Source organism: Hahella sp. HNIBRBA332 (assembly GCF_030719035.1).
GTDB lineage: Bacteria > Pseudomonadota > Gammaproteobacteria > Pseudomonadales > Oleiphilaceae > Hahella.
Window position 1 is genome coordinate 5,823,329 of record NZ_CP132203.1, and the last position, 57,671, is coordinate 5,880,999.

At 55.5% G+C, this 57,671-nt stretch carries 51 protein-coding genes and 1 riboswitch (2 of these 52 running past the window's edge); of the genes, 21 read left to right on the forward strand and 30 right to left on the reverse strand.

The features are described 5' to 3' along the window. From O5O45_RS25695 to O5O45_RS25720, 6 genes are all read right to left on the reverse strand, one after another. Positions 1-161, reverse strand: the start of a protein-coding gene (locus O5O45_RS25695) for an ABC transporter substrate-binding protein (RefSeq protein WP_305902161.1). The gene continues 1,600 nt to the left of window position 1, outside the view; 161 of the gene's 1,761 nt are visible here — the first part of the coding sequence; its start codon is at positions 159-161; the stop codon falls past the left edge of the window. 74 nt (positions 162-235) lie between these two features. Then, on the reverse strand, positions 236-508 hold the full coding sequence (locus tag O5O45_RS25700; RefSeq protein WP_305902162.1) for a DUF2160 domain-containing protein: 273 nt from the start codon (positions 506-508) through the stop codon (positions 236-238). 11 nt (positions 509-519) lie between these two features. Further along, a complete protein-coding gene (locus O5O45_RS25705; RefSeq protein WP_253938299.1) occupies positions 520-1,326 on the reverse strand; it encodes a carbohydrate ABC transporter permease in 807 nt (268 codons plus the stop codon). Between the two features lie 97 nt (positions 1,327-1,423). Next, the gene (locus O5O45_RS25710; RefSeq protein ID WP_305902163.1) at positions 1,424-2,293 is read right to left on the reverse strand and encodes a carbohydrate ABC transporter permease; all 870 of its coding nucleotides are present in this window, start codon (positions 2,291-2,293) and stop codon (positions 1,424-1,426) included. Continuing rightward, entirely contained in the window at positions 2,290-3,387 is a 1,098-nt protein-coding gene (locus tag O5O45_RS25715; protein WP_305902164.1) for an ABC transporter ATP-binding protein, read from the reverse strand. The genes O5O45_RS25710 and O5O45_RS25715 overlap by 4 nt, the downstream gene beginning before the upstream one ends. 3 nt (positions 3,388-3,390) lie before the next feature. Next, positions 3,391-4,479, reverse strand: a complete 1,089-nt coding sequence (locus O5O45_RS25720; protein ID WP_305902165.1) for an ABC transporter ATP-binding protein — start codon at positions 4,477-4,479, stop codon at positions 3,391-3,393. 357 nt (positions 4,480-4,836) lie between these two features. Between O5O45_RS25720 and O5O45_RS25725 the strand changes: the two genes are divergently transcribed. Beyond that, positions 4,837-6,774 (forward strand): sigma-54-dependent Fis family transcriptional regulator, encoded by a 1,938-nt coding sequence (locus tag O5O45_RS25725; protein ID WP_305902166.1) that lies wholly within the window; start codon positions 4,837-4,839, stop codon positions 6,772-6,774. Positions 6,775-6,804: 30 nt separating this feature from the next. On the opposite strand, the gene glpK is transcribed toward O5O45_RS25725, so the two are convergent. The 4 genes from glpK to O5O45_RS25745 all read right to left on the reverse strand — a co-directional run bounded on the left by glpK (position 6,805) and on the right by O5O45_RS25745 (position 12,046). Continuing rightward, entirely contained in the window at positions 6,805-8,310 is a 1,506-nt protein-coding gene (gene glpK / locus O5O45_RS25730; RefSeq protein WP_305902167.1) for a glycerol kinase GlpK, read from the reverse strand. A 152-nt stretch (positions 8,311-8,462) separates the two neighbouring features. Further along, positions 8,463-9,992: a glycerol-3-phosphate dehydrogenase gene (gene glpD, locus O5O45_RS25735; RefSeq protein WP_305902168.1), complete on the reverse strand. Its 1,530-nt coding sequence runs from the start codon at positions 9,990-9,992 to the stop codon at positions 8,463-8,465. 372 nt (positions 9,993-10,364) lie between these two features. Next, complete coding sequence (locus O5O45_RS25740; RefSeq protein ID WP_305902169.1) at positions 10,365-11,141, reverse strand: DeoR/GlpR family transcriptional regulator; 777 nt, start codon at positions 11,139-11,141, stop codon at positions 10,365-10,367. Between the two features lie 101 nt (positions 11,142-11,242). Next, complete coding sequence (locus tag O5O45_RS25745) at positions 11,243-12,046, reverse strand: flagellin N-terminal helical domain-containing protein (RefSeq protein WP_305902170.1); 804 nt, start codon at positions 12,044-12,046, stop codon at positions 11,243-11,245. A 172-nt stretch (positions 12,047-12,218) separates the two neighbouring features. Here O5O45_RS25745 and O5O45_RS25750 point away from each other — a divergent pair, with 172 nt between their 5' ends. Beyond that, positions 12,219-12,671, forward strand: coding sequence for a YaiI/YqxD family protein (locus O5O45_RS25750; RefSeq protein ID WP_305902171.1), 453 nt, complete (start codon positions 12,219-12,221; stop codon positions 12,669-12,671). 12 nt (positions 12,672-12,683) lie between these two features. On the opposite strand, the gene trpA is transcribed toward O5O45_RS25750, so the two are convergent. Both trpA and trpB read right to left on the reverse strand, forming a co-directional pair. After that, the gene (gene trpA, locus O5O45_RS25755) at positions 12,684-13,463 is read right to left on the reverse strand and encodes a tryptophan synthase subunit alpha (protein WP_305902172.1); all 780 of its coding nucleotides are present in this window, start codon (positions 13,461-13,463) and stop codon (positions 12,684-12,686) included. Beyond that, positions 13,453-14,733 carry a tryptophan synthase subunit beta gene (gene trpB / locus O5O45_RS25760; protein ID WP_305902173.1) on the reverse strand — a complete coding sequence of 427 codons (1,281 nt, stop codon included), beginning with the start codon at positions 14,731-14,733 and terminating at the stop codon, positions 13,453-13,455. Before trpB ends, trpA begins: the two co-directional genes overlap by 11 nt. Positions 14,734-14,830: 97 nt before the next feature. Between trpB and O5O45_RS25765 the strand changes: the two genes are divergently transcribed. The 5 genes from O5O45_RS25765 (at position 14,831) to O5O45_RS25785 (ending at position 20,379) form a co-directional block, all read left to right on the forward strand. Continuing rightward, on the forward strand, positions 14,831-15,310 hold the full coding sequence (locus tag O5O45_RS25765) for a TetR/AcrR family transcriptional regulator (protein WP_305902174.1): 480 nt from the start codon (positions 14,831-14,833) through the stop codon (positions 15,308-15,310). After that, entirely contained in the window at positions 15,307-16,617 is a 1,311-nt protein-coding gene (locus O5O45_RS25770; protein WP_305902175.1) for an NAD(P)H-binding protein, read from the forward strand. The genes O5O45_RS25765 and O5O45_RS25770 overlap by 4 nt, the downstream gene beginning before the upstream one ends. Before the next feature lie 15 nt (positions 16,618-16,632). After that, positions 16,633-17,103, forward strand: a complete 471-nt coding sequence (locus O5O45_RS25775) for a DUF2269 family protein (RefSeq protein ID WP_305902176.1) — start codon at positions 16,633-16,635, stop codon at positions 17,101-17,103. Positions 17,104-17,712: 609 nt separating this feature from the next. Continuing rightward, positions 17,713-19,695, forward strand: a complete 1,983-nt coding sequence (locus tag O5O45_RS25780; RefSeq protein ID WP_305902177.1) for an alpha/beta hydrolase family protein — start codon at positions 17,713-17,715, stop codon at positions 19,693-19,695. 171 nt (positions 19,696-19,866) lie between these two features. After that, complete coding sequence (locus O5O45_RS25785; RefSeq protein ID WP_305902178.1) at positions 19,867-20,379, forward strand: M23 family metallopeptidase; 513 nt, start codon at positions 19,867-19,869, stop codon at positions 20,377-20,379. Between the two features lie 65 nt (positions 20,380-20,444). Here O5O45_RS25785 and O5O45_RS25790 read toward each other — a convergent pair whose 3' ends face one another. The 3 genes from O5O45_RS25790 to O5O45_RS25800 form a co-directional block, all read right to left on the reverse strand. Next, the gene (locus O5O45_RS25790; RefSeq protein ID WP_305902179.1) at positions 20,445-21,692 is read right to left on the reverse strand and encodes an OmpP1/FadL family transporter; all 1,248 of its coding nucleotides are present in this window, start codon (positions 21,690-21,692) and stop codon (positions 20,445-20,447) included. A gap of 349 nt (positions 21,693-22,041) precedes the next feature. Then, positions 22,042-23,544: a trypsin-like serine protease gene (locus O5O45_RS25795; RefSeq protein ID WP_305902180.1), complete on the reverse strand. Its 1,503-nt coding sequence runs from the start codon at positions 23,542-23,544 to the stop codon at positions 22,042-22,044. Between the two features lie 291 nt (positions 23,545-23,835). After that, the gene (locus tag O5O45_RS25800) at positions 23,836-24,381 is read right to left on the reverse strand and encodes a DUF1439 domain-containing protein (protein WP_305902181.1); all 546 of its coding nucleotides are present in this window, start codon (positions 24,379-24,381) and stop codon (positions 23,836-23,838) included. A gap of 60 nt (positions 24,382-24,441) precedes the next feature. On the opposite strand from O5O45_RS25800, the gene O5O45_RS25805 reads away from it, so the two are divergent. Next, on the forward strand, positions 24,442-24,882 hold the full coding sequence (locus O5O45_RS25805) for a GNAT family acetyltransferase (protein WP_305902182.1): 441 nt from the start codon (positions 24,442-24,444) through the stop codon (positions 24,880-24,882). Positions 24,883-24,974: 92 nt separating this feature from the next. Then, a complete protein-coding gene (locus O5O45_RS25810; RefSeq protein WP_127974268.1) occupies positions 24,975-25,532 on the forward strand; it encodes a DUF1439 domain-containing protein in 558 nt (185 codons plus the stop codon). Positions 25,533-25,559: 27 nt separating this feature from the next. Here O5O45_RS25810 and O5O45_RS25815 read toward each other — a convergent pair whose 3' ends face one another. Beyond that, on the reverse strand, positions 25,560-26,549 hold the full coding sequence (locus O5O45_RS25815) for a LysR family transcriptional regulator (RefSeq protein ID WP_305902183.1): 990 nt from the start codon (positions 26,547-26,549) through the stop codon (positions 25,560-25,562). 179 nt (positions 26,550-26,728) lie between these two features. Here O5O45_RS25815 and O5O45_RS25820 point away from each other — a divergent pair, with 179 nt between their 5' ends. The 3 genes from O5O45_RS25820 to O5O45_RS25830 are packed head-to-tail and all read left to right on the forward strand — an operon-like array spanning position 26,729 to position 32,636. Then, complete coding sequence (locus O5O45_RS25820; protein ID WP_305902184.1) at positions 26,729-28,015, forward strand: efflux RND transporter periplasmic adaptor subunit; 1,287 nt, start codon at positions 26,729-26,731, stop codon at positions 28,013-28,015. A gap of 12 nt (positions 28,016-28,027) precedes the next feature. After that, positions 28,028-31,201, forward strand: coding sequence for an efflux RND transporter permease subunit (locus O5O45_RS25825; RefSeq protein ID WP_305902185.1), 3,174 nt, complete (start codon positions 28,028-28,030; stop codon positions 31,199-31,201). Further along, a complete protein-coding gene (locus tag O5O45_RS25830) occupies positions 31,194-32,636 on the forward strand; it encodes an efflux transporter outer membrane subunit (protein WP_305902186.1) in 1,443 nt (480 codons plus the stop codon). Before O5O45_RS25825 ends, O5O45_RS25830 begins: the two co-directional genes overlap by 8 nt. A gap of 132 nt (positions 32,637-32,768) precedes the next feature. Here O5O45_RS25830 and O5O45_RS25835 read toward each other — a convergent pair whose 3' ends face one another. Together O5O45_RS25835 and O5O45_RS25840 are read right to left on the reverse strand one after the other, a co-directional pair. Beyond that, entirely contained in the window at positions 32,769-33,710 is a 942-nt protein-coding gene (locus O5O45_RS25835) for a GGDEF domain-containing protein (protein ID WP_305902187.1), read from the reverse strand. 167 nt (positions 33,711-33,877) lie between these two features. Beyond that, positions 33,878-34,750, reverse strand: coding sequence for a MaoC family dehydratase (locus O5O45_RS25840; RefSeq protein ID WP_305902188.1), 873 nt, complete (start codon positions 34,748-34,750; stop codon positions 33,878-33,880). Between the two features lie 213 nt (positions 34,751-34,963). Between O5O45_RS25840 and O5O45_RS25845 the strand changes: the two genes are divergently transcribed. Then, the gene (locus O5O45_RS25845; RefSeq protein ID WP_305902189.1) at positions 34,964-35,716 is read left to right on the forward strand and encodes a substrate-binding periplasmic protein; all 753 of its coding nucleotides are present in this window, start codon (positions 34,964-34,966) and stop codon (positions 35,714-35,716) included. Positions 35,717-35,740: 24 nt separating this feature from the next. Here O5O45_RS25845 and O5O45_RS25850 read toward each other — a convergent pair whose 3' ends face one another. The 3 genes from O5O45_RS25850 to O5O45_RS25860 form a co-directional block, all read right to left on the reverse strand. Continuing rightward, complete coding sequence (locus O5O45_RS25850; RefSeq protein ID WP_305902190.1) at positions 35,741-36,268, reverse strand: cytochrome b/b6 domain-containing protein; 528 nt, start codon at positions 36,266-36,268, stop codon at positions 35,741-35,743. Positions 36,269-36,278: 10 nt separating this feature from the next. After that, positions 36,279-36,554 (reverse strand): PepSY domain-containing protein, encoded by a 276-nt coding sequence (locus O5O45_RS25855; RefSeq protein ID WP_305902191.1) that lies wholly within the window; start codon positions 36,552-36,554, stop codon positions 36,279-36,281. 109 nt (positions 36,555-36,663) lie between these two features. Next, positions 36,664-37,179 carry a GNAT family N-acetyltransferase gene (locus O5O45_RS25860; RefSeq protein WP_305902192.1) on the reverse strand — a complete coding sequence of 172 codons (516 nt, stop codon included), beginning with the start codon at positions 37,177-37,179 and terminating at the stop codon, positions 36,664-36,666. Positions 37,180-37,370: 191 nt separating this feature from the next. Between O5O45_RS25860 and O5O45_RS25865 the strand changes: the two genes are divergently transcribed. Further along, entirely contained in the window at positions 37,371-37,985 is a 615-nt protein-coding gene (locus O5O45_RS25865) for an FMN-binding negative transcriptional regulator (protein WP_305902193.1), read from the forward strand. Positions 37,986-38,005: 20 nt separating this feature from the next. Then, positions 38,006-38,389, forward strand: coding sequence for an MmcQ/YjbR family DNA-binding protein (locus O5O45_RS25870; RefSeq protein WP_305902194.1), 384 nt, complete (start codon positions 38,006-38,008; stop codon positions 38,387-38,389). 11 nt (positions 38,390-38,400) lie between these two features. On the opposite strand, the gene O5O45_RS25875 is transcribed toward O5O45_RS25870, so the two are convergent. Genes O5O45_RS25875 through O5O45_RS25885 form a run of 3 tightly spaced genes read right to left on the reverse strand, consistent with a single transcriptional unit; the run spans position 38,401 to position 40,866 of the window. Next, complete coding sequence (locus O5O45_RS25875; RefSeq protein WP_305902195.1) at positions 38,401-38,886, reverse strand: pilin; 486 nt, start codon at positions 38,884-38,886, stop codon at positions 38,401-38,403. A gap of 24 nt (positions 38,887-38,910) precedes the next feature. Further along, positions 38,911-39,891 (reverse strand): type II secretion system F family protein, encoded by a 981-nt coding sequence (locus O5O45_RS25880; RefSeq protein WP_305902196.1) that lies wholly within the window; start codon positions 39,889-39,891, stop codon positions 38,911-38,913. Positions 39,892-39,894: 3 nt separating this feature from the next. Further along, positions 39,895-40,866, reverse strand: a complete 972-nt coding sequence (locus O5O45_RS25885; RefSeq protein WP_305902197.1) for a pilin — start codon at positions 40,864-40,866, stop codon at positions 39,895-39,897. A 245-nt stretch (positions 40,867-41,111) separates the two neighbouring features. Between O5O45_RS25885 and O5O45_RS25890 the strand changes: the two genes are divergently transcribed. From O5O45_RS25890 to O5O45_RS25915, 6 genes are all read left to right on the forward strand, one after another. After that, positions 41,112-41,411 (forward strand): hypothetical protein, encoded by a 300-nt coding sequence (locus O5O45_RS25890; protein ID WP_305902198.1) that lies wholly within the window; start codon positions 41,112-41,114, stop codon positions 41,409-41,411. 77 nt (positions 41,412-41,488) lie between these two features. Beyond that, positions 41,489-41,711: riboswitch (cobalamin riboswitch) on the forward strand. 125 nt (positions 41,712-41,836) lie between these two features. Continuing rightward, on the forward strand, positions 41,837-44,698 hold the full coding sequence (locus O5O45_RS25895; RefSeq protein ID WP_305902199.1) for a ribonucleoside-diphosphate reductase subunit alpha: 2,862 nt from the start codon (positions 41,837-41,839) through the stop codon (positions 44,696-44,698). 28 nt (positions 44,699-44,726) lie between these two features. Beyond that, positions 44,727-45,947: a ribonucleotide-diphosphate reductase subunit beta gene (locus tag O5O45_RS25900; protein WP_305902200.1), complete on the forward strand. Its 1,221-nt coding sequence runs from the start codon at positions 44,727-44,729 to the stop codon at positions 45,945-45,947. A 334-nt stretch (positions 45,948-46,281) separates the two neighbouring features. After that, a complete protein-coding gene (locus O5O45_RS25905; protein WP_305902201.1) occupies positions 46,282-46,593 on the forward strand; it encodes a hypothetical protein in 312 nt (103 codons plus the stop codon). A 368-nt stretch (positions 46,594-46,961) separates the two neighbouring features. Further along, a complete protein-coding gene (locus O5O45_RS25910; RefSeq protein WP_305902202.1) occupies positions 46,962-47,807 on the forward strand; it encodes an SDR family NAD(P)-dependent oxidoreductase in 846 nt (281 codons plus the stop codon). A 38-nt stretch (positions 47,808-47,845) separates the two neighbouring features. Further along, positions 47,846-48,760 carry an AraC family transcriptional regulator gene (locus O5O45_RS25915; RefSeq protein WP_305902203.1) on the forward strand — a complete coding sequence of 305 codons (915 nt, stop codon included), beginning with the start codon at positions 47,846-47,848 and terminating at the stop codon, positions 48,758-48,760. Between the two features lie 108 nt (positions 48,761-48,868). Here the strand turns inward: O5O45_RS25915 and O5O45_RS25920 are convergent, their stop codons facing one another. The 6 genes from O5O45_RS25920 to O5O45_RS25945 all read right to left on the reverse strand — a co-directional run. Further along, the gene (locus tag O5O45_RS25920; RefSeq protein ID WP_305902204.1) at positions 48,869-50,656 is read right to left on the reverse strand and encodes a PKD domain-containing protein; all 1,788 of its coding nucleotides are present in this window, start codon (positions 50,654-50,656) and stop codon (positions 48,869-48,871) included. A 396-nt stretch (positions 50,657-51,052) separates the two neighbouring features. Next, a complete protein-coding gene (locus tag O5O45_RS25925; RefSeq protein ID WP_305902205.1) occupies positions 51,053-52,249 on the reverse strand; it encodes a tetratricopeptide repeat protein in 1,197 nt (398 codons plus the stop codon). Further along, positions 52,246-54,285 (reverse strand): DUF3857 domain-containing transglutaminase family protein, encoded by a 2,040-nt coding sequence (locus O5O45_RS25930; protein WP_305902206.1) that lies wholly within the window; start codon positions 54,283-54,285, stop codon positions 52,246-52,248. Before O5O45_RS25930 ends, O5O45_RS25925 begins: the two co-directional genes overlap by 4 nt. 109 nt (positions 54,286-54,394) lie before the next feature. Beyond that, positions 54,395-56,083 (reverse strand): amidohydrolase, encoded by a 1,689-nt coding sequence (locus O5O45_RS25935; protein ID WP_305902207.1) that lies wholly within the window; start codon positions 56,081-56,083, stop codon positions 54,395-54,397. Continuing rightward, the gene (locus O5O45_RS25940; protein WP_305902208.1) at positions 56,080-57,477 is read right to left on the reverse strand and encodes a sensor histidine kinase; all 1,398 of its coding nucleotides are present in this window, start codon (positions 57,475-57,477) and stop codon (positions 56,080-56,082) included. The genes O5O45_RS25935 and O5O45_RS25940 overlap by 4 nt, the downstream gene beginning before the upstream one ends. 2 nt (positions 57,478-57,479) lie before the next feature. Further along, on the reverse strand, positions 57,480-57,671 hold the end of the coding sequence (locus tag O5O45_RS25945) for a response regulator (RefSeq protein ID WP_305902209.1). 537 nt of this gene lie beyond the right edge of the window; 192 of the gene's 729 nt are visible here — the last part of the coding sequence; the start codon falls outside the window, past its right edge; the stop codon is at positions 57,480-57,482.

The window sequence follows — 57,671 nt, forward strand, 5'->3', positions numbered from 1 at the left end:
GTTGAAGCGGTGAACTCGCTATCCACCCATTTCTTCGCTGCGTCACTATACTGGTCCGCCCAGCTCGCACTACTTGAGACCATCGCCACTGCCGCAGCTAAGCTGGCCAGCCGTAGCTTCATTGGTCCGGTGGGCAGTTTAACCTTATTATTTTTTTTCATGTCTACCTCTCTAATTGTTAGTTGGTTGGCTTCCCTGCAAAGTCCATTTGAATCCTTATGACGCAGGGGGCGGTTTACCCCCACCTCATTACAATTCCCATCCAAAGAAGGGAAATGATCGTCGCTATCCACACCGCCATACTGGTGAAGCCTACAAAGGCCAGGTGGATATAGGCGCTGCCGAGCAAACCGATGAAGAGGCGGTCGCCACGGGTGGTCAGAAGCGGCAGAAAACCTTTACGCTCAATACTTGGAGACTTCAGCTCCCAAACCGTCATCGCAATCAGGATGAGCACGATAGTGGTAAAGAAACTTGCAGTCGGTACAGTCCACGCCATCCAGTTCATACAAAACCCCCTTACACACGACCCAGAGCAAAGCCTTTGGCGACATGGTTACGCACGAACCAGATCACCAATACGCCAGGAACAATAGTGAGAACGCCTGCGGCTGCGAGCACGCCCCAGTCGATGCCGGATGCGGAGACGGTCCGCGTCATGACGGCTGCGATGGGTTTGGCGTCCACGGATGTCAGCGTCCGCGCCAAAAGCAGCTCCACCCATGAGAACATGAAGCAGAAGAATGCAGTGACGCCAATGCCGGAACGGATCATGGGGATGAAGATTTTGATGAAGAATTTCGGAAAACTGTACCCATCAATATAGGCGGTTTCGTCGATTTCGCGAGGCACCCCGCTCATAAAGCCTTCCAGAATCCACACAGCCAGAGGCACGTTGAACAAACAGTGCGCCAACGCGACGGCAAGGTGAGTGTCGAAAAGGCCGACTGAGGAATACAACTGGAAGAAAGGCAGCAGGAATACTGCCGGCGGCGCCATCCGGTTGGAGAGCAGCCAGAAGAACATGTGCTTGTCGCCGATGAACTTGTAGCGGCTGAAGGCGTAGGCCGCCGGCAGCGCGATCAACAGGCTCATGATCATGTTCAGAGAGACGTAGTAGATGGAGTTCACGTAGCCCATGTACCAGCTGGGATCCGTAAAAATCTTGATGTAGTTGTCAAAAGTGATGTCCTGCGGAAAAAGGCTCAATCCGCCCAGAATCTCCGCATTAGTCTTCAGAGACATATTGAGTAGCCAGTAGATCGGTAGCAGCACGAAGGCGATATAAGCCACCAATCCGAATTTGCTGCGACTGAACATAGACATTACCCCTTTGTTTGCTTTGGCGGAGTCCCTGGCGCCTGTTTCGGCGGCCACGTTGGCCGCCAGGTTTACGTTTTGTTGACTCATTACCTACTCCTCATTAGCGGTCGTCGCGGCTGATGTGCATGATGGTGGTGTAGAACAACCAGCAAACCAGCAGGATGATGAGGAAGTAGATCAGGGAGAACGCCGCCGCGGGTCCCAGGTCAAATTGTCCTACCGCCATTTTGGTCAACGACTGACTCAGGAAGGTGGTGGAGTTGCCAGGGCCGCCGCCGGTTAATACGAACGGCTCGGTGTAGATCATGAAAGAGTCCATGAACCGCAACAGCACGCCGATGATCAGTACGTTGGTGAGCTTCGGCAACTGGATGAAGCGGAACACCGCCCAGCGTGAAGCGCGGTCGATGCGCGCAGCCTGGTAATACACTTCAGGGATGGCGCGCAGGCCGGAGTAGCACAGCAGCGCCACCAGCGGAGTCCAGTGCCAGACGTCCATTAACAATACTGTCAGCCATGCGTCCACCGGGTCGCCGGCGTAGTTATAGTCGATGCCCATGGCGTTGACGCCCCAGCCGAACAGACCGATGTCGGCGCGTCCGAAAATCTGCCAGATGGTGCCTACCACGTTCCAGGGAATCAGCAGGGGCAGGGCGATGAGAATCAGGCTCAGGGAAGCGGCCTTACCTTTGGTCGGCATCAGCAGCGCCACGCCTACGCCTAAGGGAATCTCAATCAGCAGTACGGCGAAGGAAAACAGGAACTGACGCACCAAGGCGTCATGCAGACGGGCGTCGTTAAGCATTTGCTTGAACCACTCGACGCCGACGAAATAAGCGGTGTTCTGGTCAAAAATGTCCTGCACGGAATAGTTGACCACCGTCATCAGAGGAATGATGGCGGAGAAAGCTACAATCAGGAATACCGGTAATACCAGAAACCAGGCCTTATTGTTTTCTACCTTGTTCATTGGTCGCCCTCCAGCAGGAATTCATCCACATAGACCTTGAGCCACTGATCCGGGAAGCTGATGAAAGCGACGCCTTGCGGTACTTTCTGGTCTTCCTGCAGGCGCGCTTTCATTTCCACGCCGCCGAGGTAAAAGGTCATGATTTTGTAGGTGCCCAGATCTTCCACAAACCTGACGTTGACCTGCATGGCTTCGTCGTTGGCTTCATCCCAGACATGGACGAACTCGGGGCGGATGCCGATTTTGATGTTGGTGCTGCGGATCTGTTTCAGGCGCTCCATCAGCTTCGGCCGCAAGGGCAGTTCGACGCCGCCGAACGTGGCGCCGTTTTCCGTCAGCTCTACGCTGACCAGGTTCATGCCTGGGCTGCCGATAAAAAAGCCGACAAAGGTGTGGTTAGGCGCCTCAAACAGGTCACGGGGCGTGCCGAACTGCACGATCTGGCCTTCATACATCACCGCGATTTTGTCGGCGAAAGTGGACGCCTCCAACTGATCGTGGGTGACGTACACCATGGTGATATTGAACTGCTCGTGAATCTGCTTCAGCTTACGGCGCAGCTTCCACTTCAAGTGCGGGTCAATAACCGTCAAGGGTTCGTCGAACAGGATGGCGGATACATCGTCCCGCACCAGCCCGCGTCCCATGGAGACTTTCTGTTTCTCGTCCGCGGTCAGGCCCTTGGCTTTTTTATCCAGCAATGGGGTCAGATCCAGAATGGACGCGATCTCATGAACTTTGCTTTTGACCTTGTGTTCCGGCGTTTTCACGTTGCGTAGGGGAAACGCCAGGTTATCGAACACGGTCATGGTGTCGTAAATCACCGGGAACTGGAAAACCTGGGCGATGTTACGGGCTTCCGGCGGCAGCGTGTTAACGCGTTTGCCGTCGAACAGCACGTCGCCATCGGAAGGCGCCAGCAGTCCGGAAATAATGTTCAACAGGGTGCTCTTGCCGCAGCCGGAAGGGCCTAACAGCGCGAAAGCGCCCCCTTGCTCCCAGACGTGGTCCATCTTGCGGATGGCGTAGTCGTCGTCGCTTTGGGGAACTGGCGCATAGGAGTGCGCCAACTGAGATAGTCTGATTTCTGCCATGGCTTAAACTCCAACGCGTCTTACCGGCGCTTGCACCAGATGTCCGCTCATATCGAACGCATACAATTTATGAGTGGGGAAATAGATATTGATGCTCTCATCCACGTCGTATGCGTGTACGCCGGACAGGTGCATCACCAGGCTCATATGATCGTTGCGAACATGCAGGAAGGTCTCAGATCCACTGATTTCAGCCAGATCGACATTGACGGATAACTCCAGGTCATCGTCGTTCTGCGGCACCAGCCCGATATGGGAGGCTCTGACGCCGAATTTGTAGCGCCCTGGTTTCAGGGTGCGCAAATCCTGATTCAGCGGGAAATGAACCGTTTCGTCGAAGGTGACTTCTTCGTCGGTCACCAAGCCTTCCACCACGTTGATAGGCGGCTCGCTGAACATTTCGGCAGTGAGAATATCCTGCGGACGATGGTAAACTTCCGCGGTCGGACCGTGTTGGAGAACACGCCCTTCATGAATAACTGTCGTCGTGCCGCCCAGAGCCAGGGCTTCGTTGGGCTCAGTGGTGGCGTAGACAGCGATGGTGTTGCGCTCTTTGAACAGCTCCCGCAATTCCTGACGCAGCTCTTCACGCAGCTTGTAGTCCAGGTTCACCAGCGGCTCGTCAAACAGAACCATGGTGGCGTCCTTAACCAGGGCGCGGGCCATCGCCGTGCGCTGCTGCTGACCGCCGGAAAGCGCCAGAGGCAGCCGGTCCAGGTAGGGCTCAATGTGCAACATCGACGCCGTCTCACGCACCCGCTCCTTGATTTTCGCTTCGCTCATATTGGCGAGACGCAAAGGAGACGCGATGTTTTCGTAGACGGTCAGGTTGGGGTAGTTGATGAACTGCTGGTAGACCATGGAGATATTGCGGTCTTTTACCGGCACGCCGGTAACGTCTACGCCGTTCATGAGGATTTTGCCGCTGCTGGGTTTATCCAACCCCGCCATCAAACGCATGAGGGTGGTTTTACCGGCGAGGGTGCGGCCTAGGAGTACGTTGAAGGAACCGGGTTTCAATGTGAGGTTCACATCGTTAATCCAGGTTTCGCCGTCAACAATACGACTGACATTTCTAAGCTCAAGGGACATCTTGCTAATCCCACCTTTGTTCTTGTTTGAATATGTTCGTAAATGTTCTTTTGAACAATTTGTTTTTTTCGAGTAGGTATATATACAAACATCGGGCCAACTTTTTTGCAAATCGGCCGTTTGTCGCTGGCTGAACAAAATTGATAGGAATAACAATGAGTTGTAGAGGCAAACGCCGCCGCTGAGAAAGAAAGGTAACGCTTGGACAACAATTTTCCATTTCGAAAAGTGTTGACAACTGTTCACACTTAACAACAATGATTGAACAGGTTGACTGTTTTGTGAACAGTTGAACACTGTCCTGAACACCGATTTGAACACTCATGCGAGCTCATCATTCAGAAAGACGAGGGTCCTATGGACTCAGATGAAAATAAAAACGCATCAGTCTTCGCCGCTGAGGTGACGACGCGCAGTCATAAGGAATTGATCGAAGATTCCTGGCGCCGTTGCAAGGAGTACGGGCTGACTCATAACAGCGTTCCTCAATATGGCGTGCTGGGACGAGGGGGCGTCTCAGCGCTGTTGGAAGAACATCAGTTATTGGTGAACACCACACAGAAAGAGGTGTTGCCTTACTACGACCATATTCTGTCCAACTCCAACTGTTTGATTGTACTGGCGGATCGCCGCGGCCATGTGTTGAACACCTGGGGCGAACAGCGCTTTACGCCATTGGAGTGCGCGCATGGTCTGGTGGTGGGTAATCGCTGGACGGAGATGGGGGCGGGCACTAACGCCATTGGCACCGCGATCGCCACGGGCGCGGCGGTGCAGGTGGGCAGGGATGAACATTTTCTTCGCGCCAATCGTTTCATGGTCGGCTCCGCGGCGCCGATATTCAACACCCAGAAAGAAATGGTGGGCGTGTTGGACATTTCCTCTGACGCTTATCTGCCTCAAGACCATACCCTGGGGATGGTCAAGCTGATGACCCTGAGTGTGGAGAATCGGTTGATTCACAACGCCTTCCAGCGCGAACACCTGTTGATCACCTTCAATACGAATATCGCTGCGTTGGAAAGCCCGTGGTCAGGTTTGGTCGTGATCGATGAAGACGGTCGCATTATTTCCGCCAACCGTCGTGCAGAAGTGATGCTGGCGCATGATCTGGCCCTGGCGAACATCGAAGACATCTTCAATTGCAAGCTGAGGGAACTGCGGCATCATCCAGAGGGAATGCCGATGGAGGTATCCGCGTTGGGCAAGTATCGCATGCACCTGATGATCAAACGTCCTCCACAGGCGGCGATTATCGCTCCGGATTATCGTAAGAAGGAAAAGCCCGCGCCGGTAATAGTGGAAGAAGAACTGCCGGACGACGTCATTCCCTTCCAGGAACTGGAACATGGCGATGAACGGGTGGCGCGGATGGCGAAACAGGCCAACCGCATCATGGAAAAAGACATTCCCATTCTGATCCATGGCGAGACCGGCAGCGGCAAAGAAATTTTTGTACGTTCACTGCATTACCACAGCTCCCGCAAGGCGTTTCCGCTGGTGGCGGTGAACTGCGCGGCCATTCCGGCGGAGCTGGTGGAGTCTGAATTGTTCGGATATGAAAAAGGCGCATTTACCGGCGCCAGCAACAAGGGCTCCATTGGATTGATCCGCAAGGCGCACCGAGGCACATTGTTTTTGGATGAAATTGGCGAAATGCCCCTCAAAGTGCAAGCCCGTCTGCTACGAGTGTTGCAGGAACGCTGTGTTACGCCGCTGGGCTCCACAGAAACCTTTCCAGTGGACATCAAGTTGATTTCCGCCACCAATCGAGTGCTGAAAGAAGAAGTCAAACGGGGCGCGTTTAGGGAAGACCTGTATTATCGTATTTCCGGCCTTAATCTGGAGTTGCCGCCATTACGGGAGCGCGCGGATAAAGCCAAGCTCATCGAGTACGTGCATGGCAGGCTGACTCGCAGCGCGGGAGAAACCTATCATCCATTGAGCGCTGACGTGCTCGCTATGCTGGCGGATCATCCCTGGCCCGGCAACGTGCGCCAGTTGATAAGCATTTTAAGCGTGGCGCTGGCCATGGCGGATGGCGATCCGATCGAAGACTGGCATATTCCTGATGATTTTTATGATGACCTCAATGGCATCGGACTGGCGGAGCCCAATGGAGATAGTCTGGGCGAAGACGCGGATGGTTTTGGTGACGGACCGGCGATACGCAATCCGAAAGAAGAATTGGAAGCGAAAATCGTAAGGTTATATCGAGAATACGGCGGCAACGTCAGCCAGACCGCCAAAGCGGCGGGCGTCAGTCGCAACACCGTGTATAAATACATCCGCTAGGCTGCGCCCGGCGGATGTTGTCACAGGAAGTTATTTCTTGTGCGCGGCCTTGGCCATATTGCGCACGCCTTCCACGGAGTTAAGCCAGCCTTTATAAAGGCGATCGGCAACCGCTTCTTCCATGTTTGGCGGGAACGTCTTTTCGCATTGCCAGAGCTCCTGCACCTCCTCCAGTGACGAGTAAACGCCAGCCTTCAGGCCAGCCAGAAACGCCGCGCCCAAGGCGGTTGTCTCGGTGACGAAGGGACGATCTACGCGTACGTCCAAAATATCCGCGAGGAACTGCATAGCCCAGTCGTTCACCACCATTCCGCCGTCCACGCGTAATGCAGCCAGATTTTCCACGCCATCCGACTTCATCGCTTCAAGCAAGTCGCGAGTCTGATAAGCCACGGACTGTAGGCCCGCCGTGACAATCTCGGCGATGCCGGTGTCCCGGGTCAGGCCGACGATGGCGCCGCGAGCATTGGGCTCCCAATAGGGGGCGCCGAGGCCAGTAAATGCAGGAACCAGATATACGGAATGGTCCGGTCCGACTTGTTCCGCATGTCCCAAACTTTCACCAGCGCTTTTCAACAGACTGATGCCATCGCGTAGCCATTGCATGGTGGCGCCGGCCATAAAGATGCTGCCCTCAATGGCGTAAGTGGGTTTTCCATTAAGCCGGTAACCTACAGTGGTGAGCAGCTTATTATTGGACTCCAGAGGCGCATCGCCGGTGTTCATGATCATGAAACAACCGGTGCCGTATGTGCTTTTGCACATGCCCGGCGCGAAGCAGGCCTGGCCAAACAAGGCCGCCTGTTGGTCGCCGGCGACGCCAGTGATGGGGACTTCCGACCCGAGGAAACGATGCTCCGTCATACCGAAATCGTCAGAGCTGTCTTTCACCACCGGCAGCATGTTGCTGGGCACATTAAGCATATCCAGCAGCTCATCATCCCATTGTTGGCTGTGTATATTGAAAAGAAGCGTGCGGGAAGCATTGGTGGCGTCAGTGGCGTGTACAGAGCCTCCGGTCATCTTCCAGATAAGGAAGGTATCGACAGTGCCGAACAAAAGATCGCCCCGTTCGGCTTTCTCCCGCGCACCCTCCACATTGTCGAGAATCCAACGGATCTTGGTGCCGGAAAAATAAGGATCGAGCAACAGTCCGGTTTTCTCGCGCACCATGGGCTCTCGACCGTTTTCATACAACTCTGCGCAGAAAGCGGAGGTGCGGCGGTCCTGCCAGACGATGGCGTTATAAATGGGCTCGCCGGTATGACGGTCCCACACCACCGTGGTTTCCCGTTGGTTGGTGATGCCGATGCAGGTAATGTCGCGGCCGGAGATGCCGGCCTCTTTCATCACGGCGCTGCAAACGCGTTTGACGGTGTCCCACAAATCATGCGGGTTGTGTTCCACCCAGCCGTCATTTGGGAAATGCTGGGCGAATTCTTGTTGCACGCTGAATGCGGGCAGGCCTTCACGGGTAAACAGAATGGCGCGGCTGCTTGTCGTGCCTTGATCGATTGCTAATATGTACTTGCTCACAGTCGTCGTTCTCATGTTTGGCTACGGCGACGCAAGCCAGTCTGGAAATCAACACCCGGTCGCCGCAGTCTGCTTATTATTGTTCAATACCCTTTCGGTCGCTTGCGTTACTTTCCGTCAGTTCCGTTTATCCGCTCTGTTTGACCTCCCGCTCATGCGCTCGCTTGCATGGGCTGATAAGGTTCAGCGGCTCGGGGGCGGCTGCCCGCGAGGTATTCCGCCAGGGCGGCCTGTTGATCTTCATTGAGGAACAGACCCATCTTGGTGCGGCGCCACAGGATATCGTCAGCGTTCATCGCAAACTCATACTCTAGCAGATAGTCCACCTCTTTTTGGAAAAAGCCTTCCCCGAACTTCTGGCCCATATCCGTTTCTGATTGCGCGTCTTTCAGGAACAATTCACAGCGGCTGCCATAAGTTGTGGCGAAGCGTTTTGCCGTGCGGGCGGTGAGGAACGGATAGCGATTCTGCAGCCCCTGGCTGTAGTTAGTCACTGTGCCGGGGAGGTCGCCGCCAGGCAATACGCTGTCTGCAGTCCACGGCGCGCCCATTTGTGGGTAGAACGGCTTGAGCGTTCTCAGGGCCGACTCCGCCAGTTTACGATACGTGGTCAGCTTGCCGCCGAAAATAGAGAGCAGCGGCAGTTCGCCTTCGGTTTCCAACTCGACTGTATAATCGCGAGTGATCGCCTGGGCGGAATCGGACTCGTCATCGCACAGGGGACGGACGCCCGCATAGGTCCACACTACGTCGGCCGGGGAAATCTGTTTTTTGAAGTGAGCGTTCACTACGTCGCAAAGGTAATCAATTTCTTCGTTTGAAATGGCGACAGTTTCCGGGGCGTCTTTATGCTCCACATCCGTGGTGCCGACAATGGAAAACTCATCCAGATAAGGAATCACGAACACGATGCGCCCGTCTTCGTTCTGCAGAATGTAGGCTTCATCTTCATTGTGCAGCTTTGGAACCACCATATGGCTGCCTTTGATCAGACGAATTCCGCGTGGACTGCTGCGGTGCATTTCTTTGGTCAGCAGTGTTTTAACCCAGGGGCCGGCGGCGTTTACCAGACCTTTGGCTTTCAGGGTGTATTCTTCACCGGTGACTTCATTACGCAATTGAACATGCCACAGGCCTTTTTCCTGGGATACGCCCACGCATTTGGTCTGCACGAAAACATCTCCGCCCAGTGAACGGAATTGCATGGCGTTCAACACCACCAGGCGCGCGTCGTCCACCCAGCAGTCAGAATACTCAAAGCCTTTGGTGATTTCCTGCTTCAAGGCTGCGCCAGGTTGATTGAAACGAATGAATTTGCTGCCTGGAAGAATGTCGCGTTTGCCCAGCATGTCATACAGGAAAAGTCCGATTCGAATCATCCAGGCGGGACGCAGGTGAGGGCGATGAGGCAGGCGGAACCGCATGGGTTTCACGATATGGGGCGCCTTACGGTAGACCGTTTCGCGTTCGTTCAGCGCTTCCTTAACTAAGCGGAACTCGTAATGCTCCAGGTAGCGTAGGCCACCATGAATCAATTTGCTGCTGGCGGAAGAGGTGGCCCATGCGAGATCGCGCATTTCCACCAAAGCGGTTTGCAATCCGCGGCCCTGGGCGTCTACGGCGACGCCGACGCCATTGATGCCTCCGCCGATCACGAGAAGATCGTAAATTTTCTCACTCATTATTCGGAACCTTTCCATGCGGTTAAAAATTGACTAAAGTTTAAACGAAAGAAAAAAGAAAATAAAAGGAAAATTTACGAATTATTTTGTGAGAGTTTCTAAATATTTTCTGCTTTATTGAGCGGCATGATGAAGCGAAATGAAAATAAATTATTAAATTCAGCAAGTTAGTTGTAACCTGGAAGACTGACTATGGATTGCTTCAAGGAAGAGAAAACAAAATGTCAGGTGGATAGCTGGAAGTGGAGTTATAGCGCATTAGCGGCGGGCTGGGAGCAATGCGGAGAGAAAAGAAAAAAAACGAAGATAGATCTGTGAGAGACAAGGTCAGTGACGGTAAGCGGGCGTTCCCTTGCCCATTTCAGGATGCTGCTAGGGCGTGCAGATATGCAGGCGTACGTCGTGGTTCTTCATCATGGCCTCTATTTCTTCACTGGGACGCTGGTCGGTGAAGAACATATTGGCCTGGGTGATGCTGCCAAGGCGCACCATAGCTCTGCGACCGAACTTGGAATGGTCCGCCGCCAGAAACACATGTCGGCTTTGTTGGATGATCGCCTGGGCGACGCGGACCTCACGGTAGTCGTAGTCCAGCAAGGCGCCGTCTTCGTCAATGGCGCTGATGCCGATGATGCCGAAGTCCAGGCGAAACTGTTGTACGAAGTCCATGGTGGCTTCACCCACAATTCCGCCGTCCCGCGCCCGGACCTCGCCAGAGGTGACGATCACGCGAAAATCCTCTTTTTGGCTCATCATGCTGGCGACATGCAGATTGTTGGTTACTACCTGCAATCCCTTGTGATTCATCAAGGCCTTGGCGATGGTTTCGGTGGTGGTGCCGATATTAATGAACATACTGCTGTGATCAGGAACATGCAGCGCAATTTCCCGGGCGATGGCTTCCTTTTCCTCCAGATTGCGGATTTGGCGGTCCTGATAGGACAGGTTTTCCGTAGACGTAATGGAGGTGGCGCCGCCGTGGAAGCGTTGGATCAGGTTGTAATCCGCCAGCAGGTTAAGATCCCGCCGCAGGGTTTGCGGCGTGACGTCGAAGGCCTCCACCAGTTCGTCTATGGTGGCGACGCCGTTTTTTTCGATGAGCTTGAGAATCGCGGTTTGCCGCGCATTTAAAGGCTTGTCAGCGGACATGTTCGTTTTATTTTCGTGCGCAAATGATAAAACGAAATGTTAGTAGAAAAATACCCAGGGTGAAACCAGTAATAGTACTTCCCTTAAAAGGGCGGGATTTCTTATCCGGACAATAGGTTAAGGACAAATCTCGCCTGCGCGTTGGCCTGGGCGCGGATGGCGATCTGAGCTTGCGTGAGTATTTTTTGTGTCGCCAGATTAGCGCTTTCTGCGGCGATATCCGTATCTGCGATGCGACTGCGCGCCTCTGTCGCATTAAGATGTGCGGTTTCCAGTTCGCGTATGCCAGCCTCGAAACGGTTCGACAAGGCGCCGAATTGCGCCGCCCGATCGACTGTCGCTTGCAGGCTGTCGTCAATGACGGACACTGCGCTGATAGCGCCCTGCTGGCTGGAGATATCCAGGCTGTCCAAACCGAAGTTGTTCAACTCCTGCACCAGATTTCGGCCTTCCAGAACGATCTGTTCACCGCCTTCCGCGCCAGCCTGGAAGCGGTGTTCGTCACTCGAATCGAATAGTTTGACGCCGTTGAAGCTGGACTGCTTCAGCAACTGACGCGTACTTTCCAGAATCTGCGCGGCTTCCTGCTGCAAGGCGGCGCGGTCGCTGTCGTTGTATACCCCGTTGCTGGCTTGAAGGGCGAGTTGACGGATGCGCTGTAGATTTTCGGTCACCTGGCCCAATGAACCCTGAGCTGTCTGGGAGAGGGAAATGCCATCGCCGGCGTTGCGAATAGCGGCGGAAAAGCCGTTGATTCGGCTGCTAATGCGGGTGGCGATGGACAGACCGGCGGGGTCGTCAGCCGCGCTGTTAATACGCGAACCGGAACTGATGCGGGCGAAGCTCCGCTGAATTTGCGCGTCGTTCGGCGAAGGTAGCGCCGGACCGTTAATCGTGATCGCCATGAAGTACCTCTATAATCCATAGCCTTAGGCCATTTTAGATCAATAAATAATCAATTGCGATCAACTTATATCGCTACGAACCGCGCCTCCATGCGCGCGCAGCTTTCTTTTCCGTTTCTGCGCGTCATCGCTTAGACTTTGTGCTTTAAGGTTTTAATGAAGAGAAATAGCCATGCGTATATGGGTAGACGCCGATGCATGCCCGAACGTCATCAAAGAGATTCTGTTCCGGGCGGCGGAAAGGGTGAAAGTTCCCCTGATCCTGGTGGCCAATCAGCCCCTTAAGACGCCGCCGTCGCAATATATCCGCAGTTTGCAGGTGGCGCCGGGATTTGACGTGGCGGATAACCATATCGTGCAGAATGTCGAGCAGGGTGAACTGGTGATCACCGCCGACATTCCCCTGGCGGCGGAAGTGATAGACAAAGGCGCCCATGCGCTGAACCCCAGGGGCGAGTTTTATAGTAAGGAAAACATTCGCCAGCGTCTGATGATGCGAGACTTCATGGAAACCATGCGCAGCAGCGGCGAGCATACAGGCGGTCCCGCCGCGTTCAATCATGGCGACCGCATGGAGTTCGCCAATCAACTGGATCGCTTTCTGGCGAAAGCGAGTAAGTCCTGACCAGGCGACGGATTACGCCGTCGCCTCAGTTCCGCCCGCCGCCTCACATAGCTCGGCCATGCGCTCCGCAGCGGCGTCACTGCCAAGTTTTCCTTGCCATTCTATATAGCGGGAACAAACCGCCGCTACCTCCACTCGTCCTCGTAACTGGCGCAAATCCTCTGCGCTGCGCACGCCGAAACCGACTGCGAGAGGCAGATCTGTATAGCGCTTGAGCCGCGCTATATAGTCGTCGAACTCGGCGTCCCAGCGGGTCTGCGAGCCAGTGACGCCGGTGCGCGCCACGACATACACCATGCCTCGGGCGGCGGCGCTGATTCGTTGCAGGCGCTCGGGGGGCGTCACGGGCGTCACCATCATGATCGGCGCCAAATTAAGCTTATCTAGCAGCGGCAGGTGCGGCTCCAGGGCTTCCACAGGCAGATCGGGGATAATCAACCCTTTTACGCCGGCTTCGGCCGCATCGGTGAATAAGCGGTCAAGTCCATAGCGGTAGAGAGGGTTGAGGTAGCTCATCAATAGAAAGCTCACCTGTGGATGACGTCGTGAGACTTGCGCCGCCAACGCCAGCGCCTGCTTGACGCCGCCGCCGTTCTTGAGTGCGACATGGCAGGCGTGAGCCAGCGTCGGGCCGTCCGCCACCGGGTCGCTGAACGGAATTTGCAGCTCGATCATTTTCACCCCTGCGGCGACCAATGCGTCAATCGCAGGCAGATTGGCCTCAAGCGAGGGATAACCCACCACCGCATGGGACATGACTAACAGCTCTTCTGAATTTTTTTCAGGCAACATTGTTGGCGTTCTCCCCTTGCGTTGTTTGAGTTGTGAAATCCGGTTGGCGAGCCAGCTCGCGTTGCAGGAAGGCGGACCAATCTGGATGAGGGAAAGCGCGGGCCACATTGAAAATATCTTTGTCGCCGCGCCCGCTTAAATTAATCACCACATGTTCGTTGGGCGACATCTGAGCCGCGCGTCGGAACCCGCCCGCCAATGCATGGGAGGATTCCAGCGCCGGGATGATGCCTTCGTGGCGCAGTAATGTCTCAAACGCCGTCAGGGCTTCTTCGTCGGTTGCGGAATCCGGCGTTAATCGCCCGCGTTGGGCGAGGTCCGCCAGAATTGGCGATACGCCGACATAGTCTAGTCCCGCCGCCACGCTGTGCGTGTGCCCAAGTTGCCCGTCGGCGTTCTGTAAGAAGAGCGTTTTGAAGCCCTGGGCAATGCCGTCTTCGCCGGTTCCTTCCTGAAGACGAATGGAGTGCTGGCCCTCTTCGCGGCTGCGTCCGCCGGCTTCCACGCCTATCAACTCAACGTCACTTTGGTCGATATAGGGCGCGAACGCGCCGAGGGCGTTACTGCCGCCGCCGACGCAGGCAACGACGCTGTCAGGATTACGACCGATTTGGGCTAAAGCCTGCTGCTGTAATTCTTTGCCGATAATACTCTGGAAATACGCGACCAACTCCGGGAAAGGCGCGGGTCCACAGGCGGTGCCGAGCACGTAGTGGGTGTCTTCGAAACTGGCGGCCCAGTCCCGCAACGCTTCGTCCATGGCTTCTTTCAGGGTGCGAGCGCCAGTGGAGACGGGAACCACCTCTGCGCCCAGGCGACGCATCCAGAACACATTGCCATATTGACGCTCAATGTCGTCCGCCCCCATATAAATACGGCATTCCAGGCCCAGCCGTGCAGCCATGATCGCCGTGGCCAATCCATGCTGACCGGCCCCGGTTTCTGCGATCACCCTGCGTTTGCCCATGCGCCGGACCAAGAGGCCTTGGCCCAGTACGTTATTCACTTTGTGGGCGCCGGAGTGATTGAGGTCTTCCCGTTTTAACCAGATCTGCGCGCCGCCAATCGCCTGAGACAGGCGTTCGCAGGGAGTGAGAGGCGTGGGCCTGCCGCTGAAGTGTTGCGCCAGAGTCTGATATTCTCGCCAGAAGTCAGGATCGTCGCGCAAACTGAAAAATAGGCGTTCCAGCTCCATCAGAGCGGGCGTCAGTATTTCCGGGGCGTAGCGGCCGCCGAAGCTGCCGAACATACCGTTGTTGCTGCGGATCATGGCGATTTTCTCCTGTATTATTCGGGCCCATGAGGCATAATGGAAACAACTCAAATTAAACTAAACTGTTTAGTTAAAATAAAGTGAAATTCTAAGCATGGCAAGAGCATCGAAGCGAGATTTTATTGTTGAGACGGCGACAGGGATTTTTCTGGAGCAGGGTTTCAAGGGGACATCGATCGATATGGTGGTCAATGCCTGCAAAGTATCAAAGCCAACGGTATACAACCATTTTCCCGACAAATCCCAGCTCATTGACGCCGTTATCGACGATTGGCTCAGAGCGCAAAAACCCGTTATGCGTTCATGTGGCGGCGAGTTGGACCTATGGCGTGCGTTAACCGAAAACTGGTGGCGTGAGGAAACGATCGCCATGTACCGGTTGGTCATCGGCGAAGGCTGGCGCTTTGAGGCGGCTGCACAGCGATTTTGGCGTGAATATGATGCTAAATGGCGCGAATATGTAGAAAAATGCGGGAATAAGCTAGATCTATCTCCGGACGAAATTACCTTGCTGCAGGCCAGAGTCAGCCATGAGCTGTGGACGCGGCTCAGCGAGGGAGGAAAGCGGTCATGAAGATATTGCTGACCGGCGCCGGCGGTTTCATCGCCAGCGTCGTTCTGGAAAAACTGCTGGAACAGGGATGCCAGGTGGTGGCGGTGGCGCGGCGGCGCGCGAATATTCCCGTAACCGAGGCCGTCAGTTTTATCCAGGCGGATTTGCAGAATCTCACCCGAATGGAAGACTGGTCCCCCATGCTGCGCGGCGTGGACGCTGTCATTAACTGTGCAGGCATCCTGCGGGAGATGCGCAAAGGCGACTTCGATTTAGTGCACTTCGAAGCGCCGAAAGCCTTGGCGGAAGCCTGCATACAGAACGGTGTGGAGCGATTTGTGCAGATCTCCGCCTTGGGAACGGAGCAGGATGGCGGCTTTATCACCTCCAAGCACAAGTTTGATGAATATCTGTTGCGGGCGCTGCCGACGGCGGTGGTGCTGCGGCCATCCGTGGTGTTGTCAGAGAGAGGTTCATACGGCGGCACCTCTTTGTTGCGGGCCTTGGCGGCTCTACCTGGGGTGCTGTTCGTTCCTGGCGATGGCGACCAGAAGATTCAGCCGATCCTGCTGGAGGATCTGGCGTGTTTGGTCGCACAGGCGGCGACTGGCGCCAGCGATGCGCAGAGTCTGGAGCAAACCAGCGGTGTGGCGTACACCGTCGGGCCGGAAGTCGTTACGCTGAAAGAGTATCTTACTTTGATGAGGCGATGGCTGAAGTTTCCCGACGCGCAGATAGTTTCGGCGCCTCTTTCGTTGGTGGGTGCGGCGGTATGGATTGGACGTCGACTGGGGGCCGGGCCGCTTAACGATACAGTGTGGGGCATGTTGCAGCGAGGCAACTATGCCGAGTCGGGAGCCTATGAACGCTCCTGTGAAAAATTCGACTATGCGCCGCGCTCCGTAAAGGGATATCTACAAACGTCGGCCAGTTTTGTGCAGGATCGTTGGCATGCCAGACTTTACCTGTTGCGGGAGCCAATATGGCTGACGCTGGTCGTCGTGTGGTTGCTGTCAGGCATTGCGGGGTTCGCCGCTCAACCCGAGACATTCTCGCCTATATTGAAGACGATGGGCTTACCCGAATTCCTATGGCTTCCTATGGTCTGGTTCACCAGCGCAGTGGACCTCGCGCTGGGGGCGTTTTTGCTGAGCCGTCGTCATATGGCGTTGGCGGGAAAACTGATGTTGGCGTGCACGCTGGGATATACGCTGGCTCTGGGACTGCTGGCGCCGTCCGTATGGCTGGAGCCTCTGGGCGGTTTGTTGAAGAATTTGCCGCTACTGTGCCTGCTGAGCGTATTTCTGGCGGTGGAAAAGCTGCGTTGAAAGAGGCGTTGTCGTATGGAGTGGTATCCCCTGGTCAAACTGATTCATATCCTTTCCTCCACCTTGCTGTTTGGTACGGGACTGGGAACGGCGTTTTACATGTGGCGAGCGGATTGTACCGGCGATGTGCGGGTCATCGCCGTAGTGGCTCGAAACGTGGTGCTGGCGGACTGGTTGTTCACCACTCCGGCGGTGATTATCCAGCCGCTCACCGGCTTCTTGATGCTGCATTGGCTTAATATTCCCTACAGCACCCCCTGGATATGGATGAGTCTGGCGTTGTTCGTCCTGGTGGGCCTGTGTTGGCTACCTGTGGTCTGGCTGCAGATAAAGGTCGCCCGTGGAGCGGAAACGGCGGTGCGAGAGGGGACCAGTTTCAATTATCCCCACCGCGTTTACATGCGTATCTGGTATGCGCTGGGTTGGCCGGCGTTTATCGCCGTTATGGGGATTTTCTATCTGATGGTGACCAAACAAGGCTGGTGACAAGGCGTTTGCAGGTTCGGACGTAATAAAAATAAAAAGGGAGCATTTGCGGTCATCCGCGTGGGTAAATAATACGGAACCTCCGGATATCGGTCTGATCTTTGCTAAGCTTTTGAAAAGAGTGGAATTATCATTTTACCCCGTTACAATTGCGATGAGGCTGGGGACATCTTCCAATAGTTGAGGATGGCGCGAAGGAACGGTTCCAGCAGTCAGCTTCTTGTTAATAGTGAGGCGCATGGATGCGCCTGCGCGGCGCTTAGCCGCGGGAGACAGAACCTGACATGTGCAGGTCCTGTCGTTGCAGACAAATAGAAGGAGGCTATTTGTCTGCCTGGTTAATGAAACATGATGTCGGTCAGATGGGGACGCGAACGGCGACGGCCCGGAGACCGGGGAGAAAGGAAATCTCTCCCTGTGGGATGCGCACGCATTATTGTGACCGCCCACTGAGCAGTGACGAATGAGTTGTTAACGCAGTAATGGATGCGACGACCCGGTCCAGGTTAGTAGTTCGCAGTCTGCGGTTTACGTTCCCTTTGTAGATGGTTGGATATCTCCAACGCGTCTTACCGATGATGTCATATCACAACAAGAAGGGAATGATTTATGAACATGGATCAGGAGAAGTCAGGTGAACGTCTGGCTTTGAGGAAGGTTGTCGGCGCTTTTTTTATCACCGCCATGATATCCGCACCGGCGCTCGCCGCAGACCTTGTCTGCGCTTATGGCGACGGCCAGACTTTTCTCAAATGGAATGAAATCAACGATCCCAGCGTCCGCTATCAGGTATATCGGGGAACGCAGCCGTTTCAGGTGGATCAAGCTTCACAGACCGTATTGGTGGGAGACGCCGAGCTGCTCGGCGATGCCGCATTCGCTTCAGGGTTGAATAAGCGAAGGTCGGGACGACCGTTCCTGACGCCGTTCTTTCCGATGACCAAAGGCGAAGGCCTGTATGTGCACACGATCAGGCAGGATACCGCCACCGCTTACTATGCCGTATTTCCCAATCGCGGCGGTCAGCGTCTGGAGTCCGTAGAGGAGGTCTCTTTCGGTTGCGCGGTCAGCAATGAAAGAGTGGCGAAAACCGTCCCTTTTCTGCAGGAGAACGCAGGCGGCGTGCAATATTTCACTCATTGGGGCGCGCATTATGACACCGCCGCGCAGAAAGCCTTCTCCAACACGCCCAGTTATCCGTTCACTTTTGGCATAGAAGGCGATCTCAGCAAGCCAGACCAACCCTTGTTTGTCGGCTTTCACCCTCGACGTGCGGACCCGGCCAAGACCCCTGAGTTTGAGGTGAAACCTGGCGCTTTTGACAACCCTGCTGAAGACGAGATCGTTTATTATCCGGAGAACTTCAACACCAATCTTCTCGACGCCTGTGGCGGAGACGCAACTCAGCCTTCCTGCGAAAGAGGGCCGGTGGAGTTTGTGAATGACTTTTGGTATGGCTATCCGGATCGTCTGGGCATACGTAATTGCAGCGCCAAAGAGTTGCCCCGCAATAGCAACGGACAAGTGATTATCCGCGATTACAGCCGACAACGGGTGCTGCATATCATCAGCTGGCTGAAGGGACGGCTGATCAAAGTAGGTGAGGAGTTGAAGCCGGTCATTGATCCCAATCGGGTGTATGCCGGAGGTTATTCCATGGGCGGCATCGGCGCATTGTTCACTGCGGTGGCGTCGCCGGAAATCTTCGCGGCGGTTATGGCCAGCGCGCCTAAATTTAACTTCGCCGCATCTTACAGTGAACAGAGCGATCAGTGGGACATAGGCGAAACTGAGCGCTGCTACGGCGATCATTTATGGGGCGATATACCGTCCAGTACGGTGTTTGTAGACACAGAAGGCGTATGGATCTACGACCGCCTGAACCTGAGCTATCTGGTGGATCACGCCCGGGCTGACTTACCGATTATGTATGTCATCAACGGTAAGAACGACAATGTCGTCAGCTGGGATGAAAAACCGGAGTTCTACCATACGATGGAAACCAACAAGCAGTTGGGCTATTTCTTTTGGGACCAGCGCGTTAAGGGCGGTAAAGCCCATACGCCAGTGGGCGGCGAGTGGGACCCCATGATCGATTTCTCCACGATATACGCCTATCGCAAGAATCAAAGTTATCCGGTGTTCACTAATGTACAGGGCGCGGATGATCCTGGCTCCGGTTCGCCAATGGACGGCGACGCAGTGGGCGTTCTCAATGGGTATTTGACGTGGGAGACGCATACGATCGTCGACACGCCAGTGCGTTTTCGCATGACGCTAAAGCTGCGTAGTCTGCGTAAGTGCGTACGTTTCAACCCGGAGAGGGAGTGCCTGCAGATGGGCAGAGCCCATGCGCCCTCAGATGTTGTGACGGCGGATGTCAGCCTGCGTGGTTTGCAGAGCTTTGTCGCGGAACCGAAAGGCGTTTATCTGTATAAAGCCACTAATCCGGACAATCCCTCTGAAATTTATCAGAGCGGGCTGGCGAAAGCGGATCCAAATGGCTTGATTACCATCGAAGGGCTGCAGATTCGCGACGCCGGCGTCACTCTGTTCCTTGGTAAGGCTGAAGAGGCCGTCGCCCGGTCTTAGGTCTTAACTACCCCCCTCTCTTAACGTCGCCGTATTGCGGCGGCGTTAACTCCGACGCTTTCTATTTTCAGTTGCACCTGGTCTGAGGACTTTGTAAGGTCGGCGCTGTAATTCTGCTTCGCGACTTGGCTATCGCTAGTGAAGCCCTCCATATGTAATCAGGAACGACTTGTGAAAAAGAAACGTGCGCTGTTAATTCTATTGGGACTGTCCATTGTCTGGATGGCGGCGCCGGAGTCTCCGACCATACCGGTGCAGGGAGCGACCAGCAAAGACTGGAACGCCAATACATTTTGGTATGAACCCTGGGGGAGATCTGGGGTGCACAAAGGAATAGATATCTTCGCCGATGCGGGAACGCCAGTGGTGTCTCCTACTTATGGCGTCGTGGTGTTTCGCGGCGAGCTCGGCATAGGCGGGAAAGTCGTGGCGGTGCTGGGGCCGAAATGGCGCATACACTACTTCGCGCATCTCAAGGATCAGGCGGTATATCCCGGCTATCTGGTGCGAACGGGAACGCCGGTAGGAACTGTGGGAGATACCGGCAACGCAAAAGGCAAGCCGCCGCATTTGCACTACTCGGCCGTGACGCTGCTTCCTTACCCATGGCGAGCGGACGACGCCACCCAAGGCTGGAAGAAAATGTTTTTCCTTGATCCCAATGAAGTCTTGGATGTGAAGTGAGGCTGTCGCCTACGAGAGAGGAAAGAGAGAAAGCGCCTGGGAGGCAGGCGCTTTGAAGGACGGGATTACAATACCCAGTTCAACTGTACGGAGTACAGGTTGGCGTCGCCTTCGGAAGAGCCGTTGAACTCACCCAAAGTGGACTCTTCAGACAGGTAAACCTTGTCGCCATTCAGGTGAGTGTAACCTGCGTCTACGCTGATATTGGCGTTAACTTTATAGGTGGCGCCGATGCTGTACCACATACGGTCCGCGTCAGGAATGCTCAGGCTGCGATTCTCTTCCGCTACGGGCGTTTCGTCCAGCGCCAGACCTGCTCTCAAGGTCAGGTTATTGTCGACATTGTAAGTTGCGCCAATCGCATAGCGGATAGAGTCGTCCCAGTTTTCTTGTTTCAGTACCTGATCAAGACCGCTGTTCAGTTTAACTTCCAGTTTGTCGAAGTGTTCCCAACCCATATAAGTAACGCTGGCATGCACAGCCAGTTGGTCATTAATGCGTTGGAATAAGGACAACTCGGTGATGTCGGGCAGATCCACCGTTAATGAGCCGCTGTCGTTAAATGCGGCGATAGTGTCTGATTTGATATCGCCTTCCAGCTTAATGGAAAGTTTGGAGCGATATGACAGTCCCAAGCGGGTGTCCTGGCTTAGGTTCCATAGTACGCCTGCGTTCCAGCCCCAGGTGTCGCCATCGCCGGAAAGGTCGACGTTCTTGGCTCTAGCCAGAGGGCCAGTGCTATCAGGCATTGTGGATAAAAGCTCCGCCTCAGCTCTTACGTAGTTAATACCCAAGCCCAAGCTGAATTGGTCGTTAAGTTTATAAGCGACACTGGGGTTGATATTGACGGTTGTAATGCTGGTTTTGTTGGCGATGTCGCTTGCCCCGTAGTCATTGCCGTAGTCAGTTTCCAGACCAAAGTTGGAAAATGCGCCAATGCCGACGGTTACCTGATCATTTAAGGGGTGTACATAATAAACAGCGGGAACCAGCGCGCTTGGGGCGGCGCTGTCTTTACCCGCATCCAGATTGGGCAAGGGACCTATATTGCGAGTGCCATCAACCTCGACGTTAGGATCGATAAAACTCAATGCGCCGCTGAACGTGCTTTTTTCGATCAGCGACATTGCCGCCGGATTGGCCGCCAGGACGCTGGCGTCATCGGCGATTGCTGCTTCGCCGGCGTAGGCCCGGCCCATACCTGACGCGCTGTGCTCCACAAGTTGGAAACCTGCCGCCAGGGCGGAATTACTCAGCGCCAGCGCTGCGCCAGTCACTAGAGATCTTACTACTTTATCTTGAAAGTGCTTCATCAATTTCCACGCTTTTTTTAGATTTTTTACGATGTCGTGTAACGGGCGATATACCCGTCTCTTGAAAAGAGAGGATACAGGGTAGGCGTGAGGCTCGCTTCCGCCAATTGGCGTAAATTACTGTCGTTGTTTGTTTTTTAGACTTTCTGCCTGAAAAGGCGCGTGGTTGCTGGTTTTTGCTAAAACATTAATTTTGTTAATTTTTATTAACTACGCCTTTTGAACTACCCGAAACGTGACGACGCAGGGGCGGACGACTACAGTCTTCCCGCAAACTTGCGTATTGGAACAGGGGATTAATATGAGGGATAGAGGGAGAAGGCGGCGCCAGGGCGCCGCCTGAGAGAGTTTACTGAGAGGACCACTCCAGAGTGACGCCGCTGAAATCGGTATAACCGCGCAGGCTCATGAACCATTCGCCGGCTGAAGGGTTAGGAATGACGCAGGACTCGTTGTTGCCGTCTTTATAAGGACGACACTGGAAACGACTGCCGCTGGGTTGTCTGCCCTTACGCACGTAAAGGTCTGCGTCGCCGCTGCCGCCGGAGATCTTAACGGTCAGTGTGGATACGCCCTCTGGAATGACGTCGCTGAAATGCAGCCACTCGCCAGAACCGCCGCTCAGACCGCTTTCAACGCCATTGCCTTCGCCGCTGTCGCCATCGTCGCCGCCGTCATCATTACCGCCGCTGAATGAACCGGTCAGGCTCAGACCGTTATAGGCGCTGTAGCCCTGCAACATAACGTAGTATTTGCCTGGCTTAACCGGCAGGTCGGAGCAGGTTTCATTATTGCCGTTTTTGTAGGGGCGGCAGTCATAGCTGGAGGAAGTCGGCTTCTCGCCCGCCTTCACATAGAGGTCGGCGTCGCCGGAGCCGCCTTCAATCTTGAAGGAAATGTCGCTGGCGCCAGTGGGCACATCCAGCACATAGTATTTCGAGCTGCCGGCGGATCCACTCAGGTCGGTCAGGGCTTTGCCGTTGCTCAGGCTGATGGCGTCGCCGTTGTCTCCGCCATCATCGCCGCCGTCGTCGCCACCGTCATCCCCGCCGGTATGAGAGTTGATCCAGCTGGTGAAACTGGGCACCGCTGTGTAGACGCCGTACTTGTTCGGCCTCGCGCATCCGTCGCCCCAACTGACGACGCCCAATTGACGGAATTCGCCCGCCTGGTTGATGAACAATGGGCCGCCGGAGTCGCCCTGACAGGAATCCTTGCCGCCCTGCTTGAGGCCGGCGCAGACGTTATGATCATGAATATTGCTGCTGCCGTAGGCGCTGCGACATTCATCCAGAGACACGACCGGCACGTCCACTTTCTGCAGGGCATTGGGAGAATTGCCGCCTTCGGACGTATCCCCCCAGCCGATGACCGTGGTCATGAGGCCGTCATAGATATCGTTGGGCGCGCCCAGTGTGATGCGGGTATATTTCTCATCGATTTTCTGCGCGACTTTCAACAATGCAATATCGTTTTGCATAGTGTTGGAGTTGTAGCCCGGATGGTTGATGACTTCCGTCACCTGAATGACCTGGGCGTCGCTCATGTCGTTCTGGCGATGCAGACCGACAACCGCCTTGAAGCTGCTGGCGGAGCGTCCGGATGTACAGTGTGCGGCGGTGAGCACGTAGTAGTCGCTGACTACGGATGCGCCACACCATTGTCCGCCGTTGTACTGCAGGTACACCATGAACGGAAATTCGCCTTCAGAGGCTTCTTCTCCGCCCACGATTTTCGCGGTAATGCTGCGGTAGGATTCAATATTGTCGGGACCGCTGGCGTAGACATTGGCGGCGGCGAAGGTCAGTCCGGTCATCATCCCTACAAGCAGGGGTTTTTTGCACAGTTTCATTGTAGATTCCATTGCATGAGATTGTTTTATTAAAGAGAGCTTTTTCTTAGTTGTACTGATTGCTCCCCGTCGGCTGTGCACCAAGGCGAGAGGGGACTGCGCTCTCGCGGCTCCTTTTATATTTATTGGTGTTCAGATAATAAACCATACATCCACCTCCGCATGCCTTCAATTCGGTCGAATGTCTTAGGTTCAGGGGTCTATGCCAGGGTCTTATCGGCTGTGCCGGTAAACCAATATAGCGGTGAATTTGAGACTATGTATCCCCTGTATAGCCTAGGCGCCGCGTACTCAGGTCTCGTAGTTTTGTCGTGAGGCCCGGAAGCGCACGCGCAGCTTGCCGCGACGCACCTCTACGTTCTTCACCAGCGCGCGCGCCAGTCGGTGGCGCAGGCTGTCCATGCGGAACTGGAAGACAGGGGCGCCGGCGACATAACGGGATAGTGCAATACGCACGGCGGCGCGGGCCGGTTTCAGGTAGCGGCCGGGGATGGGATGGAGTTGTAGATCGGTGATTTGCGGGTCGAAGAGATAAAACGCTCCTTCCTGCTGAGAATAGGAGAGAACGCCCTCCATTTCCACGATGCCGGTGGAGATAAAGCCGCCGGGAAGCTGCAACTCCACCCTGGCTCCGACGGCGATGCGATTGCGGGCGTCGTCCAGGCGCACCCAGGGATCATGCAGCCGGACCCCCAACAGGTATTTTCTGGTTTCAATAGGAAAGTGCGCAGTGAGATAGCGCTGTAAATCCAGTTCGGACAAGGCCAGCCTGTAAGCCAGCGCTCTGACGATGCTGCGACTGATTTTATAAGTCCACGCGAGCCTTAAATTTTGCATACCGCTGCTGATTATGTTGTTTTAAGCGCCATGTTCAATTCCCGCGGGAGACGTTTGATCATGGTAACCAGTAATGAGTCTGAACTGATAATAAGAACTTTCCAGATGAAAGATGAAGACGAGGTCGTCGTTTTGTGGGAACAATGCGGCCTGGTGCGTCCCTGGAACGATCCGCGCAAGGACATTCATCGCAAACTTAAAGTCGATCCTGGTCTGTTTCTGGTGGGAGAGTGGCGGGGACGTCCGGCGGCGACCGTAATGGGCGGCTATGAGGGGCATCGTGGCTGGGTGAACTATTTGGCGGTGGATCCTCAACATCAGGGTTCGGGCTGGGGGCGCGCATTGATGGACGAGCTGCAGAGGCGTTTGCTGGCGATGGGGTGTCCGAAGATAAACTTACAGATTCGTAAGGATAATCTGGCCGCCATCGGGTTTTATACTGCCCTGGGCTATTTGGAAGATCAGTCCATCAGCATGGGCAAGCGCCTGATCCCGGACTGATTTCCTCCCTGCGGACGACGTGGTTATACGCTATTGCCCCCCGCGTCGGCATATTGCAGGATGGACGACAAAGAACTCTGGAAATGATCCACATGAAAAAACTGTTTTTACCGATTTTGGTTTTGATGTCTCTATTGAGTGGTTGTGCGGCGCTGTCGCCTTTCAGCATCAGCGAGGCCACACTGGAGAGTTACATGCAGGAGCAGGTGAGTCGCTATGACCGCCAGCAACTGGAATCCGGGTCGCCACTGTCATTGGCGCTCGACAAAGTGGATGTCACCCTGGGGCCGGAAGGCCGCGATGTAGCGGTGTTGGAGCTGAACGGCGAAGTCGCGGTCAACGCGCTGATGGCGAAACTGCCGGTGGGCGTTTTCCTGAAAGTGGAGGGCGCGCCCTATTACAACAGCCAGGAGAAGGCGGTGTATATCCGTCGTTTGCGGTTGCTGGACAGCCGTATCGATTCCCCTTACTTCAAAGGCGATTTCAAGCCCGTGACGGACAACGCCATGCGCTTTCTGGCGCAGATGCTGGAAACCATGCCAGTGTATCGTCTGGATGACGCCAATCTGGCGGGACAGTTCATGTCTCTGACCAATATGGATTTGAAAGTGGCGCCGGGCAAACTGGTGTTCGTGCCTTCCGATAAGTAATCCCGCCGGACTGGCCGCCTTTGGCGGTCAGTCCATGGTGGCTTCTTCCCCTTCCTCTGTTACATCCTCCCATGGATGTAAATGACACACCTGCGGACAACAGCTTGGCAGGTATTTCAGCCACTCGGCAATCGTGAAAAACTTGATCTTCTCTCTCAGCCATAACACGCCGGGATCGCGATCATGGCGGGCGTGCCAGATCATGGAGACAGGGGTGGGGCGTATTTCCAGTGGCGGCTTGGTGACATGCAGCGAACCGCATTTGGCGCCCTTGGCGATCACCATATTGGGCACGATGGAGATCAGGTCGCTGCCTTCCAGCAACGCCGGCACGGAAGCGAAATGATTCACCGTCATCGCCACACGACGACTCAACCCTTGCTGGCTGAGCGTAATATCAACGAAGCCGGTGGCTTCTCCAGTGAGGGACACCAGCAAATGGTCCGCCTTTAGATATTTCTCCAGCGTCAGCGGCTCCGCGGCCAATGGATGGTCTTTCCGCATGGCGCAAACATAATCGCTTTCGAACAGAAAGTCGTTGCGGAACGAGGTGCGGAACTCCTGCATCACTCCCACGATAATATCCACTTCGCCGTTGGTCAGGATGCTTTCCGAGTTATTGCCATTGGCGGGGACCGCATGCAGATCGATGTTAGGCGCTTCCGTCTCCACCATTCTGCGCATGGGCAGCCAGATCAGGTCTGTCGTGATATCGCTCATGCCCACGCGGAAGCGTCTGCGGGTCGACGATGGGTCGAAATCCTGCGGGTTGACCGCGTCCTTCAGTTGAATCAGCGGGCCGCTGACCTGGTGCCACAGGCTGAGCGCGTGGGTGGTGGGCTGGATACCACGTCCGTTTTTCACGAACAAGGGATCGTTCCAGACCTGACGCATGCGCGCCACCGCATTGGACACCGCCGGCTGGGTCATGGAAAGCCGCTCCGCCGCGCCGCTAATGGAGTTTTCGGTCATGATGGCGTCGAAAATAACGAGCAAATTCAAATCTATATTACGCATATCGAGCCTTCATATAAAAATTAATGATGTGTCGAATATCAAATATAAATTAGACGATATCAATGATTATGAACAAAATGCAAGCATCGCAAAAAAACCTGAGGCGCTAACGGAGCTACTGACAGCAGGTTGTCAGTAGGGAGCAGTTATTGTGCGCCTGTCAGTCAAAGGAGCTTGTCATGAAATTTTCCAGATCTCTCATTCTATACGGAGCGGCAGTGTCGGCGGCAGTCCTGTTGAGCGCCTGCCAACCCGCTGAACCTCCGCAACAGCAAGGCCACGCTATGGCGCCGCCAATGGTGGACGTCGCGACTGTGCTAAGCGAGCCCGTTACGGAATGGGACGAATTCACCGGTCGCCTGGAGGCGACGCAAACCGTCGAATTACGCCCGCGCGTTTCAGGTTACATCGATAAAGTGACCTTCGAAGAAGGCGCTCGGGTCAACAAAGGCGATCTGTTGTTTGAAATCGATCCCCGCTCTTTTCAGGCGGAAGTGAATCGCTTGAATGCGGATCTGACCAGCGCTGAGGCGCGTTTAGATCTTGCTGAGCGCGACATGAAGCGGGCGCAAAGCCTGAAAAAGCAGAACGCGATTTCCGTGGAGCAGGTGGACAGCCGCGAGAGCCAGTTGAGTCAGGCGCGCGCACAAGTGCAGTCCACTCGGGCGGCCCTTGAGTCCGCCAAGTTAAGTCTGAGTTTCACCAAAGTGACGGCGCCGATTTCCGGTCGCGTCTCCCGCGCCATCATCACTGAAGGCAACTATGTCCAGGCCGGCCAGAGCCTGCTGACGACATTGGTGTCTACAGACAAGGTCTACGCCTATTTCGACGCCGATGAGCGCACCTATCTGAAGTATCGCGAGCAGACGGCGCGGGGCGATCGTCCCAGCGCCCGCGACGGCGATAATCCTGCATTGATGAGCTTGGCTGACGAGCAGGACTATGCGCACACCGGCTATATCGACTTTCTGGATAACCGGGTGAATCCGGAGACCGGCACCATACGGGGTCGTGCGGTGTTCGATAACCAGCACGAAGAGTTCACTCCCGGTCTGTTCGCCCGCGTCAGAATCATCGCCAGCGGCCGCCATGAAGGGATACTGGTTAACGACCGCGCCATCAATACGGATTTAAGCAACAAGTTCGTGTTGGTGCTCGGCGAAGACAACAAGGTGAACTATCGTCCAGTGGAGCTGGGCCCGAAAGTGGATGGTCTGCGTCTGATTCGCAAGGGGCTGCAACCCGGCGAGAAGATCGTGGTGAATGGCCTGCAACGAGTGCGTCCCGGCGCTGAAGTGACGCCCCAGGAAACCGCCATGGTGGAACCGGCTGCGCTGGAGCGTTTCTACGCGCAACAACGGATCGTGGAAAAGTATTTGACGGAGCAGGCCCGTCTGGAGGCGGCGCAGGCCGCTGCGCCAGCGAAAGCCTCTCCCAACGCCGCATTGGAACAGCCTCGCGGCTAGAGGTAAGCAGTTATGAATCTGTCGCAATATTTCATTCATCGGCCCATATTGGCCGGCGTGCTGTCGATAATGATATTTATCGCCGGCGCATTGGCGGTGTTCGAGCTGCCTATTACGGAATACCCCGAGGTGGTTCCGCCTACGGTGGTGGTGAACGCCACCTATCCCGGCGCCAACCCCAAGGTTATCGCTGAAACTGTCGCCTCGCCGTTGGAGCAAGAGATCAACGGCGTGGAGAACATGCTCTATATGTCTTCCCAGGCCTCTTCCGACGGCCGCATGGCGTTGACGGTGACCTTCGCCCTGGGAACGGATCTCGACGAAGCTCAGGTGGACGTGCAGAACCGCGTCAGCCGCGCTTTGCCGCGCCTGCCCAATGAAGTACAGCGATTAGGCGTTACGACGGAGAAATCCTCGCCGGACCTGACCATGGTTGTGCACATGGTGTCGCCGGATAACCGTTACGACACGCTCTATCTGGCGAACTACGCCACCTTGAACGTGAAAGACGCGTTGTCGCGGATTGAAGGCGTAGGCGCAGTACGTGTGTTCGGCGCCGGGGATTACTCTTTGCGCATCTGGCTGGACCCGGAAAAAGTGGCCGCGCTGAATCTGACCACCAGCGACGTGCTGCAAGCTATTCGTGAACAGAACCGCGCGGTGGCGGCGGGTACTTTGGCGGCGCCGCCGTCTCCCAGCGCCAGCGATTTCCAGCTGCTGATCAACGTGAAAGGCCGTTTGGAATCCATCGAAGAGTTTGAAAACATCATTGTCCGTGTTGGTCCGAATGGGGAAATGACCCGTCTGAAAGACGTCGGTCGCGTGGAACTGGGCTCCAGCACTTATGCATTGCGTTCTTTGCTGAACAACAAGCCTGCGGCGGCGTTGCCGATCTTCCAGCGTCCCGGCTCCAACGCCATTGAAATTTCCGACAACGTGCGCGCCACCATGGCGGAACTGAAGAAGACGTTCCCGGAAGGCGTGGACTACTCCATTGTTTACGACCCTACGGTTTTCGTAAAAGGCTCTATCAAAGCGGTGGTGCAAACACTGCTGGAGGCCATTCTGCTGGTAGTTATCGTCGTGGTGTTGTTCCTGCAGACCTGGCGCGCTTCGATTATCCCATTGGTGGCGGTGCCGGTATCCCTGGTGGGCACCTTTGCGGTGATGTATCTGTTCGGCTTCTCGCTGAACGCGCTGTCGCTGTTTGGACTGGTGCTGGCTATCGGCATCGTGGTGGATGACGCCATTGTGGTGGTGGAAAACGTCGAACGTAATATCGAGCTGGGCATGACGCCGGTGGAGGCCACCAAGCAGGCCATGAAAGAAGTGACCGGCCCGATTATCGCGACCTCTCTGGTGCTGAGCGCGGTGTTTATTCCTACCGCGTTTATTTCTGGCCTGACCGGCCAGTTTTATAAACAGTTCGCGTTGACTATTGCGATCTCCACGATCATTTCGACTATCAACTCCCTGACCCTGAGTCCGGCTCTGTCCGCTGTGCTGTTGAAACCGCACAGCGCCAAGAAAGATCTGTTGAGCCGCATTATCGATGGTCTGTTCGGTCGCTGGTTGTTCGCGCCTTTCAACAAGTTCTTTGCGAAGGCTTCCAATGCCTATACCTGGGGCGTGAAACGCATCATTCGCGGCGGCCTGGTGATTCTGGTGGTGTACGGCGGCCTGATCGGTCTGACCTATCATCAGTTCCAGACCACGCCGGTGGGCTTCGTGCCGCAGCAGGACAAGCAGTATCTGGTGTCCTTCGCGCAGTTGCCGGACGCGGCCTCGCTGGATCGTACGGAAGACGTGATTCGGGAAATGTCCGCCATCGCGTTGAAGCACCCCGGCGTGGAATCGGCTGTCGCGTTCCCTGGTTTGTCCGTGAACGGCTTTGTGAACGCCCCTAACAGCGGCATCGTGTTCGTGACTTTGAAGCCCTTCGAGGAACGTAAAGACCCCTCTCTGTCCGCAGGCGCTATCGCAGGACAGTTGAACGGCGAATACAGCGCCATTAAGGAAGCCTTTGTGGCGATCTTTCCACCGCCTCCGGTCATGGGATTGGGCACCATCGGCGGTTTCCGCCTGCAGGTCGAAGATCGCGCCAGCATGGGCTACAACGAGCTGTATGCGCAAACCCAGAATATCGTGCAGAAAGCCTGGGCGACCCCTGGACTGACCGGCCTGTTCAGCAGCTTCCAGGTCAACGTGCCGCAGATCGATGTGGACGTGGATCGCGAGAAGGCCAAGTCTCACAACGTGTCTCTGAACGACGTGTTCGAAACCATGCAGGTCTACATGGGCTCGCTGTATGTGAACGACTACAACCAGTTCGGTCGCACCTATCAGGTGAATGTGCAGGCGGAGGATGACTTCCGTCAGGAGGCGGACCAGATCAGTCGCTTGAAAGTGCGTAACGGCCAGGGCGACATGATCCCCATCGGTTCCTTTGTGAACGTGACTCATACGGCGGGGCCGGATCGGGTTATGCACTACAACGGTTACCCAACCGCGGAAATCAACGGCGCGCCAGCCCCGGGCTACAGCTCAGGCCAGGCCCAGGCGGCGATTGAGAAGCTGCTCAAAGACGAGCTGCCCAACGGCATGACCTTTGAGTGGACCGAGCTGACCTATCAGCAGATTCTGGCGGGCAACACAGCGGTATTCGTCTTCCCGCTGGTTGTTCTGCTGGTCTTCCTGGTGCTGGCGGCGCAATACGAAAGCTGGTCGTTGCCATTGGCGATTATTCTGATCGTACCGATGACGCTGTTGTCAGCCATGACCGGGGTGATTCTGTCCGGCGGTGACAACAATATCTTCACCCAGATTGGACTGATCGTACTGGTGGGATTGGCGACCAAAAACGCGATTCTGATCGTGGAGTTCGCCAAGGAGCGTCAGGACGCGGGTCTCAGTCTGATGGACGCCATCCTGGAAGCCTGTCGCCTGCGTTTGCGTCCGATTCTGATGACGTCCCTGGCGTTCATCATGGGCGTGGCGCCATTGGTGTACTCCAGCGGCGCCGGCGCGGAAATGCGTCACGCCATGGGCGTCGCGGTGTTCTCCGGCATGATCGGGGTAACGATCTTTGGATTGTTGCTGACGCCGCTGTTCTATCACCTGATTCGTCGCTGGGTGAAAAAACGCGATCCGCAGGACGAAGCGCAAGGGGAGGTGGCTCATGCGTAAGGCGAAGCTTTTCCTGGTCTCCGCGCTGACTCTGGCTATGGCGGGATGCATGACAGTGGGGCCTGACTATCAGGCTCCAGAAATTCCTGCGACGCAATTGCAGACGTTCAACCAACAGCAGTTCGACTTCCAGCGCATGGAGGAAAACTGGTGGGGGCAGTTCAACGATCCCCGTATTGAGAAACTGGTGGATCTCGCCCTCGCCGACAATCACGACATCGCCAAGGCGCGGGCCAATGTAAAGGCCGCTTACGCTGCATTTGACGACAGTCGCGACGACCGCTTTCCGAAAGGCGGCGTGGGCGCTGAGTACAGCGCCTCGCGAGCGAAGTCCGCGCCGAACTTCTCTGACGCCGCCAAGGTGGAGCAATACTCCGCCGGAGGCAACCTGAGCTGGAACCTTGACTTCTTCGGCCGCGTGACGCGGCTGATTGAAGCCGCCGAAGCGGAAGCGCTGTCCAGCGATGCGGCGTTGCGCAATATGCAGGTAGAGATCATTGCCGAAGTCGTGCGCGTCTATGCGGACTTACGCGGCGCTCAGGCGCAGATTCAAGTGGCGCAGCGTAATCTGGAGAATCTCAAATCCGTGGTGGAACTGACGGAGGCCAAGTACAAGACGGGAGTCGGCGCAGAGCTGGATGTGGTGCGCAGTAAGGCGCAATACGCCGGGGCGCAGGCTACTCTGGCGCCGTTGCAGGCGCGCATCGCCCGCGATGAGTATCGGCTGGCGGTGCTGACCGGTTCCGAGCCTGGCAAGCTGGCGATGGACTTGAGCTATCAGCCCATTCCCCAGGTGGCGACGGCGCTTGCTATTGGCGACCCCGCCGCCTTGTTGCGTCGCCGTCCTGACGTGCGCGTCGCTGAACGCCGTTTGGCGTCAGCCACCGCCAGGGTTGGCGTGGCGACGGCGGACCTGTTTCCCAAGGTGGAAATGACCGGGTTCCTGGGCTTTATTTCCGGCTCCGGCAGTGAGCTGCTGAAATCCTCCTCCGGCGCCTGGTCCGTGGCCCCCAGCCTGAACTGGGCGGTGCTGGATTGGGCCTCCCTGAAGGCGCGGGTGCGCGTGGCCGAGGCGCAGAATGAAGCGGCCCTGGAAGACTATCAGCAGACGGTGTTGCGGGCATTGGAAGACGCACAGCTCAGCTTTGTTAATTATCACCAGAGCCAGCAACGCTATCTGCACTTGCAGGCGCAGGTGGAGAGCAGCGCGCGGGCCCAGGAAATCGCCCAGGCGCAATACAAGGAAGGCTTTATTGACCTGTTGGTGTTGCTGGACACGGAGCGCACCCGTCTGGCGGCGGAAGACGCTGCGATGCAGGCGGAGACGGATATCATGAAAGGCGTTGTGGAAATTTACCGCTCTCTGGGCGGAGGCTGGGAAGCGCCGGCGGATAATGTCGCCGCGACCGGCTTGAAGGCGTTCACACGAGGCTAGCCCCTGTTTTCTGCGACCATCCGACGTCGCCGCCGCGCCCTGCGATCTTTTTGCGATCTCATGACAAGCGCAAGGGCGCACGACGTTGACGGCGGGTGGTCGCAGATCCTTTTTCAGCGTTGAAAACCGTCGTCAGACTTTTTTCATGTGGAAAACCTCCACACGATTCCTGCCTTGATCCTTGGCCTGCTGCAAGGCGACTTCCGCTTGCTTGAAAAGCTGCTCGAACGGCGTATCGCACTCTCCAATACAGAGCCCGATGGACGCGGTGACGCGCACTTCCGGATCGCCATCGGCGGGTCCGGTGAAGACCATGTCGGCAATTGACTCGATGAGGCGTCCGGCGATCTGCATGCCGACCTTATCATTGGCCTGACTAAGGAAAATCGCGAACTCCTCGCCGGCGATACGCCCGAACACATCGTATTCACGCAAGGCCTCCCGGGACATTTCCGCGATGCGGCGCAAGATCTCATCCCCGACCGGATAGCCATAGTTGTCGTTGACCTTTTTGAAGTGATCCATATCCAGCAGCATCAGCGTCATGGGCGCGCCGGTGCGCCAGCAGCGATTCGCCTCCGCTTCCGCCGCTTCGAAGAAGCCGCGATAGTTAGCGACATGGGTCAGCTCATCCGTCATCGCCATATGGCGTAACTTCTGATTGGCGTGATTGATGCGTCCTTCCAGTTGCTTCTGCGCAGTGAGATCGCGGGCGCGCACCAGCATGCGTCCTTGATTGTCGATCTGCTCCGAGAATAAAAACCAGCGGCCGCCGCTGATTTCCACCTCGTAGCTGCGAAACTGGCGTGTGCGACGTAATTCCTGCGCATAACGCAGCCAGCCTTCCAGATCGTCAGACTCGATGTGAATGCCTTGCCGGGTGTCGTAACAGCGTTCGGCCAGACGGCGAAAACTGAAACCGGCGAGAAATTCGCGCTCAGCATTGAAAAGCCGGGCGAAAGCGGCGTTGCAGTAAACAAGAAGATCCTGGTCGTTGAAGAGGGCGTAAGCTTCATCGCTGCTTTCTATAAAAGCGAACAGCGTATGCTCCAGATCGTTGACTTCGCTGGACATGAATAAAGGCTCCCCGACGGGTGCAAAAAATTAAATCGGAATAAGGCGTTAAGCGCATGCCGCGGCTTGTGCCGACGTCAGCGCAATACGGCGCAATAAAAAGGCGCTTATTAATTAAGTAGCATACTTTTCAGGATAATTCCGCCGCAGGACGCGGCGGAGCAGGTTCAGCCCAACTTGTATTCGATCTCGGCGGAGACGCTGGGGGCGTTGGAGCGGCTGCCCAGGGTCGCCATGGTGCGATTGTCGAAAGCGTGGGTCCACAAGGATAAGTCATTGGGTACGTAGACGGGACGGGTAAACTTGAAGGACGCCTGACGAATCTCACGTTCATTCTGATTGCTCAGATAGCCCATGATCTTGCCGACGGAGTACATGCCGTGCACTATCGGGCGCTTCATACCGCACAGACGTGCGGTCCACTGGTACAGGTGGATAGGATTGAAGTCGCCGGACAGCCGCGCATAACGGCGAATATCGGCGCTGCCGAAATAGAAGGTCGTCTGCGGAGCCGCGTCGGAAAACGGTGTGCGTGGTCCGTTACGGGCGGGGCGATGATTACCGGGGCGTTTGCTCAGGTAATGGTTGATCATTTCCACCGCGACCTGTCCGCGGGTCCAGATTTCCGTCGTGACGGTGAAGCTTTGCCCATGTGCGCATTCTTCCTGACCGGATAAATAAGCGCGCACGGTCAATCGATCCTGGGCGCAGACCGGAAAGCGCTGGATGAATTTGACGCCCAGATGCACCAGACCCAGCAGTTTGAGAGGAAATTCCGGCCGGGTCAGCAGGGTCAACTGGGGCTTTTGGGTAAAAACATACAGAAACGGCAGGGGCGCGCGTTCAGTTTGACGGTATTGCGGACTAAACTCAAAGAAGCGCAGATATTTATCCAGGTGGCTGCGGCAAAGAGTGATATCGAAAACCTCAACGCATAATTCGGGCAGGCGAGTGTAGGTCAGCTCCCGCTTTAGCAAGGTCTTGGCGTAAAGCGTCAGCAGGTCAGGAAGTTGGGGTTCGGTATAGCTTACTACGTGCATAATGTTCTCTTCTCGCCGCCGGCCGGTGGTCGAATGCGCTCATTCGTGACATCCCGGTTGTCTGTTATAAAGTTGTCTGTTGTAAATATGTAACCGTTTGTAAAGTTGCTATATAAATAGATTAAAAAAGAATCAGCTACAATAGGCTTTTGGGTTGGTGGGATCGGCCGAAAGGATGATAGGGCGCTATTATCAATGCGGAGACGGGGCCAAATGAGACTGTCAGTATTAGTGCTTAGTGGGCTGCTCGCGTTGTTGGCGCAGCCGTCGGCGGCGGAAACATCGCTTGTGCTGGCGTCACAGGAGGATTTCACACCCTATGAATGGCGCGATGGCGACCAAATCAAAGGGCTGGACGTGGATATCGTTAAAGAAATGGCGCGACGTCTGGGCTGGAACGTCGAGATTAAGCTTTATCCCTGGAAGAGAGTTCTGCACGAAGTAGCAGCGGGCGCTATTGATGGCGGCTTCTCCGCTTTTCGTACGCCGGAACGGGAGGAGTATGCGATTTTTCTCGACCCGCCGATCCATCTGAGCACCTATTGCGTGTTTGTTAACCCGGAACGGCCTATCGTTTTTTACAGTCTGGAGGATTTAGACGGCAAAGTATTGGGCAAGAATCTCGGCTTTTCCATCAATCCGGAGTTTGATCATGCACAAAAACGGGGGCGTTTTGAGGTGGTCGAGAAGAGCATGAGCCATAACTTGCGCTTGCTTGCCGCACAGCGCATTGACGCCGTGATCGGCAATGAGCTGGAAGTGGATTACATGGCGCGGGAGCTGGGGCTGGATGGGAAAATAATGGCGTTGCCGACGAAACTATCCCAGGATATCCCCGCCCATCTGATTATTTCCAGAAAGTCGCCGCTGGCCAAGGACCCGGAAATGCTGCGGCAAATGGAAGTCACATTGCAGCGTATGCTGGAAGATGGCGCTTACGCCGCTTTTCTGAAGAAGTACCAATAGTCGCAGACTTGCGTCGTCTGGTGGTTATTCGGGTTTGCTGATTTGTTTCTTGCCGGTGACCATGGCGGCGATAAGGTTCTCTTTACCGAAGCGCGAGTACAGGCTCACTGCGGCGATGTGAATCAGCATGAGCGCCATTAACGCGCTGGCTAAGCCCTCATGAATTTCCTCCAGCCAATCTTCGCCCCAGAAGGCGTCCAGGCTCATCATCCAGCCACTGACGGCCAACGCAGCCACCAGGAACATGAGCGCCAGAATCATCAGACCGCCCATCGGGTTGTGCCCTACTGTTTGCGTGGGCTTACCGGACAGAAGAGCGCCTGCATAGTTTTTAAGTCGGGTCGGCGTGGGAAAAAAAGACCGAAAGCGCGCGTAGGGCGTCCCTATAAAACCCCATAAGACTCTGATCGCAACAGCGCCTCCGGCATAATAACCGACCCATTCGTGCCAGGAACTTCCATCCTCCAGAACCCACAGATTCAGAATGCACGCTGTGGCTAACGTCCAGTGAAATAAGCGGACCAGAGGGTCCCAGACACGAATGGTTTGCATAGGGAACTCCTTAATCTATTTCAGTTTTGACAGCTTCGCCGTTAACCGGGTTGAAGTAGATCTCCACTTTCTGACCCTGGCTGTTCCAGCCGTAGATTTCATAGCAGCCGGTGTCTGTCTCTTTGAATTTCTTGATCTTGTAACCCTGGTCCAGCAGCGACTGTTTGAAAACTTCCTGGTCCTGCCAGGCGGACTTGGGCTCGGTGGTGCAGGTAGGGTCTGCGAACGCGGTGGCTGCTGACAGACTCAGGGCGGCGGCGAGTAAGGCGATTGAGGTTGATTTCATAAATCTGTTCCTTGTGTGAATGTCTTGTTTAACGACAAGGAGCAGATTAAGGGGCGAAGCTTAAGGGAGGCTTAAGTCAAATCCCGATGAAGAAGAATTTTTACCGGTCTTATCGAGGCAGCGACAAGCCCATAAGCGTCACGCTGTAGAGCGCGCTGTCCATTTCCGCTACGTTGGGCAGTTCCCCCCAACATTGAAAGCCGTGTTTGCGAAACAAGGCGAGGCTGGGCGCATTGTGTGAGAAAATCACGCCGACCAACGCCGTAACCCCAAGCTGCGGCGCCAGCGCTATCGCGTGACTCAACAGGCGGGCGCCCAGTCCTTTGCCCCGCTGCTGCGGCGCCAGGTAGATGCTTAACTCCGCTGTATGACGATAGGCAGGGCGAGCGTGATAGGGTTCGAAACTGATCCAGCCAAGGAGACGACCATCTCGTTCCGCCACCAGCAGGGGGCGTGCATCGGTATGCCGCAGAAACCAGTCCCGACGACTCGCTGCGGAAACTTCTTCCGTATCCGCCGTGACTTGTCTGGAAGCGACCGTGGAATTATAGATATCGACGACGGCTTGCAGGTCCGCCTCTTGCGCGGGACGTAACTGGAAATCCTCAAAGACGGCGTTAAGCATGTGGGCAGATGTCCTTAACCTGAGATGTGTGAAACGCCCAGCCGTTATAGCGTAAAACGTTATTATCGAAAAGCCCGTTGACGGACTGTGTCGGCGCGGGCTAAAAACGCTATATTATTCAACCCGATGTGTTAGACGCCATTAGGCGTGACGTTTTACCCACAGTCCGTGCAGTCAGGGATATTTCGACTATGTACATGCCTGCTTCATTCAAGGTGGAGGACCGCTCCGCCATGCTGGATTTTATTGACCGCTGGAGCTTCGGTGTTTTGATGACGCTGAAAGCCGGGATGCTGGAGGTCAATCAAGTCCCTTTTATACTGGATCGCGAGAATAACCGTTTATATGGCCATCTGGCCCGCCAGAACGATCAATGGAAGGAGCTGGACGGCGCCGATGAAACACGGGTGCTGTTTCAGGGACCGCATGCGTACGTGTCGCCGGACTGGTATGAAAGTACGGGCATGGTGCCTACCTGGAATTTCATGAGCGTGGAGGTGCGGGGGCGCTCGGAATTATTGCCTCCCGAACGTCTGCCCTGGTTGCTGGAGCAGTTGAGCGATAAACACGAAGCGGCGTTCGCCAACCCCTGGAAAATGAGTAAAGTACCGCCAGCGAAGCTGGAGGCGATGATGAAAGCCATTGTCGGCTTCAGCATTGATATCGAAACCTTGAACGGCAAGTTCAAGCTCAGCCAGAATCGTAATCCACAGGATCGGGCCGGTGTGATCGCCGGGTTGTCGACGCAGCCGGACGAGAATTCCCGGGTGATCGCGCAGCAGATGCAGTTGCTGCAGGATAGCTGACTTTAATTAGAGGCGATGATATGGACTACGCAGCGGCCAGACAGGCGCTTTTAAGTAAACCCGAAGCCATCGAGGATTTTCCGTTTGGACCTGAGGTGGCGGTGTTCAAGATCAAAGGCAAGATGTTCGCGACCCTTGGCATGGAAGACGGCGAAGGGCGCATGAACCTGAAGTGCGATCCTGTCGAGGCGCTGGCGTTGCGGGATATCTTCCCTTCCGTAACGCCGGGCTATCACATGAATAAAAAGCACTGGAATACACTGGCGCTGGATGGCGGGGTGCCACCCGGAGAAATCGAACGGATGATCGATAACTCCTACGCGCTGGTGGTTAAAGGCCTCACCAAGGTGGAGCGTCAGGCTTTGGAGCTGCGTTACGGCAGGGAAACACTATTCCCCGCCTGAGCCCGGACGGTTCAAAACCGGCAATTGGAGGGCAGGTAGGCCGGATCAATATCCGTCTTGTTGGCGCCGATGGCCTCCATGCCCTCGACCGCGGGACTATGTCCGCACAACCAGGTCATCGGGCTGGCGGGGCTGCCGGTCACGATGGCGGGACGGATGGTGAGATATTTGTCCTGCAGACTTTTGTTCACCTTGTTGCCCAACTGAACATGAAAGGCGCCGTTCTCCAGGGAGATGTTCTTCACAAAGTTCCCCAATAACTTGTTGGGCGCAGGCATGCCTGCGGCGGCGTTGTCGGTCGGAAAATCGCCTTTGTATTTGTAATATTCTTTCACCTGATCGCGCAGTTCGCCCACGATGGTGACCGCCTCGGTGACCTGCGCCCGAGTGATGTAAACCTGGTAACTGGGCAAGGCGACGGACGCCAGAATGCCAATGATGGCGACCACGATCATTAATTCGATGAGGGTGAAGCCGTTTTGCGCTGTGTTAGTCATAATTCTGCCTTTGATGAATAACGGTTAAATAGCGGAGCCTAAGCCGAAAATCGGGAGGTAGACGGCGATGATGACCGCTCCCACCAGTATGGCGATGAGGGTGCTGACGCCTGCGACGAATTTGGCTTTGAAGGAAGCCAGCGCCGCGGAGTAAGCGACGTTGAGTCGCTCGAACTGATACGCCAACTCCTGCTCCAGCGCGTCAGTTTTTAGGGCGATCGTCAGATCCAGGTATTCCGGTTGCGAGAGCTTGTCTTCCAGGCTGGCGTTGGAACAGAGCTGCAGCGCTTCACGTAAGGACGTTTCCGCATCCAGACCGGAGCGGTTAAGCAGGTAGGCGTTGGCGAGCCAGATATAGCGTAAATGGGCTTTGGCGATGGAGGACAAGCCTGGGAGGCGTTGCATGAAGTTCGGCATGGGCCTCAACCGTCGAATACAACCGACCGTCTTGAACCCCATCCAAAATAGCGGAATCAGGCCAATCAAGACGAGGATCCATACCGACTGAAAAGTTTCCATGCCGGATATCAGCAACAATGTGAAGGCTGGCAGTTCCATGTTTGTTTCACTGTAGAACGCCTGAAATCCTGGCAATACCTTGATGAGCAGGACGCTGAAAACAAGGATGGCGATCATCAACAGGACGAAGACGTAGCCAAGCAGGTTCTGCAATCCGTCCCAGACGCCCCGCCAGGAGACTTCCATGGTGTGAGAGTGGGAGATATAGCGTTCCAGGAAGCCGGGTAGCGAGCCGCCTTTGGCGCGCACAATGGCGGCGAGCCGACTGATGTCGTAGAAGGGACTGTCCTGATAAGGCGTGGTATGTAAGCTGACGTCACCCTGCAATACTTTTTTCAGTTGCTCAACCTGAGGCTGCGCGTGAGCCGGCAGGAGAGGCTCCAGTCTGGCCAGCGCCTGCTCCAGAGAAAGTCCCTGCTGAACCTGATGGTTCAAATGTCGCAACAATTGGCTCAGATTTGAGTTTGGCGAAGAAATAAGGATCACGGTTTAACCTCTACAGATATATGGGAGTTGCTCCGGAGGCAGCGAGCTTTTGTCGTCGCCGTAAACTTTACGCGGACCCGAGTGCGCTGACGCGCATGTCCAACCCAGGGTGCGCAATGCGCCATCGGGATTGCTGACGACCGGTCGAAAGCTGATGACCTTGGGTTCCCCGGCGTTGATGGGGAAAAGGGTAAAGTGCAAGGCTCCGCTCGAATCAAGCTCAGTTGACTGAAAGTAGACCGCCTCGACGTTACTCAGCGCATGCAGTTCTTCTCTCTCTGGCCAGACGCCGGAAAAGGCGTATTTTTCCGCCATGTCCACTCTGACACCCCCCAATAAACCTAAGGCCTCGGTCAGGCGGGCTTTAATCGTCGCGTGGCGCCCGGCGTCCAATGCGAAAGTCAAAGCGATGCAAATCACGGCGATACAGGTAAGGATCTCCAGCCAGCGAAAGCTTCCGACAGCCTGATAAGACGGTCTTAAAACGAGGAGGTCGCCATCAAATTTCGGCGGCGGGCCTGCGTTGAGCGCAGAGACGTCGGCTCCCGACTGAGTTGGAGCGGTTATGAACTGCTGATTGACCCACCTTGCCCGCCAGTTCAAATAGGTCAGAAAAGGAAAGGCGGACAGAATAAAGAGAGGATGCAATGCTTCCGCAAGCGTTGAGGCCGTTATCACCGCCGCAATATAAAGCGCGCTGGTCCACGGGCCGAGCAAAGGATCAGAACGGCCCGCCAGGGAGGAACTGCGCGCGAGATTACCAACCAGAGAGGGAATAAAAAAGTAAAAGAACAGTCCACGCAGCGGCGGCCAGACAGGGTCGCCCGATATAAGCCGATACTTGCGCCAGTTCATGTAATGCCAGAACAGTTCGTATGCGCCCAGCGTTAACACATACAAAAGACAGTGCAGCCACATGGGCGGCGCAAAATAGGGCGTCAGTTTTTCTTTGAAAAAGCGTCGGCGTTCAGGCAAAGCCAGTCCTTAATGCGAAGAAGAAAATTATTAGCAGTTTAGCTGATTTGCATCCTGAACTACTTTTGATTCAGGTAATTACCCGCTTATTTTTTGGGATGACAATGAGGTTGGGCAAACTTCGCCTGTTAGGTCGCCATGAAAACTGTGGGTATGTGAATGTCGCCGTTAGGGATATCAGTGTGGTTTAGCGGTATTGACTGCGCCGGTTTACTGTTTAGAATGGCCGCCTTTTGGAAATTCTCATGGATTTGAATCTAATCATTGGCGTCTTGATCGAGAGTGCGTGTCTCTTCGCCGCAGCTAAACTGCTAAAAGTTTCGCTTGGGTTTATTGAGGCGTTCTTGATCGTTCTTGCGGCGGTTTTGATTGTACACTTTGTCTATGGGCTTCCTGGTTTTCTTCTCGCACTTGGGTTTTATTTGGTGGCGTTGAAGTTAATCACCAAAGCGGATGCCTATTCAGAGATCTTTATTCTTACGCTCATAGGATTAGGCGTCCAGGCGCTACTGAAAAAGTTCTTATTCGCCGTCGTTTTGGCCTGATTTTCTCTAATGCGGCTATGGCCGCGTAGCATCTCCTTTCATCTATATCTAGTATTTACTTTTAATATTCAAAACCATATATTGTGCTTCAGCTATGGTTCACGCCTGTTCACAGGTTGTGCTAAGAGGGAATCCGGTGAGAGTCCGGTACTGACGCGCAGCGGTGTGGGGGAACGAAAGCGACGCGGGCGGAAACGCCCACGCACTGTCCTGAAAGAGGATGGGAAGCGGTCGCCGTAGGTTCGCAAAAACGTGTAAACGCCCCCGAGTCCGAAGACCTGCCATGCTGAAGTTATTCATGCCTTCGCGACTCAGGGTAATGATAAAGCGCCGCTCTATGCGAGGCGATTTTCGTCCTGTCTGTGCGTCGCTTTATGTCCCGGTTCGCGGAGGTTCGGCCAGAACACGCGATAGAGGACAATCCCATGACCGGCAGTTTTTCGTCCCCCAGCGAGGCGCGCGCCTCCAGCTCCCCATCTGTTTCATCCGAGTCACGTACTAATAACGCCTTGCTGCAGGTGATCAAACGCACCGGTCAGGCGGCGCCCTTCGACGACCGCAAAATCGCCATGGCGGTGACCAAGGCGTTTTTGGCGGTGGAAGGACAGTCCGCATCCGGCTCGCCCCGTGTACGGGACTCCGTAGAAAAACTGGTTAAGGACATCGTGGCTCGCCTGCGTCGCCGCAGCCCGGAAGGCGGCTCGGTGCATATCGAAGAAATTCAGGATCTGGTGGAATTGGGCCTGATGCGCGGCGGCTTCCATAAAGTGGCGCGCGCCTATGTGCTGTATCGTGAAGAGCATGCCCGTCAGCGTGCGCCTGCGCCAAGCGAGCAGGCGGGGGAGACCCATCCCGATATCAATGTGAAGTTCGCCGACGGGACGGAAGCGCCGCTGAACATGGGGCGTCTGCGTACGGTGATCAGTGACGCCTGCGCCGATCTGGATGGCGTCAGTGGGGACAAAGTACTACAGGGCGCATTGAAAAACCTGTACAACGGCGTCAAACATAAAGACGTCAACGCCGCGTTGGTCATGGCGGCGCGTCCGCTGATCGAAGAAGAGCCCAACTACTCCTATGTGTGCGCCCGTCTGCTGTTGGACGGCCTGCGCGAAGAATCGCTGAGCTATCTCAATATCGCCGCGTCCGCCACGGAAAGTGAAATGGCGGAACTGTATCCGACCGCGTTCCGCGCCATTATCGAACGCTGCGTGGAACATGAACTGCTGTCGCCAAATCTGCTGCAGTTCGATCTGGAACGACTGGGCGCTGCGCTTAAGCCTGAGCGTGATCGCCAATTCACCTACCTGGGGCTACAGACTCTTTACGATCGCTACTTCATTCACTGGCGCGAGACTCGCCTGGAATTGCCGCAGGCGTTTTTCATGCGCGTCGCCATGGGATTGTCGGTGCAGGAAGACGATCCCAATGCGCGTGCGATTGAGTTCTACAACCTGTTGTCCTCCTTCGATTACATGTGCTCTACGCCGACGCTGTTCAACGCGGGGACCAATCGTCCGCAGTTGTCGTCCTGCTACCTCACCACAGTGCCGGACGATCTTGAAGGCATCTACGGCGCGATCAAGGACAATGCGCTGCTGTCCAAATGGGCGGGCGGTCTGGGTAATGACTGGACGCCGGTGCGTTCTCTGGGCTCCCATATCAAAGGCACTAATGGTAAATCCCAGGGCGTGGTGCCGTTCCTGAAGGTGGTCAACGACACGGCGGTGGCGGTGAATCAGGGGGGCAAACGTAAAGGCGCGGTATGCGCTTATCTGGAGTCCTGGCACCTGGATATCGAAGAGTTCCTGGAACTGCGCAAAAACACCGGCGATGAACGCCGCCGCACCCATGACATGAACTCCGCCAACTGGATTCCAGACCTGTTCATGAAGCGGGTGTTCGAGGATAAGGAGTGGACCCTGTTCTCACCCAGCGACGCGCCTGATCTGCACGATTTGTACGGCTCGGCTTTTGAAGTGCGCTATACCCACTACGAATCCCTGGTGGAATCCGGTGAAATCACCCTGTTCAAGAAAGTGCCTGCGCAGAACCTGTGGCGCAAGATGCTCTCCATGTTGTTCGAAACCGGCCACCCCTGGGTGACTTTCAAAGATCCCTGCAACCTGCGTTCGCCGCAGCAACATGTTGGCGTGGTGCACTCCTCCAACCTGTGTACGGAGATCACGCTGAACACCAGTCAGGACGAAATCGCGGTGTGTAACCTGGGCTCGGTCAACCTGGTCAACCACATTCGCAATGGCGAAATCGACCACGACCGTCTGCGCAACACCGTGTATACGGCGGTGCGCATGCTGGATAACGTCATCGACATCAACTACTACGCGGTTCCCCAGGCGCGCAACGCCAACCTGCGTCATCGTCCCGTGGGTATGGGCCTGATGGGCTTCCAGGATGCGCTGTACAAGCTTGGCCTGCCATACAGCAGCGTCGAAGCGGTGCGCTTCGCCGATCAATCCATGGAGCTGATCAGTTATTTCGCGATCACTGCTTCCTCCAATCTGGCGAAAGAACGCGGCCGCTACGAAACCTATGAAGGCTCCTTGTGGGATCAGGGCGTTCTGCCTATCGATTCTCTGGATCGTCTGGAGCAGGAACGCGGCGCGGAGTTTTGCACGCTGGATCGCGGCCACAGCCTGGACTGGGCGCCGGTGCGTGAACTGGTGAAAAAGCAGGGCATGCGTAACTCCAATGTCATGGCGATCGCGCCTACAGCGACGATTTCCAATATTGTCGGCGTTTCCCAGTCCATCGAACCGACGTATCAGAACCTGTTCGTCAAATCCAACCTGTCCGGCGAGTTCACCGTGATCAACCCCTGGTTGGTGCAGGAGTTGAAGGCGCGGGAACTGTGGGATTCCGTCATGGTCAACGACCTCAAGTATTTCGATGGCTCTGTCGCGCAGATCGACCGCATTCCTGAAGATGTGAAGCAGCTGTTCCTGACCGCGTTTGAAATAGACCCCCGCTGGTTGGTGGAGGCGGCTTCCCGTCGCCAGAAATGGATAGATCAGGGCCAAAGTCTGAACCTGTACATGGCGGAGCCGTCCGGTAAAAAACTGGACAACCTGTACAAACTGGCTTGGTCCCGTGGTCTGAAAACCACCTATTACCTGCGTTCCCTGGGCGCTACGCAGATGGAGAAAATCTCTTCCGGCGTTTCCCAGAGCGATAGCGTCAAACCTGATGTTGACGACACTGAGAGTCAGGAGCCGCAACCGAAGTTCTGCTCGATTCTCGATCCGGACTGCGAAGCCTGTCAGTAAGCGACGATAACAACCAGGAGCTATGACCATGAATACCGAACTGATGAAGCAGACTGCGACCTTGTCGGACTGGGACGATCCTCTGGCGGTGGCGATTCCTGCTGTGTCCACATCCTCTGCTGTTTCTCCACAGTCACCCGTTTCCACCTCTCCCGCTGCGGCCCCCGCCGCCGGGGGAGCCCCTGACAGCGAACCGGAGCCCGCCGCCCTCGCGAAGGAGGCGATGGACGAACAGGTTTTACAAAAGCTGGACCCGGTCAATCCCGACGACAAGCGGGTGGTGAACGGCATGACCGACATCAACCAGCTGGCGCCGTTCAAGTATCCCTGGGCGTGGGAGTTTTTCCTCAACGCCAACAAGAATCACTGGACGCCTCTGGACATTAACATGTCCCAGGACGTGTACGATTATCATCACAAGCTGACGCTGGAAGAAAAGCATGTGTATGAGAACGTACTCGCTTATCTGACCACGTCCGACATCCTGGCCATGCGCAATATCGGTCTGGCGGTGATGGAGAAAATGAGCGCGCCGGAATTGCAGATCTATCAGGCGCGGCAGGTGTACGAAGAATCCCTGCATACCTGGACCTATCAGCACTGCATCGAAACTATCGGTCTGGACCAGAGCGAGATCTATAACCGTTACCGCGTCACGCCGGCGATTTATCGCAAGATCAAGATGGGCAACGAGCGTATCAGCGCGCTGCTGCGCCCGGATATCAATCTGCGTAATCGGGACGACCTGGAAACCTTCGTGATGGCGTATATCTTCTTCGCCGGTATTTTTGAAGGCTGCTGGTTTTATAACGGCTTCAGTCCTATCTTCGCCTTGCAGCGTCGCGGATTGATGAAAGGCACCGGCGAGCAGCTGCAATACATCATGCGTGACGAAGTCATGCATTGCGCTTTCGGTATCCGCGTGGTGAAACAGATCATCAAGGAAGAAGGCGTCACCCTCGATCCCAAAGCCATCAAAACACTGTGGGAAGAAGCGGAAGCAGCGGAAACCGGCTACGCCCACTTCCTGCTGAAAGAACCCATCCTGGGCTATACCGCGGAAGACCACATCGAACAATTCCGCTTCATCGCCAATCGCCGCGCCAAGCAGCTGAAGCTGGACGAGCCCTTCCCCGGCGCCGGCAACGCACTGCCCTGGCTGGACGAACAGGCCAGCATGCGCAAAGAGAAAAACTTCTTTGAAACCCGCGTGACGGAGTATCAGACCGGGGCGTCGTTGCAGTGGTGAGCTTGGTAAAAAATTGGCAGCAGAAATATCTGTTTGAACGGCTGGCGGCCTCGTCATTATGACGAGGTCGATATTTCTATAAACGGCTTATACCCGATTGACTGAAGGCTCTCTTCAAAACAGTGACGCTGTGGTCCCCATAAAAATTTGCACGCATGTGTGTTCAGATTTTTTCTTCGCTATATTTCATACTATTGAGTAAGCCTGTGGAGCTTTAATTCAAGTTCGTAAATTTATTCATTTGACTTCTGAAAGCTGTTTCTTGCACGCTCTTCCAATCATGTATGGTCATAGATAGCATTTACAATATTTCAGTTTGATATAAGAGGCGCATATGAAGACTAGATTGACGCTGGCTTCGTTTATTTTAGTTTTATCTTCTTTGGGTGTTGTTCATGCTGCCGAGCAGGAACAAGCAAGAAAAGAGTGTGAAGATGTGATGAGACTTTATTACGCCAAGGAGCAAGAAGCACAAAAGGAGCAAAAACAGCAAATTGCCCGAGGGAAAGTGCCTGATATAGCCTCAGCTTGCACCGAAAATGGCCAAACGGTGGAATATTGGCAATGTATTCGTAAGAAAATTTACGAAGGGAATCAATTTTCAGACGCAGCTTCCCAGTGTAAAGATCTAAATAACGGCGGCTGAACATAAGGGTGCAAGGGTAAAGCCTTCTTGAGGTTGCTTTTGTGTCTTTGAATAGAATGCCATAATCTGCTTTTACTATAGTTCTGGCTGATTTCTGTTAGCTGTATAGCTACTGATTCAGCCTTTACCTACGAAAACCTATCCTAGCCTACTTAAACTCGCGTTATTCAGTTCACTCTCATACCTGCTTTGGCCTTAATAGAGTCCTGTTTTGCTTGCTGGATATGCGAGTAGCTGCATGCGTTATTTTACCCAACAAGGATGGAGTATTGTGCAAAGAGTTAAGAGAATCTTGCTAACCCTCTGACCCCTGCAGACTGCATTCTGGTGCTCGCTTTCTACAGTCAAATACATCTTGGAGGTTGAGCATGTCTGATAGGAAAAACAAAACCTGGTTTATTACCGGGGCATCCCGCGGGTTGGGATATGAGATTGCGGTCGCGGCATTGGCGGCGGGAGATAATGTGGTGGCGACTGGACGCAAACTCGATGCGTTGCGTAACGTATATGAGCCTGATGAGCGTTTATTGCTGCTGGCGTTGGATGTATGCAGTCAATCTCAGGCGGAGGATTGTGCGAAACAGGCGGTGGCGCATTTTGGCGGCGTCGATATCCTGGTGAATAACGCAGGATATGGTCAGCTTGGCGTGTTTGAGGAGGTGGCGGCCGAGAGAATTTCTGCACAGTTTGAGACCAATGTATTTGGATTGATGGGCGTTACGCGTGCAATATTGCCCTACATGCGGGAGCGGCGTCAGGGGCGGATTTTCAATATTTCCTCTATCGCTGGTGCTATAGGATTCGAAGGCGCGTCAGCGTATTGCGCGGCCAAATTCGCTGTCGAAGGGTTTTCTGAGTGTCTGGCCGCGGAGGTGAAGCAGTTCGGCATTGGCGTCACCATTGTTCAACCCGGCTTCTTCCGTACTGATTTTCTGGACGACAGTTCGATCAGCTATGGCGACCTGCGAGTGAGCGACTACGAACAGTATTCCGCCGCTGTTTTGGGGGGGTACAGGAGCCGTAACCATCAACAGGCGGGTGATCCGGCCAAGCTGGGCGAGGCGCTGGTGAAGTTGTCTCGAGAGGAAAACAGTCCGCTCAGGTTCGCTGCCGGCTCTGACGCAGTTCAGTACCTCGGCGCTGCATACAGCGCGCGCCAGGAAGAAGTGGATAAATGGGCGTCGTTATCGATAACGACAGATATACAGGAATAGCTGACGCGTCAGCGCGCAGATAGAACGGGATGCTGGGTATGTCGGAAATCTTTGATCGGATTAAAGAATTGGCGCGCCTGATTCAACGGCATTGTCCTACGGATGGCGTGTGTGCAAGCGACATCCCCAGACTCTCGTTCATTCGCTCGTCGTCACCGACGGAACCTGTGCTCGCCGTTCATCAGCCCGCTGTCTGCATCGTAGCGCAAGGCGCGAAGAAAGTGATATCCGGGGAAAAGTTGTTCAAATACGACGCCGCCCACTATCTGGTGGTGTCGGTGGACCTTCCCATCGCCGGACAAGTGATGGAGGCCTCGCCTGAACAGCCTTATTTGTGCGTGCGGCTGGATTTGGATCTTACTATTCTCAGTGAGCTCATCCTGGACGAGGGGTCGGTAGATAACAGCGCGACGAACCAAAGCGTTGGGGTCAGTCTCGTGACGCCGCGTCTTTTGGAGGCGGTGATCCGGTTGGTCGCTCTGCTGAACGACAACCCTAAAGATATCTCGGTTCTGGCGCCGCTGGCGGAAAAAGAAATTCTATATTGGCTGGCGAATGGCGATCAGGGTGGGCTGCTGCGTGAAATTACTAACGGGGACAGTCGATTAAGGCAGATAAGCAAAGCCATTCAGCATATCAAAACCACGTTTGACCAGCCTTTTGATATGGAAGAACTCCTGAAACTCACCTGCATGAGCGCCTCCTCGTTCTTCCACCACTTCAGGGCCGCCACCCATATGACGCCGCTGCAGTATCAGAAGCAGCTGAGGCTGCTGGAAGCGCGCCGCCAATTGTTGCTGGGCGACCAGGACATCTGCAATATCGGCTATGGCGTCGGCTACGACAGCCCCTCGCAGTTCAGCCGCGAATACGCCCGTCTGTTCGGCCTGCCACCCTCCAAGGATCTGACGCGTATAAAAAACGCCGGCGCGTCTGAACACTGGCTGCCTTAGTCGCCTAATTTGGCTGTAATGAAAAAGCCGACCATCCAAAGACAATCGGCTTTTTTATGTCTCAGGCCTGTTGCGTCAGGCGACTGAGATGGAGGTGGGGTTAGCGGGTCACTCCAGTTCGCCTACCAGATCAACCCCTGAGTAATCGCGGTAGGCGCGGATGCTGATGTACCAGTCGCCGGCGGCGGGGCTGTTGATGGTGCAGACTTCGTTGTTGCCGTTGGTGTAGGGGCGGCAGTTGTATTCGGAGGTGGTGGGTTGGGCGCCTTGGCGGACGTATAAGTCAGCGTCTCCAGAGCCGCCGGAGATAGTGGCGGTGAGTTTGCTCATTCCAGAGGGGACGGACAGCTTGTAGTGCTTCCAGTCGCCGGTGTTATCGGAAAGATTTCTTTCCTCGATTCTGGGTGTGTCGCCAACGGTGACGGTTTGCGTTTTACTGGCGGTGTTGCCGTCGTTATCCGTTACGCTGAGGCTGACGCTGTACCCTCCTGCACTGGTGTAGGCGTGCGTCGGATTGCGCGAGATGGAGGAATTGCCGTCGCCGAAATCCCACTGCCAGCTGACGATTTCGCCATCGCTGTCTGAGCTTGCGTCGCTGAAGCGCACTACCAGTTTATCCACCGCAAAGGCGAAGTCTGCGACAGGATCGCCATTGGGCGTTTCATTATCGCCGGCGGGAATCTGATTATTGAAATAACTGGCGACTTGCGGCCAGATTTTATGAATCAGCACGCCCTGGTTGGGACAGCCGCCAAAGTGATGCAGTGCGATGACGCGGTTGGTTTGTCCTGCGAGAACGGGCGATCCGGAGCTGCCGCCGATGGTGTCGCAGTTATAGCCCATATCGGTGCCGGTTCCGCGACCGTTGGCGGAAGGTCTATCCACCCGGCACAAGCCGCCGCTGTTCTGGTCGCTCTCAATGGAAAGCTCCTTGGGATTGCCGCTGCCATGCTGCGGTATGTAGATGCGCTCCTGATTGGTGGCGGGCCGCACATCCAGACCGAAGTAACCGAAAGACTGAATGGAAGAGAAGTTGTTGACGGTAAACAGGGTGTAGTCCAGCTCATAGTTGGTGGCCAGCATGTTGGCGCCGGTGACCACTTTCGTTCCCGCTAACGAGCCGCTGCCGCATCCGGTGCGCTGATAGTTGAACCAGACTTCCGTGTTGGCCACGCCGGATTGGGATGAGACGCAATGGTTATTGGTGAAAACCCGGTTGTCGGGACCCACGCGCCAAGCCGTGCACAGGCTGGATCCGTTGACGAGTATGCGCGCCACTGGGCGAGTGCGTTCATACTCTTCCGGGTGGCTGTCCGCCCAGCACTGCACATCGCGTCTTTCATTGACGCCGCAGGTGGACAACCCGATTGTTTGCTGACTCATGAGTTCGTCGATCTCTTCCTGAGGAAAGCCCTCCATCACGGAATCGACTTCAATGCTGTAAGACGCCTGGCCACTGGCGCCCGGGAAATATTCCACGATTGCGGTGGATCCGATGACGGAAAGCGCGGCGAAAGAGCTGGCTCCGTCATCGCCTTCGCGCAGCGTATGCAGTGACGGATTGTCGCCGCCGTAGCGATGCGCGATGTCTCCCTGGGCGTTACGCACCACGACGTAGCTTCCCTCAGGTATGTCGAAACGGGAGAAATGCACTTTGATGAAGCTGGCGTTTTCTTTGTGTATTTTTATACGGCGATCACTGACCGCCTGATAGGCGGCGACGCTTTCCCTCCTTAGTTGGCGCTCATCCGTCAGTAGCCCTTTGAATGTCGTTTTCGAAGCGATGATTATCGGTGGTTGGGGAGCTGCAACGGCGTCGTCAGACGCCGCCTGCAAGTTGGCGGATAGTGTTAAGGACAAAGCAAGCCCGGCGACCCAAGCTATTTTTGTTTTCATAAGGTCCTCTCACATTAGATAGTTAATTCCATTTTCCTAGCCTTAACGGCAGTTTTAACCCTACCTCTTACGTGAATGGATATACTCAAACGGAATATTTATAGTTATTGGTATTCTAATGGTACAGGATAGCCAACTTATTCGAGCAGTTAGAAAAGAAGTGAAACTTTCTACAATTTAGTCTAAAGGGCGGGGCGTTTATGCTCGAAAGGAATGAGCGGCGACCTGAACGGCTTGTCGAAGACAATGTGGAATGGGGGCCGGTTTCAGGCTTCCGCCGGCCTGCTGACACTAACGCTGAATACAAAAACGCCGGCCGCTCATACAAGCGGCCGGCGTTTTAAGTTAAGGCGTGACATGTAGGTTCGTCAGTGGATATGACGAGCGCGTGGGGTCTTAGCCTTGCTTCAGCCAGTGACGGAAATCTTCCCGTTCCAGTAAGGGGCCGAAGCGGCCGTCTTCACGCAGGACGGCTTCATCAAATTCATAGCTGAAACGTTCTTTTAAAACTTTCAGGGTTTCCCAGGCAATGTCGAGCCGGTCGGTCTTGATGAGGGCGAAGGTCAGCGTGGAGTAACTCGGCTCATAGTATGAATCGCTACGAATGGCTTCGTAGGAAAGACGGATAGCTTCGTCATACTTTTCACTGAGCAGTTTGACTCGCGCCAGCTCGTCCAGAATGCCTGCGTCCTTCAGCCCCGTCTGCTCAATCTGCGCCTGCAGGTGTTCCGCCGCCGCTTGATAGTTTTCCTGGTTCAGGCTGCGGTAATAAAGCAGCCACTGATAGTTGGGAGAGGTTCCCAGACGCTCATGCAACACGGCGGTCTGCTCTACAAATCCCGCCAGATCGCCGACATTGAGGAGTGACTCCGCGTAGAACAACTGGAGGTAGTCATCGTTGCGGCGCTCGTCAGCGAGACCTCCGAATACGCGATGAATTTCTGCGACATTGTCGGACCTGGAGACTTTGCCAAGCTCCAGGAGCAGCGCCTGCTTGGTGGGATTGCCTTGCAGGTTGATTCGATAGCTCAAGGACAGCCCTTGGGCGATGCGGTAACTCAGGTCATACACCGACAGCCAGTTGTGGAAATCGGTAATCCGGTATTCTCCTGAGGCGTCTCTTCGATAGTAAACCGTCAGATATCCCAGGGCTTCATCATCCAGTCGATAGGTAATTTGAGACTGCTCAGGGTTGATACTGGCGATGTCGTAGTAACCGGTTTCCGACGGCATATCGAGAAGGCTGCCGGCGACGATGGCGCGATAGTTGGATAATTGCGTATCAATGAGACGGTTCTTGGCGCTGGGACGAAACGCGACGGGCAGATCGGAGCGATCCACCGCTTTACCCAGCAGCTCCCGCATGTCCACCATGTCGACGATTTTGTCGGCGTTACGCAGGTTCAGAAGATCCCGTAACTGCTTGGCGAACTCATTGATGGGGCGGGAAGGGTACTCCCCCGGGGTTTCCGCCGCAGCGGTGGCGCTATCCGTAGACGCGGATTGTGTGGCGCAACCAACGATGAAGAGGGAAAACGTCAGAACGCCGAGCGTCGCGCAGTGTTTAATGAGCCATTTCACGGAGCGGATCATTGCGGCGCCTCCAAACCATAAACCATTGACTGAATGGATGAGATGAAGTCCGCAAAGCGTGACTTATCCGCCTCCTCGCTGCGCGTCACCTGATAGTAGTGCTCGCCGGAATCGTTGATTTGTTTCTTCAGGTCCAGAAATGACTGAGTTTCCGCAGCAGGCATGGCTGCGCGTTTGAATTCCAGCTCATGATGCAGATTCAGCGTGCGGCCCAGATAGTCTTCCTGATAGAAGTAATTGAAATAGTCGTTGCTCAGGCTGACCTTGGCGGCCTGATCGGTAAATTTGAGGCTGTAGGGATATTCCAGGGAAATATCATGCACCACCCTGATTGGCCCTGGCAGCGTCAGAGGCCCTGAACGCCGCGTCACCGCCGGACTTTTTACGTACTCAAACAGCGAATAGGCATAGAAGCGGGTAGCCTGCACGTCGTCCATGGGCGCATAAAAATCATTGATGCGGTAATGCTCATCAATAATAAAGCGATTGTTATCGCCATCGTCGGTGATCTGGACCGGCTCCAGTTGTTCTGCGCCGGGATACAGTTTCTGCATGTAGTTCAACATATCCTGGCTGAACTCGCGTATGGATTTATTGGCCAGACGCTGGCGCATGCGATCCGCTTCAATACCGGTGTATTCCGTGGTGATGAAATGCTCCACAGGCGCGCTGTAATCAATTACCTTGAAGCGCTCGCGAGTGATCATACTGGGAGCGCCCGCTACTTCCGGCAGACCGACTTTGACCAGCTCCCGTTCACTGGGATGGCCGATAATCAGCGCTTTGCCGTAATCATAGTATCCCAGAGTGTTCAACGAGCCTTTCTGGTAGCGACGGGTGGGGTCCAGCCAGTAACGCTGGCCATCCAGCTCCACCAGTGTGATGACATGGTCGAAGCCGCCGGGCGAGGGCGCGATCTTATCGACGCCGGAGGCGATCTCCCAGGACACCAGGGCGGGGTAGGCGTCTATGCCGATGCTTCTGAGCAGGGACACCAGCAGCAGGGTTTTGTCTTTGCAGTCGCCGTAGCGGTTTTCAATCACTGTATCCGGCGCCCGGGGCAGGTGAGAATTCTGGCCCAGCTCGATGCCCAGATAACGAATTTGCTCCTGTGCGAACTGCAGCGCGGCGATCACCGCCTGCTCTTTGGGCATGCTTTTCAGCTCATCCCGCAGATCGCGCAGTTCTTTGGATTTGATGGGGCGCACGGCGTACAGAGGCTCCGCCCAGCGGATCACGCCATCCCAGTCCGGGAAATCCGTCAGGCTGATAAAGCTGCCCGGCTCATAATCCAGAGGGTAGTCGCCTTCGTGGTAGTAGGCGGGGACATTGGCGTCATCCCACACATAGGCTTTGGATTTACCGTAAGCGCTGATAGTGGGCTGGGCGTCGTATTTCACGGCGGAGATGCGCAGTTCTCGGTTGGGCGGCGCAATGACGCGGGTATACAGACGATGCACCGGCACTTGCCAGGACATGGAAAGACCCTGGAAGTAGTGGTCGCCGAATACGGGATTGCGGCCGACGATGGAGTAGCTGTAGTCCACGACATCGCCTACCCGGGTGCCTTTGACGAACACCACGCTGGTGACGTAACCGCTGAACATTTCCTGGCTCAGCTCGGTTTCTTCTCTGATCAGGGTGATGCTTTGCGGGTCCAGACGGTCAGTGACCTTGCCGTCGCGGATAACGTTCAGCTTGTGCCAAACCAATTGCTGAAAGTCTGGATTGAAGGTGACTTTGAGGTGGGAAATCTCCTCCAAGCCGTCCAGATTGTTGGCGCGTTCGACAAAGCGATAGAAGTATTGCGGCGAGCGCGTGGCGGCGCTGGTCTGGCGGTCCACCAACATATACTCGACCGCCCCGTTGCTCTGTTCAGGAGCGACTGGCGCCTGCACAGACTCCACCCATTTCGGGGCGGCGGAGATGTCGTAGGCGTAACCATTGGATTTAAACGTTTGGGCGTTGGCCTGGCAGGCGAGCATGACGCCCAGGGTGGCGAGAAGGCCATAAAGTCTGCCGGAGAAGCGATTCATTCGTCTTCCTTGTGAGTACATCAATCAAAAAGGGTAGGCGGCGCAGTTTACCACGTACCTGACGGCATGTGAGCGGTCAAATTGTAAACAAATTAAGAATATCGCCGCGTTATTCTGCGGCGTATACCTCTTCGCCGCGCAGCCAGGTCATCATGACCCTGGCCTGACGGATGTATTGGGGGGCGGCGTCGAGAATATTTCTGTCCAACACCACAAAGTCTGCGGATTTGCCGACGCGGATTGAGCCGGTGATCGCCTCCAGTCCCAGGGCCGTGGCGGCGTTGATGGTGTAAGCGTCGAGGGCGGCGCGCACATTGGGCAAACCCTGCTCCCTGAGTTGCACGGCGTTGGCGATGGCGGCCATCGGACTGATGGGATTGACGTTCCAATCGCTGCTGAGAGTGACATTGGCGCCGTTGGCGTACACATCCCCCAGAGGAATGAGGCGATGCGCCCGCTGCTTCCCGATCAGCGGCTCGGCCCAGCTATGGTCCGCCGCGCCGACATAGTCGGAGCCAACCTGAAAATCCGCATCTACTTGCAGCATCTTGAAACGGTCCAGATCGCTCGCATCTATAAGCTCCAGATGCGTCATGTTGTAGCGGCGTTGTGAGCCGGCCTGGCGGGCGGCGGCGATGGCGTTGAGGCTTTCGCGCACTGCGCCGTCGCCGATGGCGTGGATATGCGCGCCATAGCCGAGACGGTCCAGCTTGACCAGCCAATCCTGCATGATCGCCTGGGGCAGGTAGTTAAGGCCATAGGGCGACTGCGGAAAATAGGTGAAATCATACGGTTGCAGGGTCTTCGCCGTGCCATTGACAAGAATGCCGTCGCTGTACATTTTCACCTGATTGACGATCAACAGGCCGTTTGGGTCCGGGTTGTAAACTGAACGTAGAAAGTCCAACTGCTCCTGTTGCGGTACATGAGGGTAAATCCAGGGGCGCAGGGATACGCGGGCGGTCAATTCGCCATCGGCAGCCACTGCGCGCCACACGTCATACCAGCCGCGTTTCCAGTACAGGCGACCGTCGCCAATGGTGGTGACGCCGTAACGCGCGGCTTCCGCCAGGCCATTTAACAAGCCGTCGTAGCTAACCTCAAACTTATTGCGCAAACTGTTCCAGGCCTGCTCCATGACGATATCGCCGGCGTTATCCACAATGATCCCGTTCAACGCGCCGGTTTGCGGATCTTTCATGATTTTTCCCCCTTGCGGGTCCGGCGTATCCCCATTGATGCCGGCGAGACGCAGGGCGACGGAGTTAATCCACATGGAGTGTGAAGTCTGCTCCATGATCACCACCGGACGGTCCGGGAACACGCTGTCGATCACTTGCAGGGGCGTGGGGCCTTCTGCGTTCAAGGTGGCGTCGATGGTATGGCCCCAGCCGATCACCCACTGGTCCGGCTGCGAGGCTTCACGACACTGGCGTAAGTAAGGCAGCTGTTCGCTGGGCGTCAGGTCTGGGGCGAGTTCGCAATCGCCGCCAGCGGAGGAAGCGGCCTCGAAGACATGATTATGGTTGTCGATAAAGCCTGGTAGCAGTAAGCCGCCTTTTACATCAATAACCTGGGTGTTCTCATCCAGCAAGGCCTCAATGTCCGCAGTCTTTCCCACCGCGATAATGGCGCCGTTGCGGGCCGCTACCGCCTGCGCCATGGGCTTTTGCGCGTCGGCGGTGTAAACCACGGCGTTGATGAAGGCCAGATCAGCGCTGTTCTCACTGTGAGTGGCGGCTTCGATATTCAGGGAAAACGCCAGCACAATTGGAGCGCATACATAGGTTGGATTCATTGAGTCGGCTCCTTGGGCCAGCACAGGGTGAAGCAAGCGCCGCCTTGGCGGCTGTCGGTTACGCTCACGGTTCCGCCATGCAGAGTGGAAATACTTTTTACGATCGCCAAACCCAGGCCGGCGCCGCCGGAATCCCGGGAGCGGCTGGGGTCGAGTCGGGTGAATGGCTCGAACACGCGCTGACGCTTGCCAGGAGGCACGCCAGGACCGTCGTCGTCCACCTGGATCTCGAAGTGGGCGTCAGTCAGGCGCCAGCTGATTCTGACGCTGTGGTCGGCGAAACGGGCGGCGTTTCTGATCAGATTCACCAAGGCGCGGGAGAATAGACGCCGGTCCGCCCATACCTGGATTTCCTGCATGGCCGGCTCCGTTGGCGTAACAAACTCTACCTGTGGATGCATTTTGCGTTGCTTGGCCAGAATCTCTTCCACTACATCCATCACTGCGACCGGCTCACACTGCAGGTCTCCGCGACCATGCTCCAGGCGGGAGTAGCTGAGTACTTCTTTGACCAAGCCGCTCAGTTCGTCCAAGGCGCCGCTGATTTCTTGATGTAACGCGCGGATATTTTGTGCATTCGGGTCGGATTTATCGGTTTCATCATCCGCCAAGTCCAGCGCGAAACTGATGCGCGCCATTGGGCTGCGGAACTCATGAGCGACGCCATGTAGCAGATCGCGCAGATCGTCATAGTGGCGGGCGCGGCTTTCTTTTTCCTGCGCGATATGGCGTTCCACGGTTGACGCCTGTTGGAGTAGTTCTGCAGGAGTGGCGGCGGACTGCACGGGGCCGGTGGGGCCATTGAATAAACCGTTGATGCGGCGCAACGCGGCGCTGACTTGCGAGATAGACTCCCGCAATGGCCGTTTTACGCTGGCGAGCAGCAGGTACAGGACCACCGCCAACAGGCTCAGGTAAAGCACGACGTAGCCCGCCAGCCAACTATAGAAAGATCCGCCGTCTCCCTGTTCTTTGAATACCGCCTCCAACGTCATATTTTTGTTGGGGATGGCGGCCTGCACGCTCCAGGAGTCCGGGGAACTGCGCTCCGTCACCAGATACTCGCCCGCCATCAGACGGCGGCGCTGGTCAAGGGACAGGCTCATGTCTTTATTTTCCAGAATCGAGTATTCGATCAACTCATAAGAGGGTTGCATGGCTATGTCCGCACTTTCCAGCAGGTCTGAGGCGGCGGCCAGTAAACGGTCTCCCGCGCTCGTCGCTTTCAATTCCGACAGCTCTGCGGCGATTTCCCGCATTCCTTCTCCAGAGTGGCGGCGCGACTCTTCCGCAGAAAGCGCATTTTCCCACCATAGCAGGGGATAGGCCCAGTCATAGGCGATGAAGCAGACGCAAAACAACAACGCCAGGGCGGCGTAAAAGCGTGGAAACATACTTAACTCTCCTCGCTTTCAGCATTGTCTACAAACAAATAGCCCTCACCCCGGATAGTTTTGATAAGGCGCGGTTGTTTGGGATCGTCGCCCAGGCGTTTGCGAATGCGTGAGACACGCAGATCAATGGAACGGTCGAGTCCGTCATACTCCAAATTGAAAATTTCCCGATACACCAGGTCCCGGGAAATAAC

What these genes read in the sequence shown, in the direction of transcription:
- O5O45_RS25700 (WP_305902162.1), bottom strand. Translation starts at nt 508, where the DNA reads ATGAACTGGATGGCGTGGACTGTACCGACTGCAAGTTTCTTTACCACT.
- O5O45_RS25705 (WP_253938299.1), bottom strand. Translation starts at nt 1,326, where the DNA reads ATGTCTATGTTCAGTCGCAGCAAATTCGGATTGGTGGCTTATATCGCC.
- O5O45_RS25710 (WP_305902163.1), bottom strand. Translation starts at nt 2,293, where the DNA reads ATGAACAAGGTAGAAAACAATAAGGCCTGGTTTCTGGTATTACCGGTA.
- O5O45_RS25715 (WP_305902164.1), bottom strand. Translation starts at nt 3,387, where the DNA reads ATGGCAGAAATCAGACTATCTCAGTTGGCGCACTCCTATGCGCCAGTT.
- O5O45_RS25720 (WP_305902165.1), bottom strand. Translation starts at nt 4,479, where the DNA reads ATGTCCCTTGAGCTTAGAAATGTCAGTCGTATTGTTGACGGCGAAACC.
- O5O45_RS25725 (WP_305902166.1), top strand. Translation starts at nt 4,837, where the DNA reads ATGGACTCAGATGAAAATAAAAACGCATCAGTCTTCGCCGCTGAGGTG.
- glpD (WP_305902168.1), bottom strand. Translation starts at nt 9,992, where the DNA reads ATGAGTGAGAAAATTTACGATCTTCTCGTGATCGGCGGAGGCATCAAT.
- O5O45_RS25740 (WP_305902169.1), bottom strand. Translation starts at nt 11,141, where the DNA reads ATGTCCGCTGACAAGCCTTTAAATGCGCGGCAAACCGCGATTCTCAAG.
- O5O45_RS25745 (WP_305902170.1), bottom strand. Translation starts at nt 12,046, where the DNA reads ATGGCGATCACGATTAACGGTCCGGCGCTACCTTCGCCGAACGACGCG.
- O5O45_RS25750 (WP_305902171.1), top strand. Translation starts at nt 12,219, where the DNA reads ATGCGTATATGGGTAGACGCCGATGCATGCCCGAACGTCATCAAAGAG.
- trpA (WP_305902172.1), bottom strand. Translation starts at nt 13,463, where the DNA reads ATGTTGCCTGAAAAAAATTCAGAAGAGCTGTTAGTCATGTCCCATGCG.
- trpB (WP_305902173.1), bottom strand. Translation starts at nt 14,733, where the DNA reads ATGATCCGCAGCAACAACGGTATGTTCGGCAGCTTCGGCGGCCGCTAC.
- O5O45_RS25765 (WP_305902174.1), top strand. Translation starts at nt 14,831, where the DNA reads ATGGCAAGAGCATCGAAGCGAGATTTTATTGTTGAGACGGCGACAGGG.
- O5O45_RS25770 (WP_305902175.1), top strand. Translation starts at nt 15,307, where the DNA reads ATGAAGATATTGCTGACCGGCGCCGGCGGTTTCATCGCCAGCGTCGTT.
- O5O45_RS25775 (WP_305902176.1), top strand. Translation starts at nt 16,633, where the DNA reads ATGGAGTGGTATCCCCTGGTCAAACTGATTCATATCCTTTCCTCCACC.
- O5O45_RS25780 (WP_305902177.1), top strand. Translation starts at nt 17,713, where the DNA reads ATGAACATGGATCAGGAGAAGTCAGGTGAACGTCTGGCTTTGAGGAAG.
- O5O45_RS25790 (WP_305902179.1), bottom strand. Translation starts at nt 21,692, where the DNA reads ATGAAGCACTTTCAAGATAAAGTAGTAAGATCTCTAGTGACTGGCGCA.
- O5O45_RS25795 (WP_305902180.1), bottom strand. Translation starts at nt 23,544, where the DNA reads ATGAAACTGTGCAAAAAACCCCTGCTTGTAGGGATGATGACCGGACTG.
- O5O45_RS25800 (WP_305902181.1), bottom strand. Translation starts at nt 24,381, where the DNA reads ATGCAAAATTTAAGGCTCGCGTGGACTTATAAAATCAGTCGCAGCATC.
- O5O45_RS25805 (WP_305902182.1), top strand. Translation starts at nt 24,442, where the DNA reads ATGGTAACCAGTAATGAGTCTGAACTGATAATAAGAACTTTCCAGATG.
- O5O45_RS25810 (WP_127974268.1), top strand. Translation starts at nt 24,975, where the DNA reads ATGAAAAAACTGTTTTTACCGATTTTGGTTTTGATGTCTCTATTGAGT.
- O5O45_RS25815 (WP_305902183.1), bottom strand. Translation starts at nt 26,549, where the DNA reads ATGCGTAATATAGATTTGAATTTGCTCGTTATTTTCGACGCCATCATG.
- O5O45_RS25820 (WP_305902184.1), top strand. Translation starts at nt 26,729, where the DNA reads ATGAAATTTTCCAGATCTCTCATTCTATACGGAGCGGCAGTGTCGGCG.
- O5O45_RS25825 (WP_305902185.1), top strand. Translation starts at nt 28,028, where the DNA reads ATGAATCTGTCGCAATATTTCATTCATCGGCCCATATTGGCCGGCGTG.
- O5O45_RS25830 (WP_305902186.1), top strand. Translation starts at nt 31,194, where the DNA reads ATGCGTAAGGCGAAGCTTTTCCTGGTCTCCGCGCTGACTCTGGCTATG.
- O5O45_RS25835 (WP_305902187.1), bottom strand. Translation starts at nt 33,710, where the DNA reads ATGTCCAGCGAAGTCAACGATCTGGAGCATACGCTGTTCGCTTTTATA.
- O5O45_RS25840 (WP_305902188.1), bottom strand. Translation starts at nt 34,750, where the DNA reads ATGCACGTAGTAAGCTATACCGAACCCCAACTTCCTGACCTGCTGACG.
- O5O45_RS25845 (WP_305902189.1), top strand. Translation starts at nt 34,964, where the DNA reads ATGAGACTGTCAGTATTAGTGCTTAGTGGGCTGCTCGCGTTGTTGGCG.
- O5O45_RS25850 (WP_305902190.1), bottom strand. Translation starts at nt 36,268, where the DNA reads ATGCAAACCATTCGTGTCTGGGACCCTCTGGTCCGCTTATTTCACTGG.
- O5O45_RS25855 (WP_305902191.1), bottom strand. Translation starts at nt 36,554, where the DNA reads ATGAAATCAACCTCAATCGCCTTACTCGCCGCCGCCCTGAGTCTGTCA.
- O5O45_RS25860 (WP_305902192.1), bottom strand. Translation starts at nt 37,179, where the DNA reads ATGCTTAACGCCGTCTTTGAGGATTTCCAGTTACGTCCCGCGCAAGAG.
- O5O45_RS25865 (WP_305902193.1), top strand. Translation starts at nt 37,371, where the DNA reads ATGTACATGCCTGCTTCATTCAAGGTGGAGGACCGCTCCGCCATGCTG.
- O5O45_RS25870 (WP_305902194.1), top strand. Translation starts at nt 38,006, where the DNA reads ATGGACTACGCAGCGGCCAGACAGGCGCTTTTAAGTAAACCCGAAGCC.
- O5O45_RS25875 (WP_305902195.1), bottom strand. Translation starts at nt 38,886, where the DNA reads ATGACTAACACAGCGCAAAACGGCTTCACCCTCATCGAATTAATGATC.
- O5O45_RS25890 (WP_305902198.1), top strand. Translation starts at nt 41,112, where the DNA reads ATGGATTTGAATCTAATCATTGGCGTCTTGATCGAGAGTGCGTGTCTC.
- O5O45_RS25895 (WP_305902199.1), top strand. Translation starts at nt 41,837, where the DNA reads ATGACCGGCAGTTTTTCGTCCCCCAGCGAGGCGCGCGCCTCCAGCTCC.
- O5O45_RS25900 (WP_305902200.1), top strand. Translation starts at nt 44,727, where the DNA reads ATGAATACCGAACTGATGAAGCAGACTGCGACCTTGTCGGACTGGGAC.
- O5O45_RS25905 (WP_305902201.1), top strand. Translation starts at nt 46,282, where the DNA reads ATGAAGACTAGATTGACGCTGGCTTCGTTTATTTTAGTTTTATCTTCT.
- O5O45_RS25910 (WP_305902202.1), top strand. Translation starts at nt 46,962, where the DNA reads ATGTCTGATAGGAAAAACAAAACCTGGTTTATTACCGGGGCATCCCGC.
- O5O45_RS25915 (WP_305902203.1), top strand. Translation starts at nt 47,846, where the DNA reads ATGTCGGAAATCTTTGATCGGATTAAAGAATTGGCGCGCCTGATTCAA.
- O5O45_RS25920 (WP_305902204.1), bottom strand. Translation starts at nt 50,656, where the DNA reads ATGAAAACAAAAATAGCTTGGGTCGCCGGGCTTGCTTTGTCCTTAACA.
- O5O45_RS25925 (WP_305902205.1), bottom strand. Translation starts at nt 52,249, where the DNA reads ATGATCCGCTCCGTGAAATGGCTCATTAAACACTGCGCGACGCTCGGC.
- O5O45_RS25930 (WP_305902206.1), bottom strand. Translation starts at nt 54,285, where the DNA reads ATGAATCGCTTCTCCGGCAGACTTTATGGCCTTCTCGCCACCCTGGGC.
- O5O45_RS25935 (WP_305902207.1), bottom strand. Translation starts at nt 56,083, where the DNA reads ATGAATCCAACCTATGTATGCGCTCCAATTGTGCTGGCGTTTTCCCTG.
- O5O45_RS25940 (WP_305902208.1), bottom strand. Translation starts at nt 57,477, where the DNA reads ATGTTTCCACGCTTTTACGCCGCCCTGGCGTTGTTGTTTTGCGTCTGC.